This window comes from Paenibacillus sp. 2TAF8, from assembly GCF_052114825.1.
Lineage (GTDB): Bacteria > Bacillota > Bacilli > Paenibacillales > Paenibacillaceae > Paenibacillus.
The window spans coordinates 1-56135 of the sequence record NZ_JBFRFN010000030.1; the positions used below are offsets into that span (position 1 = coordinate 1).

At 45.8% G+C, this 56135-nt stretch carries 72 protein-coding genes, 1 rRNA gene and 1 other annotated feature (1 of these 74 running past the window's edge); of the genes, 3 read left to right on the forward strand and 70 right to left on the reverse strand.

Annotated features, from left to right (window positions below; all coding sequences use genetic code 11):
* The 3 genes from AB4Z30_RS27065 to AB4Z30_RS27075 all read right to left on the reverse strand — a co-directional run.
* Positions 1-151 (reverse strand): 16S ribosomal RNA (locus tag AB4Z30_RS27065); the annotation flags it as partial.
* Between the two features lie 536 nt (positions 152-687).
* A complete protein-coding gene (locus AB4Z30_RS27070; protein WP_441930600.1) occupies positions 688-918 on the reverse strand; it encodes a hypothetical protein in 231 nt (76 codons plus the stop codon).
* 163 nt (positions 919-1081) lie between these two features.
* On the reverse strand, positions 1082-1699 hold the full coding sequence (locus AB4Z30_RS27075; protein WP_441930602.1) for a stage II sporulation protein M: 618 nt from the start codon (positions 1697-1699) through the stop codon (positions 1082-1084).
* Positions 1700-1821: 122 nt separating this feature from the next.
* Here AB4Z30_RS27075 and pdaB point away from each other — a divergent pair, with 122 nt between their 5' ends.
* On the forward strand, positions 1822-2598 hold the full coding sequence (gene pdaB / locus AB4Z30_RS27080) for a polysaccharide deacetylase family sporulation protein PdaB (protein WP_441930604.1): 777 nt from the start codon (positions 1822-1824) through the stop codon (positions 2596-2598).
* A 215-nt stretch (positions 2599-2813) separates the two neighbouring features.
* On the opposite strand, the gene AB4Z30_RS27085 is transcribed toward pdaB, so the two are convergent.
* Complete coding sequence (locus AB4Z30_RS27085) at positions 2814-3428, reverse strand: KinB-signaling pathway activation protein (protein WP_441930606.1); 615 nt, start codon at positions 3426-3428, stop codon at positions 2814-2816.
* A gap of 125 nt (positions 3429-3553) precedes the next feature.
* Here AB4Z30_RS27085 and gerD point away from each other — a divergent pair, with 125 nt between their 5' ends.
* Positions 3554-4297: a spore germination lipoprotein GerD gene (gene gerD / locus AB4Z30_RS27090; RefSeq protein WP_441930608.1), complete on the forward strand. Its 744-nt coding sequence runs from the start codon at positions 3554-3556 to the stop codon at positions 4295-4297.
* A 132-nt stretch (positions 4298-4429) separates the two neighbouring features.
* On the opposite strand, the gene AB4Z30_RS27095 is transcribed toward gerD, so the two are convergent.
* The 63 genes from AB4Z30_RS27095 to AB4Z30_RS27405 all read right to left on the reverse strand — a co-directional run bounded on the left by AB4Z30_RS27095 (position 4430) and on the right by AB4Z30_RS27405 (position 53236).
* Positions 4430-5533, reverse strand: coding sequence for a P-loop NTPase (locus AB4Z30_RS27095; protein ID WP_441930610.1), 1104 nt, complete (start codon positions 5531-5533; stop codon positions 4430-4432).
* A gap of 78 nt (positions 5534-5611) precedes the next feature.
* Positions 5612-6367, reverse strand: a complete 756-nt coding sequence (cwlD, locus tag AB4Z30_RS27100) for an N-acetylmuramoyl-L-alanine amidase CwlD (RefSeq protein WP_441930612.1) — start codon at positions 6365-6367, stop codon at positions 5612-5614.
* 68 nt (positions 6368-6435) lie between these two features.
* Complete coding sequence (gene sat / locus AB4Z30_RS27105) at positions 6436-7605, reverse strand: sulfate adenylyltransferase (RefSeq protein WP_441930614.1); 1170 nt, start codon at positions 7603-7605, stop codon at positions 6436-6438.
* Between the two features lie 100 nt (positions 7606-7705).
* The gene (locus AB4Z30_RS27110) at positions 7706-8398 is read right to left on the reverse strand and encodes a phosphoadenylyl-sulfate reductase (RefSeq protein WP_441930616.1); all 693 of its coding nucleotides are present in this window, start codon (positions 8396-8398) and stop codon (positions 7706-7708) included.
* A 660-nt stretch (positions 8399-9058) separates the two neighbouring features.
* Positions 9059-9451 carry a 30S ribosomal protein S9 gene (gene rpsI, locus AB4Z30_RS27115; RefSeq protein WP_024633563.1) on the reverse strand — a complete coding sequence of 131 codons (393 nt, stop codon included), beginning with the start codon at positions 9449-9451 and terminating at the stop codon, positions 9059-9061.
* A 19-nt stretch (positions 9452-9470) separates the two neighbouring features.
* Positions 9471-9908 carry a 50S ribosomal protein L13 gene (gene rplM / locus AB4Z30_RS27120; RefSeq protein WP_024633564.1) on the reverse strand — a complete coding sequence of 146 codons (438 nt, stop codon included), beginning with the start codon at positions 9906-9908 and terminating at the stop codon, positions 9471-9473.
* Between the two features lie 205 nt (positions 9909-10113).
* On the reverse strand, positions 10114-10887 hold the full coding sequence (truA, locus tag AB4Z30_RS27125) for a tRNA pseudouridine(38-40) synthase TruA (protein WP_441930619.1): 774 nt from the start codon (positions 10885-10887) through the stop codon (positions 10114-10116).
* 161 nt (positions 10888-11048) lie between these two features.
* Positions 11049-11414, reverse strand: a complete 366-nt coding sequence (rplQ, locus tag AB4Z30_RS27130) for a 50S ribosomal protein L17 (RefSeq protein WP_017692102.1) — start codon at positions 11412-11414, stop codon at positions 11049-11051.
* 34 nt (positions 11415-11448) lie between these two features.
* Positions 11449-12393, reverse strand: coding sequence for a DNA-directed RNA polymerase subunit alpha (locus tag AB4Z30_RS27135; RefSeq protein WP_024633566.1), 945 nt, complete (start codon positions 12391-12393; stop codon positions 11449-11451).
* A 136-nt stretch (positions 12394-12529) separates the two neighbouring features.
* Positions 12530-12925 (reverse strand): 30S ribosomal protein S11, encoded by a 396-nt coding sequence (rpsK, locus tag AB4Z30_RS27140; protein ID WP_123067258.1) that lies wholly within the window; start codon positions 12923-12925, stop codon positions 12530-12532.
* Positions 12926-12944: 19 nt separating this feature from the next.
* The gene (gene rpsM / locus AB4Z30_RS27145; RefSeq protein ID WP_056697730.1) at positions 12945-13313 is read right to left on the reverse strand and encodes a 30S ribosomal protein S13; all 369 of its coding nucleotides are present in this window, start codon (positions 13311-13313) and stop codon (positions 12945-12947) included.
* A 20-nt stretch (positions 13314-13333) separates the two neighbouring features.
* Positions 13334-13447: a 50S ribosomal protein L36 gene (rpmJ, locus tag AB4Z30_RS27150; protein ID WP_003333770.1), complete on the reverse strand. Its 114-nt coding sequence runs from the start codon at positions 13445-13447 to the stop codon at positions 13334-13336.
* Between the two features lie 152 nt (positions 13448-13599).
* The gene (gene infA, locus AB4Z30_RS27155) at positions 13600-13815 is read right to left on the reverse strand and encodes a translation initiation factor IF-1 (protein WP_017692098.1); all 216 of its coding nucleotides are present in this window, start codon (positions 13813-13815) and stop codon (positions 13600-13602) included.
* 3 nt (positions 13816-13818) lie between these two features.
* Entirely contained in the window at positions 13819-14127 is a 309-nt protein-coding gene (locus tag AB4Z30_RS27160; RefSeq protein ID WP_441930622.1) for a hypothetical protein, read from the reverse strand.
* Positions 14128-14137: 10 nt separating this feature from the next.
* Positions 14138-14890, reverse strand: coding sequence for a type I methionyl aminopeptidase (gene map / locus AB4Z30_RS27165; RefSeq protein WP_441930624.1), 753 nt, complete (start codon positions 14888-14890; stop codon positions 14138-14140).
* Between the two features lie 3 nt (positions 14891-14893).
* Positions 14894-15538, reverse strand: coding sequence for an adenylate kinase (locus AB4Z30_RS27170; protein WP_441930626.1), 645 nt, complete (start codon positions 15536-15538; stop codon positions 14894-14896).
* A gap of 90 nt (positions 15539-15628) precedes the next feature.
* Positions 15629-16927 (reverse strand): preprotein translocase subunit SecY, encoded by a 1299-nt coding sequence (gene secY / locus AB4Z30_RS27175; RefSeq protein WP_090924666.1) that lies wholly within the window; start codon positions 16925-16927, stop codon positions 15629-15631.
* Positions 16927-17367, reverse strand: coding sequence for a 50S ribosomal protein L15 (rplO, locus tag AB4Z30_RS27180; RefSeq protein WP_090924667.1), 441 nt, complete (start codon positions 17365-17367; stop codon positions 16927-16929). The genes secY and rplO overlap by 1 nt, the downstream gene beginning before the upstream one ends.
* A gap of 43 nt (positions 17368-17410) precedes the next feature.
* On the reverse strand, positions 17411-17596 hold the full coding sequence (gene rpmD, locus AB4Z30_RS27185) for a 50S ribosomal protein L30 (RefSeq protein ID WP_017692092.1): 186 nt from the start codon (positions 17594-17596) through the stop codon (positions 17411-17413).
* A gap of 12 nt (positions 17597-17608) precedes the next feature.
* Positions 17609-18106: a 30S ribosomal protein S5 gene (rpsE, locus tag AB4Z30_RS27190; protein ID WP_024633574.1), complete on the reverse strand. Its 498-nt coding sequence runs from the start codon at positions 18104-18106 to the stop codon at positions 17609-17611.
* 27 nt (positions 18107-18133) lie between these two features.
* The gene (gene rplR / locus AB4Z30_RS27195; protein WP_017692090.1) at positions 18134-18502 is read right to left on the reverse strand and encodes a 50S ribosomal protein L18; all 369 of its coding nucleotides are present in this window, start codon (positions 18500-18502) and stop codon (positions 18134-18136) included.
* Between the two features lie 117 nt (positions 18503-18619).
* Positions 18620-19162 (reverse strand): 50S ribosomal protein L6, encoded by a 543-nt coding sequence (rplF, locus tag AB4Z30_RS27200; RefSeq protein WP_017692089.1) that lies wholly within the window; start codon positions 19160-19162, stop codon positions 18620-18622.
* A 30-nt stretch (positions 19163-19192) separates the two neighbouring features.
* On the reverse strand, positions 19193-19591 hold the full coding sequence (gene rpsH, locus AB4Z30_RS27205; protein WP_123067254.1) for a 30S ribosomal protein S8: 399 nt from the start codon (positions 19589-19591) through the stop codon (positions 19193-19195).
* A 32-nt stretch (positions 19592-19623) separates the two neighbouring features.
* Entirely contained in the window at positions 19624-19809 is a 186-nt protein-coding gene (locus AB4Z30_RS27210; RefSeq protein ID WP_013312154.1) for a type Z 30S ribosomal protein S14, read from the reverse strand.
* 74 nt (positions 19810-19883) lie between these two features.
* The gene (gene rplE, locus AB4Z30_RS27215) at positions 19884-20426 is read right to left on the reverse strand and encodes a 50S ribosomal protein L5 (RefSeq protein WP_090924671.1); all 543 of its coding nucleotides are present in this window, start codon (positions 20424-20426) and stop codon (positions 19884-19886) included.
* 32 nt (positions 20427-20458) lie between these two features.
* Positions 20459-20812, reverse strand: coding sequence for a 50S ribosomal protein L24 (gene rplX, locus AB4Z30_RS27220; RefSeq protein WP_017692086.1), 354 nt, complete (start codon positions 20810-20812; stop codon positions 20459-20461).
* 41 nt (positions 20813-20853) lie between these two features.
* Complete coding sequence (rplN, locus tag AB4Z30_RS27225) at positions 20854-21222, reverse strand: 50S ribosomal protein L14 (protein WP_024633579.1); 369 nt, start codon at positions 21220-21222, stop codon at positions 20854-20856.
* A 36-nt stretch (positions 21223-21258) separates the two neighbouring features.
* Positions 21259-21525 (reverse strand): 30S ribosomal protein S17, encoded by a 267-nt coding sequence (gene rpsQ / locus AB4Z30_RS27230; protein WP_056697701.1) that lies wholly within the window; start codon positions 21523-21525, stop codon positions 21259-21261.
* Between the two features lie 48 nt (positions 21526-21573).
* Positions 21574-21771: a 50S ribosomal protein L29 gene (rpmC, locus tag AB4Z30_RS27235; protein ID WP_017692083.1), complete on the reverse strand. Its 198-nt coding sequence runs from the start codon at positions 21769-21771 to the stop codon at positions 21574-21576.
* A complete protein-coding gene (gene rplP / locus AB4Z30_RS27240; RefSeq protein ID WP_076292170.1) occupies positions 21761-22195 on the reverse strand; it encodes a 50S ribosomal protein L16 in 435 nt (144 codons plus the stop codon). The genes rpmC and rplP overlap by 11 nt, the downstream gene beginning before the upstream one ends.
* Positions 22196-22197: 2 nt before the next feature.
* Positions 22198-22863, reverse strand: a complete 666-nt coding sequence (rpsC, locus tag AB4Z30_RS27245; RefSeq protein ID WP_090924673.1) for a 30S ribosomal protein S3 — start codon at positions 22861-22863, stop codon at positions 22198-22200.
* Between the two features lie 15 nt (positions 22864-22878).
* Entirely contained in the window at positions 22879-23211 is a 333-nt protein-coding gene (rplV, locus tag AB4Z30_RS27250; protein ID WP_090924674.1) for a 50S ribosomal protein L22, read from the reverse strand.
* Between the two features lie 35 nt (positions 23212-23246).
* Positions 23247-23525, reverse strand: a complete 279-nt coding sequence (rpsS, locus tag AB4Z30_RS27255) for a 30S ribosomal protein S19 (RefSeq protein ID WP_056697694.1) — start codon at positions 23523-23525, stop codon at positions 23247-23249.
* Positions 23526-23596: 71 nt separating this feature from the next.
* Positions 23597-24427 (reverse strand): 50S ribosomal protein L2, encoded by an 831-nt coding sequence (gene rplB / locus AB4Z30_RS27260; protein WP_441930634.1) that lies wholly within the window; start codon positions 24425-24427, stop codon positions 23597-23599.
* A 31-nt stretch (positions 24428-24458) separates the two neighbouring features.
* Entirely contained in the window at positions 24459-24749 is a 291-nt protein-coding gene (gene rplW / locus AB4Z30_RS27265) for a 50S ribosomal protein L23 (protein ID WP_090924675.1), read from the reverse strand.
* Positions 24749-25372 (reverse strand): 50S ribosomal protein L4, encoded by a 624-nt coding sequence (gene rplD, locus AB4Z30_RS27270; RefSeq protein ID WP_110899280.1) that lies wholly within the window; start codon positions 25370-25372, stop codon positions 24749-24751. Before rplD ends, rplW begins: the two co-directional genes overlap by 1 nt.
* Before the next feature lie 25 nt (positions 25373-25397).
* Positions 25398-26021, reverse strand: a complete 624-nt coding sequence (gene rplC / locus AB4Z30_RS27275; protein ID WP_441930637.1) for a 50S ribosomal protein L3 — start codon at positions 26019-26021, stop codon at positions 25398-25400.
* A 47-nt stretch (positions 26022-26068) separates the two neighbouring features.
* Positions 26069-26377 (reverse strand): 30S ribosomal protein S10, encoded by a 309-nt coding sequence (gene rpsJ / locus AB4Z30_RS27280; RefSeq protein WP_017692074.1) that lies wholly within the window; start codon positions 26375-26377, stop codon positions 26069-26071.
* Positions 26378-26810: 433 nt separating this feature from the next.
* Positions 26811-28001, reverse strand: coding sequence for an elongation factor Tu (tuf, locus tag AB4Z30_RS27285; RefSeq protein ID WP_441930639.1), 1191 nt, complete (start codon positions 27999-28001; stop codon positions 26811-26813).
* A gap of 95 nt (positions 28002-28096) precedes the next feature.
* Complete coding sequence (gene fusA / locus AB4Z30_RS27290) at positions 28097-30175, reverse strand: elongation factor G (RefSeq protein WP_441930641.1); 2079 nt, start codon at positions 30173-30175, stop codon at positions 28097-28099.
* 48 nt (positions 30176-30223) lie between these two features.
* Positions 30224-30694: a 30S ribosomal protein S7 gene (gene rpsG / locus AB4Z30_RS27295; RefSeq protein WP_441930643.1), complete on the reverse strand. Its 471-nt coding sequence runs from the start codon at positions 30692-30694 to the stop codon at positions 30224-30226.
* An 87-nt stretch (positions 30695-30781) separates the two neighbouring features.
* A complete protein-coding gene (rpsL, locus tag AB4Z30_RS27300; RefSeq protein WP_017692070.1) occupies positions 30782-31204 on the reverse strand; it encodes a 30S ribosomal protein S12 in 423 nt (140 codons plus the stop codon).
* A 150-nt stretch (positions 31205-31354) separates the two neighbouring features.
* Positions 31355-31603 (reverse strand): ribosomal L7Ae/L30e/S12e/Gadd45 family protein, encoded by a 249-nt coding sequence (locus tag AB4Z30_RS27305; protein ID WP_441930684.1) that lies wholly within the window; start codon positions 31601-31603, stop codon positions 31355-31357.
* A gap of 200 nt (positions 31604-31803) precedes the next feature.
* Positions 31804-35418, reverse strand: coding sequence for a DNA-directed RNA polymerase subunit beta' (gene rpoC, locus AB4Z30_RS27310; protein WP_441930645.1), 3615 nt, complete (start codon positions 35416-35418; stop codon positions 31804-31806).
* A 110-nt stretch (positions 35419-35528) separates the two neighbouring features.
* Positions 35529-39074: a DNA-directed RNA polymerase subunit beta gene (gene rpoB / locus AB4Z30_RS27315; RefSeq protein WP_441930647.1), complete on the reverse strand. Its 3546-nt coding sequence runs from the start codon at positions 39072-39074 to the stop codon at positions 35529-35531.
* 413 nt (positions 39075-39487) lie between these two features.
* Positions 39488-40090, reverse strand: a complete 603-nt coding sequence (locus AB4Z30_RS27320; protein WP_441930649.1) for a class I SAM-dependent methyltransferase — start codon at positions 40088-40090, stop codon at positions 39488-39490.
* Positions 40091-40188: 98 nt separating this feature from the next.
* A complete protein-coding gene (rplL, locus tag AB4Z30_RS27325; protein WP_145336480.1) occupies positions 40189-40551 on the reverse strand; it encodes a 50S ribosomal protein L7/L12 in 363 nt (120 codons plus the stop codon).
* A 67-nt stretch (positions 40552-40618) separates the two neighbouring features.
* On the reverse strand, positions 40619-41122 hold the full coding sequence (rplJ, locus tag AB4Z30_RS27330; protein ID WP_441930651.1) for a 50S ribosomal protein L10: 504 nt from the start codon (positions 41120-41122) through the stop codon (positions 40619-40621).
* A 23-nt stretch (positions 41123-41145) separates the two neighbouring features.
* Positions 41146-41292, reverse strand: a sequence feature (ribosomal protein L10 leader region).
* Positions 41293-41360: 68 nt separating this feature from the next.
* Entirely contained in the window at positions 41361-42053 is a 693-nt protein-coding gene (rplA, locus tag AB4Z30_RS27335) for a 50S ribosomal protein L1 (RefSeq protein ID WP_441930653.1), read from the reverse strand.
* A 94-nt stretch (positions 42054-42147) separates the two neighbouring features.
* Positions 42148-42573 (reverse strand): 50S ribosomal protein L11, encoded by a 426-nt coding sequence (rplK, locus tag AB4Z30_RS27340; protein ID WP_017692062.1) that lies wholly within the window; start codon positions 42571-42573, stop codon positions 42148-42150.
* 68 nt (positions 42574-42641) lie between these two features.
* Positions 42642-43175 (reverse strand): transcription termination/antitermination protein NusG, encoded by a 534-nt coding sequence (gene nusG, locus AB4Z30_RS27345; protein ID WP_145336484.1) that lies wholly within the window; start codon positions 43173-43175, stop codon positions 42642-42644.
* Positions 43176-43197: 22 nt separating this feature from the next.
* Positions 43198-43389, reverse strand: a complete 192-nt coding sequence (secE, locus tag AB4Z30_RS27350) for a preprotein translocase subunit SecE (protein ID WP_024633600.1) — start codon at positions 43387-43389, stop codon at positions 43198-43200.
* Between the two features lie 20 nt (positions 43390-43409).
* Positions 43410-43559, reverse strand: a complete 150-nt coding sequence (rpmG, locus tag AB4Z30_RS27355) for a 50S ribosomal protein L33 (protein WP_072735843.1) — start codon at positions 43557-43559, stop codon at positions 43410-43412.
* A 309-nt stretch (positions 43560-43868) separates the two neighbouring features.
* Positions 43869-44513 (reverse strand): RNA polymerase sporulation sigma factor SigH, encoded by a 645-nt coding sequence (sigH, locus tag AB4Z30_RS27360; RefSeq protein WP_441930656.1) that lies wholly within the window; start codon positions 44511-44513, stop codon positions 43869-43871.
* Between the two features lie 172 nt (positions 44514-44685).
* Positions 44686-45207, reverse strand: coding sequence for an NYN domain-containing protein (locus AB4Z30_RS27365; RefSeq protein ID WP_441930658.1), 522 nt, complete (start codon positions 45205-45207; stop codon positions 44686-44688).
* 5 nt (positions 45208-45212) lie between these two features.
* Positions 45213-45959 carry a 23S rRNA (guanosine(2251)-2'-O)-methyltransferase RlmB gene (rlmB, locus tag AB4Z30_RS27370; RefSeq protein WP_441930660.1) on the reverse strand — a complete coding sequence of 249 codons (747 nt, stop codon included), beginning with the start codon at positions 45957-45959 and terminating at the stop codon, positions 45213-45215.
* 49 nt (positions 45960-46008) lie between these two features.
* Positions 46009-46530, reverse strand: a complete 522-nt coding sequence (locus AB4Z30_RS27375; protein WP_441930662.1) for a Mini-ribonuclease 3 — start codon at positions 46528-46530, stop codon at positions 46009-46011.
* Complete coding sequence (gene cysS, locus AB4Z30_RS27380) at positions 46527-47927, reverse strand: cysteine--tRNA ligase (RefSeq protein ID WP_441930686.1); 1401 nt, start codon at positions 47925-47927, stop codon at positions 46527-46529. The genes AB4Z30_RS27375 and cysS overlap by 4 nt, the downstream gene beginning before the upstream one ends.
* Positions 47928-47991: 64 nt before the next feature.
* The gene (cysE, locus tag AB4Z30_RS27385) at positions 47992-48645 is read right to left on the reverse strand and encodes a serine O-acetyltransferase (protein WP_441930664.1); all 654 of its coding nucleotides are present in this window, start codon (positions 48643-48645) and stop codon (positions 47992-47994) included.
* Between the two features lie 741 nt (positions 48646-49386).
* Positions 49387-50850, reverse strand: coding sequence for a glutamate--tRNA ligase (gene gltX / locus AB4Z30_RS27390; protein ID WP_441930666.1), 1464 nt, complete (start codon positions 50848-50850; stop codon positions 49387-49389).
* Between the two features lie 33 nt (positions 50851-50883).
* Positions 50884-51360 carry a 2-C-methyl-D-erythritol 2,4-cyclodiphosphate synthase gene (gene ispF / locus AB4Z30_RS27395; protein WP_441930668.1) on the reverse strand — a complete coding sequence of 159 codons (477 nt, stop codon included), beginning with the start codon at positions 51358-51360 and terminating at the stop codon, positions 50884-50886.
* Positions 51357-52049, reverse strand: coding sequence for a 2-C-methyl-D-erythritol 4-phosphate cytidylyltransferase (gene ispD / locus AB4Z30_RS27400; RefSeq protein ID WP_441930670.1), 693 nt, complete (start codon positions 52047-52049; stop codon positions 51357-51359). Before ispD ends, ispF begins: the two co-directional genes overlap by 4 nt.
* Before the next feature lie 101 nt (positions 52050-52150).
* Positions 52151-53236: a PIN/TRAM domain-containing protein gene (locus AB4Z30_RS27405; protein WP_441930672.1), complete on the reverse strand. Its 1086-nt coding sequence runs from the start codon at positions 53234-53236 to the stop codon at positions 52151-52153.
* A gap of 172 nt (positions 53237-53408) precedes the next feature.
* Here AB4Z30_RS27405 and AB4Z30_RS27410 point away from each other — a divergent pair, with 172 nt between their 5' ends.
* A complete protein-coding gene (locus AB4Z30_RS27410) occupies positions 53409-53804 on the forward strand; it encodes a DUF1573 domain-containing protein (protein WP_441930673.1) in 396 nt (131 codons plus the stop codon).
* A 155-nt stretch (positions 53805-53959) separates the two neighbouring features.
* On the opposite strand, the gene pssA is transcribed toward AB4Z30_RS27410, so the two are convergent.
* The 3 genes in view from pssA to radA are tightly spaced (at most 41 nt apart) and all read right to left on the reverse strand, a layout consistent with a single transcriptional unit that may run on beyond the window.
* Positions 53960-54691 (reverse strand): CDP-diacylglycerol--serine O-phosphatidyltransferase, encoded by a 732-nt coding sequence (gene pssA, locus AB4Z30_RS27415; RefSeq protein WP_441930675.1) that lies wholly within the window; start codon positions 54689-54691, stop codon positions 53960-53962.
* A 41-nt stretch (positions 54692-54732) separates the two neighbouring features.
* Positions 54733-55809 (reverse strand): DNA integrity scanning diadenylate cyclase DisA, encoded by a 1077-nt coding sequence (gene disA, locus AB4Z30_RS27420; protein WP_251512077.1) that lies wholly within the window; start codon positions 55807-55809, stop codon positions 54733-54735.
* A gap of 13 nt (positions 55810-55822) precedes the next feature.
* Positions 55823-56135, reverse strand: the final stretch of a protein-coding gene (radA, locus tag AB4Z30_RS27425) for a DNA repair protein RadA (RefSeq protein WP_123067451.1). It continues 1055 nt past the right edge of the window; only the last 313 of its 1368 coding nucleotides appear in the window; the start codon falls outside the window, past its right edge; the stop codon is at positions 55823-55825.

Below are 56135 nucleotides of genomic sequence, written 5' to 3' on the forward strand. Positions count from 1 at the left end.
GTCCCAAGCTTGAGGGCAGGTTGCCTACGTGTTACTCACCCGTCCGCCGCTAACCGTCAGAGAAGCAAGCTTCTCTTCAAGTCCGCTCGACTTGCATGTATTAGGCATGCCGCCAGCGTTCGTCCTGAGCCAGGATCAAACTCTCCAATAAAAATGAATTTCGCAGCGTGGTTAAACGCTGTGCAACTCATCGGGGTATTGAAAAGAGCGATAAGCTCATTTTGAATCTGACGAGATTAAAAATCTCATTTGTGTTCCAGTTTTCATACAGCCAGATGGCATGTACCAAAACCTTCACGTTCATTCTGCAAGCAGAATGTTTCACTCACTCGTTGTTCAGTTTTCAAAGATCAAACATTCAATTAATGCGTTGTTTTTCTTGTTGTCGTCGTTTCAGCGGCGACTTTTATAATGTATCATAACCACATTGTCTTTGCAAGCATTATTTTTAGATTATTTTAATCATGTTAACAAATATGCTTGTCCAATCAAACTAGCTCCTTAAAATGGAACGAAAATTAATTTACCATATAGAATTGGAAAGGTCAACCCTATTTCGACAAAAAGCTTAATTGATTAGTCTCTTTCAGAGCAAGTCGATGAATCAGAGGTACAAAACTCACAAAACCCTGTAGATAGAGTTGCACCTCTCCCCACCTTATACAGATTTATATATTTCAGCCCCACTCACGGTTTGGACTTCTTTAACTTACCGCCTCTTGCATATTTGGATAACTCCTTAGGCGGTGCGAACCGCGCATACATGCGGAATACCGTTTTGTACCGACTCGCTATAGCATATTTAATCTCCTGATCAAGACGATGGTCACTCAGATCGAACAGCATTTCATCCAATTCTTTGCGCAATACATAGTCCAGTTCCTTGCATTCCTTCTCGTTAAATAGCATACCCAGCATTAAGAGTTCTCCTTTTTGTGCATATCCTCTATAGTCACACTGCAGTATTCCAGCAACACACTTTCTTTCATTTTGTCTGCACTGCTGAAACCCGTTTTATTGTTATGGTCAAATTCTTGGAAATTTATGAATGCCGGGTATCACAAAATTTCTACAAGGAATTTCAACCTCTTACGAGCGCATATGTGAGTGTGCTCTCAATAACTGCGGCAACGAGGAGTAAGACGACGATCCAAAAGCTTGCTGTTAACGTCATGCTCATAAACTCTTTCCATCGTGATCCAATCAATCCACGTTTGTCGCCCCCCAGTTGTGCAAGACTGCGTACCGTTAGACCACCGAACTTCAATCCAAATGCACAGGCAATAATAATGACCGGAATCTCGATAATCCCGTGAGGCAGTAGCCCCTTAACGACGATATCGAAAAAGCTGGCTCCATAATTCATCGAGGTATGAACAACAAACCCCAGCACCATGCCGTTAATTAGCAGAAAGATGATGGGTAAGATGCCGAAGAAAACACCTGCATAGATGACCAGCACACTTTTGATAGCATTATTGAAAAAAATGAGCAAAAAGAAATTCCATTGCACATTCCCTCCCTGCTGCAACTGTTGACTGATTTGGCGAAGCCCTTCAATCTGATTTAACAACAACTGCTCCAGTGGCCCTGTACTTACCCATCCAGCTCCAATCCCCACAGCAAATAACAGAAATGACCAGATTAAAGCTCCCCTGATCTTGCCCATGTCTCTCATAAAGGTACTGAATTTTAACATAACAACCTCCTAATAATTGAAATGATGGACAAACAACGATGTAAAACGAATAACTGGTCAGTACGAGCATACATTGAAAAGTAAACAAGCATTTCTTTATTGGGAGAGGGGCGCTTAGCGAAATGAACTCGTTCTATGTATTTAGCGGCAAAAAAATCAAACGTAACCTGATTGTGCTCGTTGCTGCCATCTTTGCGATTGGTATTATTTATCTGGAAAGCGGAAACGTATCTGTATTCTCGGAAGAAGCACCTTCCGCCGTCTACAGTGTTCCAACCGACAAAAAGGTCATTGCACTTACCTTTGACATCAGCTGGGGGGATAAACGCACCGAGCCGATTCTAAAAGTTCTTCAGGAGAACAAAGTGCAGAAGGCCACCTTCTTCCTCTCTTCACCCTGGAGCAAAACGCACCCCGAGATTGTTACTGCCATCAAAGATGCAGGATATGAGATTGGCAGTCATGGACACCGGCACGAAAACTACAGCAGTTTAACTGAAGAGCAAATCCGTAAGGAAATTTCGACAGCTCACAGCATTTTAACCGATTTAACGGGAAAAGAACCGAATTTACTGCGATTGCCTAATGGAGATTTTGATAAACGTGTGCTTCAGGTTGCGAACAGTCTAAACTATCAGGTTGTTCAGTGGGATACCGATTCGCTGGATTGGAAAAATCCAGGAGTACAGACGATTGTTGATCGTGTCGTCAGCAAAGCCCATCCAGGTGATATCGTCCTGCTGCATGCCAGCGATTCTTCTAAACAAACTCATGAAGCACTGCCTGTCATCATTGATAAATTGAAAAATCAGGGATACGAATTCGTGACCGTTTCGGAGTTACTTAATCACTCCAGTGTAGAAGGTAAAGAAGTGCGTGATCAAGCCAGCGGCCAATAATAAAACACGGATTAACAATTGGGAACGAGTCAAAAATAAGTAGTTACATTCCACAACTGATGATGCTGTAAATACCTGCAATAGACGACTATACAACAAAGTGGCTACACAAATTCGTATAAAGTTGAAAAAGAGCTAACTTGGTTAGCTCTTTTGGTATTTTTCGTAATATGACACCTTATTGAGGTTCATGACCTTTTACGCCCCGCAATCAATCAACGGCTTACCACAGTTTCCACAGCCCGTTCTTTTGCACCATCGACCAGTTTGTGCAGGATCAACATCTGATATGCATTACATAACAGCAAAGGGATTACAATAAAGATGGTAGCTGCATTAACATCAATCCGCAAAACACCAATTGTCTCCACAGCTGTTACGGCTATCATGAAAAAGAGCGTGGGTACTAAAGCGGAGATATGCGTCTGTTTAATTTTCACGTAAGCGGTAACAATTGCCGTTGCCAAAATAATCAGCCCTAGCACAATATCCGAGAGGCGCTCCCGCCCTCCACCTACAAAAAGACGCAAAAACATGATATCCAGCAACGCCAGCACAGTCAGCACAATCTGCACAATTTGCCATCCGCGTCTTGGGAATACACCTTTCCCCATATAGTTTAATATGAGATATGCAAAGAAACCCATTTGTGAATATACACTAATCATCACTCCGGAGCCAAACAGAATCAGCAGATACAGCATAAAGTCGGCGATTCCATTCGTTTTTTCTCCGTTTACCAGCATCATAATCAATCCTGTACCTAATGCTCCTGCGGCGCCAATAAGCAAGGCTGTCCAAAACAGGAAAAACCATCTACGCAAATTCAAATGTTTTCCACCCCCGAGAGTTTATTTTACCAACCTTCACAGCAAAAAACCATCATTGCTCAACATATTTCCCCCTTTCCCATCACATACTACATCCAGTATCTAATCAAGGAGGGATTCTACACATGAAACGGCCTATGTGGCAGCTATGCTGTGTTGTATTCGGGCTATCCGTCATGCTTGCCGGCTGCGGTTCAGATCAGAGTTCTTCGCCTCCTCAGGGCAGCTATAAAGAGATGAAAACGATGGTCGTCGATATTTTGAAAAGTGATGAAGGTAAAAAGGCCGTTGAAGAGGCTCTAACGGGACAAAGCTCCTCTGGCGGCAGTGGTGGAGGCGGTGGCTCTGAAGATGGGGGCGCCTCTGGCGGTGGCTCGGGAACGGTGGGTATGAAAATGTTAATGCCTATGCAATCTTCAGAACAAATACGTATTGCCGTAAAAGATACCATAACCGCTCCTGAATACCAGAAGGAATTCGAGAAAATCATGACCGATCCGCAATTTGCCGGTGAATTCGCTAAGGCGATCAACGGACAAAGCAAACAACTTCACATGCAACTGATCAAAGATCCAACGTACCAAAAATCGATTGGGGATATCATGAAATCACCTGAGGTATCCAAGATGTTTATGGATATGACCAAAACCCCGGAATATCGAAAACAAACGATGACCGTTATGCAGGAAGTGATGCAAAATCCTTTGTTTCGTATGGAAGTTCTTACTTTGCTGAAAAAAGTGGTACAAGAAGAACTCCAGCCTAAAACGGAAAGCGGTGGTGGGCAAAAGGGGCAGGACGGGGGAGATGGTGGCAATGGTGATTCTGGAGGTGGAGACTCCGGTGGTGGTGGTGGTGGAAGCTCATAACGAAAAGATTAATTCAGAGTCAGAAAAAAATTTAACGATTACGGACGCCCATCCTCAAACTTGAGATAATGCCAAAAAGCCTGCATCCAAAGCAAAGGACGCAGGCTTTTACTTTTACTCCTATTACAATGCTTATTGAAATTTAGAATCGATCGATCGGGCGACTTCGTCATATATAGCCCCGATTGTCGTCTCTGCCTTGTACACAGACGGTGAGAAATCTGGTTCAGAAGGATGGTTGTCCGGAGCACCTAATGGAATCTGGGCCAGGAGCACCGTGTGCAGGCTTTCCGCAAGACGTCCGCCCCCTCCACGACCAAATACATATTCTTTCTCTCCACATTTGCCACATTCGTAGTACGCCATGTTTTCAACTACACCCAGCAACTCGTGTTCCGTTTGAATGGCCATCGCTCCGGCACGTGCCGCTACAAAGGCTGCAGTGGCATGTGGAGTCGTAACAATGATCTCTTTGCTCTGTGGTAACATCTGATGCACATCCAGCGCAACGTCACCCGTACCTGGTGGCAGATCCAGAAGCATATAATCGAGCTCGCCCCACTGAACATCGGTGAAGAACTGACGAAGCATCCGACCAAGCATTGGCCCGCGCCAAATCACCGGGTTATTTTCCCGAATAAAGAACCCCATCGACATCACTTTGACGCCAAAACGTTCGACCGGTTGAATCACACCATCCTCAACGACCGGATATTCCTCGATCCCCATCATATCTGGCACACTGAAACCATAAATATCAGCATCAATGAGTCCGACTTTCTTTCCTTGACGGGCCAAGGCTGCAGCCAGATTAACGGTGACGGTTGATTTACCTACGCCACCCTTACCACTGGCAACGGCGATAAAACGAACTCCCGACTCAGGACTTAATAGCTCATGTCCATCCAGACCCGCTGCATGGCCTTTAACAAGCACTTCATCCTGGTCTGGATCTTGCTCGGCTTGTCCCAGGTTAAGACTCTGACGGTCATGCTCAGATGCTACACGTGTGCGGATATGTACATCCTTCACTCCATGCTGGGACAGCAAGTTACGTGCAGCATCCGTTAAAGCGGTTGCATCTTCTGGCCTATTCTCCAGTGTAACCATGCTTAACGCCACATGATGTTCTTTCACCATAATGTCACGAATCCATCCCAGTTCCGTCAAGCTTTGTCCAAGCTGCGGTTCCTGTAATGGCTGTAAAAGTTCAAGTATCTGTTCTTTGGATAACATCAGACAGCACCTCGGTTTTATCTATTGGCATGTGTTAGGTATGCTGTTCCAATTATAGCACTACCTTTCTTCTTATGACTAACTTTTCGGACGTTCACCTGCGGAATATCGGAGAATGCCATTGTAAATAGACGCAGCTACTTTCCGTTGATACAATTCATCAGCAAGCATCTTTGCCTCTTCTGGATGGGACAAAAAGCCAACCTCAACGAGTGCTGATGGAATTTTCAGAGCCTGTAACAAGTAAACGGTACTCACCGTTTTTGCTATACGATCTGTATTTTCCAGGTTCCGAATCATCTCAGCTTGTAGCAGATTCGCAAGACCTTCGTTATCAGGATGATTAGGCGTGTAGAAAACTTGTGCGCCACTCCAGCGGTTAGATGGAACGCTGTTCATATGGATGCTGATAAATAAATCTGCCTGTTTATCTTCAATCTGTCTCACTCTCTGTTTGAGATCCTCTGTCTTGCGTCTGGAGTATCCTCTTGTTCCCTCGTCAGCCAAATCCTTATCGATTTCACGAGTCATCACAACAAGAGCTCCTGCCTGCTGCAAATAGTCTCTAACATACAGCGCAATGGACAAATTGATATCCTTCTCAATAACCCCCTGTCTACTCACTGCTCCACCATCTGGCCCTCCATGACCTGCATCAATAGCGATCACCTTACCAGCCAGAGGCAGGCTCCAATATCCTGACGTTTTGGCTGAGGGCATCTCATACGAAACTACTGCTACAAACATAGCCAACAAACATAGGCTCAGCATAACCCTCTTCACTGTTTTTAACCGGATCCAGACTACCAGATGTTTCCCCATGTTTTTGCGCATAAAAAAACCACCTCGTCCCTATAAATGACTCTAATCATCTATATGGGACAAGATGGACAAATATACCCTTAGGAATGGACTTGCTCTGCCATACCCTCAATCAGCACCTCAGCGACCTCAGGGCGTGTAAATTGAGGCGGCGGACATTCACCATTACGCAGCAATCCACGGACCTTAGTTCCGGACAGCGTCAGGTGGTGTTCCTTGTCATGAGGACATGTTTTGCTGGAAGCCATGTTTCCGCACTTGGTGCAAAAGAAGCTATGTTCGAAGAACAGCGGTGTAATGCCAAGCTCCTCAGCGGTAAAATTAGAGAAGATCTCTTGTGCTTCATAGGTTCCGTAGTAATCACCTACACCTGCATGATCACGACCGACGATAAAGTGGGTGCAGCCATAATTTTTACGCACCATCGCATGGAAAATGGCTTCACGAGGTCCAGCATATCGCATGGCGGCCGGGAATACACCTAGAAACGCACGATCCGCCGGATAATAGTTTTCCAGTAGTACCAAATAACTCTTCATGCGCACATCCGCAGGAACATCATCCGATTTGGTTTCGCCCACAAGCGGATTCAGGAAAAGTGCATCAACGATCTCCATCGCACTTTTCTGGATATATTCATGCGCCCGATGAACCGGGTTACGCGTCTGAAAACCGACAACAGTTCTCCAGCCTTTCTCCTTAAAAATGTTGCGTGTCTCTGCCGGATCATAATAGAAATCTTCGAACTTGGCAGGTTGCGGACGATTCAACACCTGAATTGGCCCTCCTACATATGTTGCAGGACGCTCCAGCAGTTTTTTCACACCAGGATGCTCTGGATCATCCGTCTTGAATACACGGCGTGCTTCCTCACCCTGATCCACCTTATAGATGCTTTGAACTTCAAGCAGACCATAAGTTATCCCATCCGCTTCACCAATGAGAGCAACAACCTCACCTTTACGAAGAGAAGATGCCTGTTGATCATCTACAGCAAGGGTGATTGGTATGCTCCATACGGTACCGTCAGCCAAACGCATCCCAGATACGACGGAAAGATAATCTTCCTCATTCATAAACCCTTGCAGCGGTGAAAACGCGCCTACGCCAATCAAATCCAAATCTGAGATCGTCCAGGTATTAATCTGCAATGAGTTCAAGTTTTTACTTTCCTGCAGTAATTGCTCACGTTCTTCTCCTTGTACGACACGCTGTACCAGCGCACCTCCATGAGGCAGAATCGAAGTCATCTTGTCAGCTCCTTATTTTATACATCCGTTTTTTGGTGATAACCGCTTATGATCAATAAAGTATATAGGCACAAAGACAGGATCGCTCACAATAAAACTCTTATTTATGCAGCCCACATTCCGTTTTATCATTGCCCGACCAGCGTCCCGCACGAGGATCTTCTCCAGGCATAACTTGCCGTGTACAGTATTCACAGCCGATACTTGGGTAATTCTGATCATGAAGTGGATTATATGTCACGTTATTAGCGCGAATGTATTCCCACACATCCTCACTTGTCCAATGAGCAATGGGGTTAAATTTCATCAGCCCAAACTTCGTATCATATTCAACCTTCTTGGAGTTTGCCCGCGTTGGCGCCTGATCTCTACGAATACCTGTAATCCATGCATCATACTGCGATAGAATACGTGTCAGAGGCTCCACCTTACGAATGTTGCAACAAGCATTAGGATCTGATTTCCACAATTCTTCCCCATGCTGGGCAGCCTGTTCTTCCGGTGTGATTTTTGGCGATACTTTCACAAAATCAAGATTATACTTTTCTTGCATCCGATCACGCGTATCATAGGTTTCTTGGAAATGAAAGTCTGTATCCAGATAAAAAATATCTGTGGATGGACTGATTTTTTGCAGCATATCTACAAGTACAACATCTTCTGCCCCGAAGCTACATGCAAAAGTGATATTAGGAAATGTTTCAATCGCATAACGAATAATATCTTCCGGACTTGAATTCTCCAGTTCCTCTGCTTTTGTACGTGCCAGTTCTTCCTTCTCTAACAAGTTCATTATTCAATTTCCCCCATTCATGATCTTAAAACCAAATAAAGCCGACTAATCTAATATGAATTATGTATAGTATAAATCTTTCACTCGGGATGTCAATGCCTGCCATCTGGTAAATTACATCAGTTCATTCCTCAAAAAAACGATCTAGCTAGGCTCAGTTTTAGTGTTATTTAGCCTTTTACTTCATTTGAAGATAAAATCAGACCAAGAACTCAGTAAAGCAACTTCAAGGTCCTTCCTACCTGATTACCTAAAAACCTTTGCCACAGTTGACTTTATAGCGTGCTCAGATTAACTAGAATACATTCCCATATGACATAGACGAGCTGAAGTCGATTCTCGTTGAGCATATAGATCACTTCATGCTGTGATTCCGTCTATTAGCAAAAGTAAGAACCCTTTATCGTATTTATAAAAAAAACTGATAACATGAAATCAGAATTGGGGAGTAACATGAGGTAGCAGTATGGTGAAGTAAACCTCTAGGAGATGTGTACTGAAAAGTAAGTTAAAAGGCTCAGGGAGAATGTGTCTTAAGAAAATTTGATACGAAACCTGAACGATACAGTATCTTCAAAATACTTTAGATTAGTACAATGTATCAAATTCCGTATAAAAAATAAAAAAAGTCCTTGGCCGAAGCCAAGGACTTTGAAAAAATTAACGTTTGGAGAACTGAGGTGCGCGACGAGCCGCTTTAAGACCGTATTTTTTACGTTCTTTCATACGTGGGTCACGAGTCAGGAATCCTGCTTTTTTCAGGGATGCACGGTATTCTGGATCTGCTTTGAGCAGAGCGCGGGAGATACCGTGACGGATTGCGCCGGCTTGACCGGAGATTCCGCCACCATGAGCGATAACCAAAACGTCATAGTTAGAGAGCGTTTCAGTCAAATTCAGTGGTTGTTTTACGATCAGTTTGAGTGTTTCCAAACCGAAGTATTCATTAATATCACGTTTATTGATGACAATGCGTCCTTCACCCGGTACAAGGCGAACACGTGCTACCGAATGTTTACGACGACCTGTCCCATAGTATTGTACTTGTGCCATGAAACTGTCCTCCTTTTAATTAACCGCGAAGTTCGTAAACTTCTGGTTTTTGTGCTGCGTGTGGATGCTCAGTGCCTCTGTACGCTTTAAGTCTCAGCTTCATTTTCTCGCCCATGCGAGTTTTAGGAAGCATACCGCGAACAGCCAATTCCAACATACGCTCAGGTTTGTTTTTAACCATCTCTTCTGCAGTAGTTACTTTTAAACCACCTGGGTGCATCGAGTGACGGTAGTATTTTTTGCCTTGCATTTTTTTACCAGTCAATACAATTTTCTCTGCATTGATGATAACAACGAAATCGCCAGTGTCCACATGTGGAGTGAATTGTGGCTTATGTTTGCCGCGGATCAAAGCAGCTGCTTCGCTCGCCAAACGTCCGAGGGTTTTGCCTTCAGCATCAATGATGTGCCATTGGCGCTCAACTTCGTTAGGCTTCGCCATGTACGTAGTACGCATGAAAAGTTCCTCCTTAAATGTTCAAAATCATCATTTTTCATTTATCTTCGTTCGTTAAGTGATAACTTTAGGTGTTGATGGATAGTTGTTGCGATGTGAACATCTTAATTGGGGCTGTGGGAAAGCCATTAAGAAAACACAACTTTTATATTACATGATAGGAGACCAAATCGCAAGTATAATTTAAGCTTTTTACTCACCAAATTTAATCTTTTTTGTATTCAAGATCCCAGAGCATTAAACCGCAACTCACTGCAGTAGGTCCTGCAGCAGAACGGTTGCATGCAGCAATCATATTCGGCACATCAGAGGCTTTCCGTTTGCCCTCTCCGATCTCCAGCAACGTCCCGACAATGATTCGCACCATATGCTGCAAAAAGCCGTTACCACTCACATAAATGTGAATGACACCCTGATCGCGAGGATGGTCCCTGCACATTGAACGGTCCACTTCTATCCATGCTTCGTATACCGAACGTACATGATTCTCTTTCTGAGACTTGCGTGAAGCAAAGGAAGTAAAATCATATGTGCCTATGAAATGACGCAGGCCTTCCTCCATAGCAACGATGTCCAGCTTGGCATGGTGATGATGTTGCAGTCTTCGGTTGAAGACATCCGGAAATTGGTTTGCATTGACCGTATATCGATAGGTTTTCTTTTTCGCTGCATAACGAGAATGAAAATCTAGCGGTACCTCCATTGCATCAATAACAACAATGTCAGATGGCAATCTGGAGTTGAGTGCAATACACCAACGTTCCACTGGAATCTGGGACGCTGTAGGAAAATTGAAGATTTGTCTGCGGGCATGAACGCCTGCATCCGTTCGGCCTGAACCCGTGATTTTCACCGTTTCACCAGTCAACGCACGAATAGCATCCTCTAGGTGGTCCTGAATGGTATTACCTCCTGGCTGTACTTGAAAGCCATAGTAGGCTGTTCCATCGTAAGTTACCGTCATACATAAGTTGCGCATATTACCACACCTTTGTTCCATACTATACATAACCCTATCCCGAACAGCAAAAGAAGCCCCTTACGGAGCTTCATTTACAGCACGAATTCCGAAATGAAGAGAAAAAAAGGGTTTACCCAGAATCTTGGACTCTGTCCCCTTTCCTCATCTCACATTCTGTATTACGCGCGGTCTACCAGTTCCAAGTAAACCATAGGCGCTGCGTCACCACGACGAGGTCCCAGTTTCAGGATACGTGTGTATCCGCCTGGACGCTCAGCGTAACGACCGGACAATTCGCTAAACAGTTTTTGGATTGCATCTTGCTCACCATCGATTGTTTCACGGCGAACATAAGCTGCCACTTGGCGACGGGCATGAAGATCTCCCTTTTTCGCTTTAGTGATCAGTTTTTCAGCAATAGAGCGAACCTCTTTTGCTTTCGCTTCAGTTGTCTGAATGCGCTCGTATAAGAACAGGTCGGTTACCAGGTCACGGAACAAAGCCTTACGTGCGCTGGAATTACGGCCCAACTTTTGGTATGCCATTGTTTTCCCTCCTTCACTTCAAGCACTCAGCTGTCTATTCTTCTGTACGTAGTCCTAAACCAAGTTCCTCAAGCTTCTCTTGAACTTCTTCCAAAGACTTGCGTCCGAGGTTACGGACTTTCATCATGTCTTCTTCCGTTTTCGTGGTCAGCTCTTGTACGGTATTAATACCGGCACGTTTGAGGCAGTTGTAGGAACGAACAGAGAGATCCAGCTCTTCGATCGTCATTTCGAGTACTTTTTCTTTTTTGTCTTCTTCTTTTTCAACCATGATCTCTGCATCTTTCGCTTCGTCTGTAAGACCCACGAAGAGCATCAGATGCTCGGTCAAAATTTTAGCGCCAAGGCTTACAGCCTCTTCAGGACGAATACTTCCGTCAGTCCAAACTTCCAACGTGAGCTTGTCATAGTTGGTTACTTGGCCTACACGCGTATTTTCCACAGCGTAGTTTACGCGGCTAATCGGGGTGAAGATGGAATCGACAGGGATGACGCCGATCGGCTGGTCATCGCGTTTATTCCGATCTGCCTGGACGTAGCCGCGACCGCGATTGGCAAAAATACGCATGTGAAGTCTCGAACCTGGTCCAAGCGTAGCAATGTGAAGATCCGGATTAAGGATTTCCACATCGGAATCAGCACGAATGTCTCCAGCCGTGATTGCTCCTTCGCCTTCAGCATCAATCTCGAGCACTTTCTCCTCGTCAGAATGAATTTTGAGCGACAAAGCTTTCAGGTTAAGGATAATCTCTGTAACGTCTTCCATTACGCCAGGAACTGTAGCAAATTCATGCAGAACGCCATCGATTTGAACCGAAGACACTGCCGCACCCGGCAGTGATGAGAGCAGGATTCGGCGAAGCGAGTTTCCAAGCGTCGTACCGTATCCGCGCTCCAGCGGTTCTACTACGAATTTCCCATAGGTGCCATCATCGTTGACGTCTACCGTCTCAATTTTCGGCTTTTCGATTTCTATCACTGCAATACCCCTCCTTCAAAACGTCGGTCCTTTATGAAACATTTACCTTCTCTTGCGAAAACATGTAGTAGTATGCCTAAACAACCATTATTAGCAGATTGTGCCGGAAGTATACCACACGCAGGGGCAAATCTCATTAGACACGACGACGTTTTGGAGGACGGCATCCGTTATGCGGGACTGGAGTTACATCTTTGATCAGGTTAACTTCAAGACCAGCAGCTTGCAAAGAGCGGATCGCTGCTTCACGGCCTGCGCCTGGTCCTTTAACCATAACCTCGACGGATTTCATCCCATGCTCCATTGCAGCTTTGGCAGCAGCCTCAGCAGCCATTTGTGCAGCAAACGGAGTCGACTTACGGGAACCTCTGTACCCGAGTCCGCCGGAGCTTGCCCACGAAATTGCATTTCCGTGAGGATCCGTAATAGTAACGATAGTGTTATTGAAAGTGGAACGGATATGTGCCACGCCAGATTCAATATTTTTACGGTCACGACGTTTAGTACGTACGACTTTTTTCGGTTTAGCCATTTTCTCTTATCCCCCCTTATTATTTCTTCTTGTTCGCTACAGTACGACGAGGACCTTTACGAGTACGAGCATTCGTTTTCGTACGTTGTCCACGAACAGGCAGACCACGACGATGACGAACTCCACGGTAACAACCGATCTCCGTCAAACGTTTAATATTCAAAGAGATTTCACGACGCAGGTCACCTTCTACTTTGACCTCTTTGTCGATACTTTCACGCAATTTGCTGACTTCATCTTCCGTCAAATCACGAACACGAGTGTTCTGATTGATGCCTGTAGAGCTCAGGATTTTCTGGGAAGTCGTTTTACCGATTCCGAAAATATAAGTCAAGGCGATCTCAACGCGCTTATCACGTGGCAAATCCACACCAGCTATACGTGCCATTTTACGCTACACCCCCTTCATTAACCTTGTTTTTGTTTGTGTTTTGGATTTTCACAGATAACCATTACATTCCCTTTGCGGCGAATGACTTTGCATTTTTCGCAAATCGGCTTGACCGAAGGTCTTACCTTCATGTGAATTACCTCCTCAAAGTTCTGCTTAGCAAAACCCTCTTCGTAAGCATTGACCTAGTTCTACTATTGTAAAACTGGCTTCGAAGCTTTCGCAAGTTTTGCCGGGCAAAACCCGCTTCATAAGCCTCACAGTTCATTGCAACTGTCTACTACTATTTACGGTAAGTTATACGTCCTTTTGTTAGATCATAAGGCGATAACTGAACAACTACTTTGTCTCCAGTCAGGATACGGATGAAGTGCATCCGTAATTTTCCGGAAACGTGAGCGAGAATTTGATGACCATTCTCAAGCTCAACCTTGAACGTTGCATTCGGCAGCGGTTCAAGAACCGTGCCTTCCACTTCAATGACATCTTCCTTGGCCATTAGTCAGTCTCCTTTCTCTTCAGCTTGAATGTTGGTGGATTCCAGAAACGAATGAACCGCATAGCGGAGCTTTCCGTTTGTCACCCGACCACTCTCGTTTAAACTGTTTACAACCTCACTGCTAATCATCGGTTGAAGTTCAAGATGAAGAACGTTCTTCTTCTTGGGTTGGTCAAACTTTCGTTTGTCTCCATCCGCGATATATACGAACCTATTGTCTACTATAGAAACAATTACTGCGGCTTGGTCCGCATTGCGGCCTTTACGGATCTTCACAAGTTGACCGAGCTGCGGATTCGACTGATTGTTCATGCCTAATCACCTACGCATCCAGTTTTGTGAAAATTTCCATACCCTCAGGTGTAACTGCTACGGTGTGTTCAAAGTGGGCACATAACGATCCATCTACTGTGACGACAGTCCAGTTATCCTCCAACGTTTTCACATACCGTCTACCTGCGTTAACCATTGGCTCAATGGCTAGCACCATTCCAGCCTTTAACCTTGGTCCACGATCAGGAAGACCATAGTTCGGAATCGATGGTTCCTCGTGCAAATTCGCTCCAATGCCGTGACCGACATATTCACGAACGACGGAAAACCCTTCATCTTCAATATATTTCTGAATTGCATGAGATATTGTAAACAAGCGAACGTCTGGTTTTACCAGCGCTAGTCCTGCGTATAATGAAGCCTCAGTAACGTCCAGAAGACGACGAGCTTCTTCGGAAATACGGCCGACTGGATAGGTCCAGGCAGAATCTCCATGATACCCTTGGTACTGCGCGCCAATGTCAAACGTAACGATATCGCCCTCGTTCAACTTGCGTTTGCCGGGAAATCCATGTACCAACTCTTCATTCACTGAAGCGCACACACTGGCAGGGAAACCGTTATAACCTTTGAAAGACGGCACAGCTCCTTGACTGCAGATAAATTGATCAGCCATATGGTCAAGTTCACCAGTCGTAATACCGGGAACAATGTGCTCTGCCAAGAGACGATGCGTTTCCGCAACAATTCTCCCTGCTTCCCTCATCAACCCCAGTTCCGTTTCGGACTTACCAATGATCATCAATTAACCTCTCAACAAGGACACGATTTCTTGAGAAACTTTATCGATATCCTGTTCTCCGTCGATTTGACGAAGAAGGTCTTTAGTTTCGTAGAACGTGAGGAGTGGTGCTGTTTTGTTGATATATTCGTCCAAACGAGTGCCTACACTCTCTTCGTTATCATCAGAGCGCTGGTACAACTCGCCGCCGCATTTATCACAAGTACCATCCTGCTTCGGTGGATTAAATACGACATGATAAGTCGAACCACAGTTTTTACAAATACGACGACCCGTCAAACGAGCCAGCAATTTGTTGCGATCCACTTTCAGGTTGATCACATGATCAAGACCTGAGTTCAGTCGTTCCAGGATGCCATCCAGCGCTTCTGCTTGAGACAGGGTTCTTGGAAAGCCATCCAAGAGGAATCCTTCTCTGCAGTCCGACTGCTGCAAACGTTCTTCAACGATGCCGATGGTTACATCATCTGGTACAAGTAATCCTTGATCCATATATTCCTTGGCTTTCAGGCCAATGGGAGTTCCCTGTTTAATCGCAAGACGAAATGCATCGCCTGTTGAAATATGGGGAATACCGAACTCTTTCACAATGACGTCTGCTTGCGTACCTTTTCCTGCCCCCGGAGGGCCCATGAATAGGATGTTCACGTTATGTCACTCCCTCCAAGACTACCCTACATCAACAAACAGCACAATAGGTGCCGGCAAGTAAATCTTTACTCAACCGGAACCTATTGCCTATTTATTGATAAAACCTTTGTAGTGGCGTTTGATCAATTGGCTTTCGATTTGCTTCATCGTATCCAGCGCAACACCGATAACGATCAGGAGGGAAGTTCCTCCAATTTGCGCTGATTGAGGCAAACCAGAAAGTGCCCCTAAGAATACAGGCAGAACGGAAATGACAGCCAAGAAGATGGCTCCGGCCATTGTCAAACGAGTCATGACACGGGTCAGATATTTCTCGGTTGCTTTACCTGGGCGAATACCCGGGATATAACCGCCGTTCTTTTTCATATTATCAGCCATCTGCTGTGGATTCATCTGTACAAAAGTATAGAAGAATGTGAATCCGAAGATCATCACGACATACAGCACCATACCAAGTGGTTTGTGTGTAGTCAAGTTTTGACCGATCCACTGTGCCCAACCATGATTAGCCCAGAAGTTGGCAATAATCGTTGGGAACATCAACAGCGATGATGCGAAGATGACAGGGATAACACCAGCTGCATTAATCTTCAGCGGGATATGTGTATTCTGTCCACCGTACATTTTGTTGCCTACGACGCGTTTTGCGTACTGCACAGGAATTTTCCGAATCGCCTGTTGAATGTAAATGACACCGATGATAATCAATACGATCACAATCGCGATGATTACACCTTTAAGGATGTTCATAAACAACTGATCAGGTTGGATGAAGTCGGACTCGATCGTTTGTTTGATAATGTTAGGCACTGTTGACAGTATACCCGCAAAGATCAAAATCGAGATTCCGTTTCCGATGCCCTTCTCGGTGATCTGCTCACCAAGCCACATCAGGAATGAAGTACCGGCCGTAAGTACAATCGCGATCAAGATATAATCTGCAAACGTAGCGTTAGGAATCATGTCTGTATTGTACAAACGGTTAAATCCGATCGACGTACCAAACGCTTGAATCAATGCCAGCCCGATCGTTAAATAACGAGTCAGTTGTGCAGATTTCTTCTTACCTTGCTCACCTTGCTTTGCCCACTCCGCTAATTTAGGAATAACATCCATGGAAAGCAACTGTACTATGATAGACGCAGTGATGTAAGGAACGATCCCGAGTGCAAATATCGAGAACTGGAACAGTGCTCCACCCGAGAACGTATTGAGAAGTCCAAAAACTTCTTTACCCGCAGAATTTGTCGCTTCGAACACATCTTTGTTAACACCTGGAACGGGAACAAAGGAGCCGATGCGGTAAATGATCAGTACAAAAAGGGTAAATAATACCCTTTTGCGCAGATCCTCAACCCGCCAGATATTCTTTAGGGTCTTGAACATTAAATCACCTCGGTTGTACCGCCGGCAGCTTCAATTTTCTCCACCGCAGATTGAGAAAACTTGTTAGCTTTAACAGTCAGCTTCACAGTGACTTCACCGTTACCCAGGACTTTGATTCCGGATTTAGCGTTTTTAACAACGCCATTCGTCATCAAGAATTCTGGAGTTACTTCTGTACCCGCAGGCAAACTATTCAGGTCTTCGATATTAACAACTGCATATTCTTTGCGAGTTGGGTTTACGAAACCGCGTTTTGGCAAGCGACGATACAATGGATTTTGTCCACCTTCGAAGCCTGGACGAACACCACCGCCAGAACGAGCGTTTTGTCCTTTATGACCGCGACCTGATGTTTTACCTGTACCACTACTTGGACCGCGACCAACACGCTTACGCTCTTTGCGGGATCCAGGTGATGGAGAAAGCTCATGTAACTTCATCGTTCGTTGCACCTCCTTAAAGATTTGTGGGATTAACCCGTTCTTATGCTTCTACTTCTTTAACAGCTACCAAGTGGCTTACTTTGTTAATCATACCACGGATGGCAGGATTATCGTTTTGAACCACTTTGCTGTTGATTTTGCGCAAGCCCAATGTTTTCACAGTTGTTCTTTGCGTCTCCGGACGTCCGATCAAGCTACGGACGAGGGTAATTTCTAATTTAGCCATGAGAATTCCCTCCTAACCCAGAAGCTCTTCGACGGATTTTCCGCGCAGTTTAGCCACGTCTTCAGCACGCTTCAAACGGGACAAACCTTCCAAAGTCGCATTGACCATGTTCATGGAATTCGAAGAACCCAGAGATTTTGTCAAAATGTCACCTACACCAGCAAGTTCGAGAACCGCACGTACAGGACCACCAGCGATAACACCAGTACCTTCAGATGCTGGTTTCAACAGAACGCGTCCTGCGCCGAACTTACCTGTTACCAAGTGAGGAATCGAAGTTCCTACGAGTGGAACGTGTACAAGGTTTTTCTTAGCATCTTCAATACCTTTGCGAATTGCATCAGGTACTTCGCCCGCTTTACCGATACCCGCTCCAACCCAGCCGTTGCCGTCGCCGACTACAACCAGTGCGCTAAAGCTGAAACGGCGTCCGCCTTTTACTACTTTAGCTACGCGATTAATGTTTACTACTCTTTCAGACAGTTCCAAAGTATTCGGATCTACACGCAAGTCGTTAACCTCCTTTTGAAAAATATCTTAAAACTCAAGTCCTGCTTCACGAGCCGCTTCAGCCAAAGCTGCGATACGACCATGGTACAGATATCCGCTACGGTCAAATACGATATTGGAAACACCTTTGTCTTTTGCACGTTTAGCAACGAGTTCGCCAACTTTACGAGCAGATTCAACAGATGCACCATTTTTGATGTCAGTGCTCAATTCTTTGTCTACAGTAGACGCGGAAGCGATTGTTACACCAGCTACATCATCGATGATTTGAGCGTACATATGTTTACCAGAACGGAAAACGTTCAAACGAGGACGTGCAGCCGTTCCTTGGATTTTCTTACGAACACGAAGGTGTCTTTTCAGACGAGCCTTGTTTTTATCTGGTTTCGTAATCATCTCAGGGATTCACTCCTTTCAGGTTACCTCGCTGGCTTCAAAGCAGAAGCCACGGGGTATATTAGAAACACACGAAGCAAGCAAGCCGAAAGCCGCGCAAAGGCGGTAAGAGAAATCTTATTTCTTCTTACCGGCTTTACCTTCCTTACGGATGATACGCTCGCCTTCATATTTAATACCTTTACCTTTGTACGGCTCAGGTTCACGAACGGAACGAATCTTAGCAGCGTAAGCACCTACGCGCTCTTTATCGATACCGCGAACAATGATTTTCGTATTCGAAGGTACTTCGAATTCGATTCCCGCTTCCGGTGTAATTTCAACCGGGTGAGAGTAACCAACGTTCAGAACAATTTTATCTCCGGATTTGCTTGCACGATATCCGACCCCAACCAACTCCAGAGATTTAGCGAATCCTTCAGTTACGCCGCTCACCATGTTGTTGACAACGCTACGCGTTGTGCCGTGCAAAGAACGGTGAGTTTTGTTATCGGAAGGACGCACAACTGTAATTTCGTTGTTTTCAACTGTAACCTTCATGTCTTTGTGAAGTTCACGAGTCAAAGTTCCTTTAGGTCCTTTTACCGTGATAACGGTATTGTCCAAAGTGATGTCTACACCACTTGGTACTGTAATTGGTTTGCGACCAATACGAGACATATGTTGCACCTCCTATCTTGTGACGTTATATTACCAAACGTAGCAGACGACTTCTCCGCCGGATTTCGATTGACGAGCTTCTTTGTCCGTCATAACACCTTTGGATGTCGAGATAATCGCGATTCCAAGGCCACCAAGTACGCGAGGTACTTCATTGCTTTTCGTGTAAACACGAAGACCTGGTTTACTGATTCTTTTCAGACCAGTGATAACGCGCTCGTTATTTTGACCGTATTTCAAGAAAACACGGATAATCCCTTGTTTGTTATCTTCGATAAATTCAGCGTCACGGATGAAACCTTCACGCTTCAGGATATCGGCGATTTGTTTTTTCATTGTCGAAGCAGGCATTTCTACCGTTTCGTGACGAACAGTGTTCGCGTTACGAATACGAGTAAGCATATCTGCAATTGGATCAGACATAGTCATTGTGAGTTAACCTCCTTCCCGTTCAGGACTTTTTACCAGCTTGCTTTTTTCACGCCAGGGATCTGGCCTTTATAAGCTAATTCACGGAAGCAAATTCTGCAAATTTTGAACTTTTGCAGTACCGAATGTGGACGACCGCAACGCTCGCAGCGTGTATAAGCACGTACTTTAAACTTTGGTGTACGTTGTTGTTTAACTTTCATCGAAGTTTTTGCCACTTTAGCCTGACACCTCCTAAATAATTTCGGAGAAAAGGGAGTCTTTCCAGACACCCGGAACGTTTATGCCAACATTATTTAACGAAAGGCATTCCCATTTGCGTGAGCAATTCGCGGGACTCTTCGTCTGTTTTCGCCGTTGTTACGATGACAATATCCATACCGCGGACTTTGTCTACTTTATCATACTCGATCTCTGGGAAGATCAATTGCTCTTTCAGACCCAGAGTATAGTTACCACGACCATCGAACGCTTTGCTCGATACACCGCGGAAGTCACGTACACGTGGAAGTGTTACGTTGAACAATTTATCGAGGAAGTAGTACATACGCTCGCCGCGCAATGTTACTTTCACACCGATAGGCATGTTCTCACGCAGTTTGAAACCTGCGATTGATTTTTTCGCACGAGTGATTACAGGTTTTTGACCTGCGATCAGTTGCAAATCGTTTACTGCGGAATCCAACACTTTGGAGTTTTGGACAGCGTCGCCCACACCCATGTTGATAACGATTTTCTCGATTTTCGGCACTTGCATTACCGTTGTATAGTTAAACTTCTGCATCAAAGCAGGAGCGATTTCTTGCAGGTAACGTTCTTTCATTCTTGATGCCATGAATCATAGCCCTCCTTTCTCATTCGGTTCAATTAGTCGATAATTTCTCCGGAACGTTTTGCAACGCGCACTTTTTTACCGTTATCCAACACTTTGTAACCAACACGGGTTACTTTTCCGCTCTTTGGATCGATGTGCATCACGTTGGAAACGTGAATCGGAGCTTCCTTCTCGATAATGCCGCCTTGCGGGTTTTGCTGGTTAGGCTTCTGGTGTTTTTTCACCATGTTAACACCTTCCACAAGGACGCGGTTTTCACGAGGATAAGCAGCGATGACACGGCCTTTTTTACCTTTGTCTTTACCGCTGATCACCATAACCGTATCTTCCTTTTTAACGTGAAGTTTGTTGTTATGGGATTCCAGAACTTTTTTCACTCTTGGCATTTCGTACACCTCCTGTTTCTAAACATCACGAGCTTACTCTATTAGATAACCTCTGGGGCCAAGGAAACGATTTTCATGAAATCTTTCTCGCGAAGTTCACGAGCAACAGGTCCGAAAATACGTGTTCCACGCGGGCTTCTGTCGTCTTTTACAACAACAGCTGCATTTTCATCAAAACCGATGTAGGAACCGTCTTTACGACGCACAGAACGTTTCGTACGAACGACAACCGCTCTAACTACATCACCTTTTTTGACAACGCCGCCTGGTGTTGCTTGTTTTACAGAACAAACGATCAGATCACCGATTTGAGCTGTACGACGTCCCGTACCGCCGAGTACGCGGATACACATCAGTTCCTTCGCACCGGAGTTGTCGGCTACAGTCAAACGTGTAAATGGTTGAATCATTTAGTATTCCTCCTTCCAGCTATGCTGATCATGCAATTAGATAATAACCGCTTTTTCAACGACTTCAGTAAGTCTCCAGCGTTTATCTTTCGAAAGCGGACGAGTCTCCATGATTTTCACCGTGTCACCGATTTTCGCAGTGTTTTCTTCGTCATGCGCTTTGAACTTTTTAGTAACCTTAATGCGTTTATGATACAATTTGTGGTTTTTGTAGGTTTCTACAGCAACAACAATCGTTTTGTCCATTTTATCACTGACAACTTTACCAGTTTGAACTTTACGTGCATTACGCTCTTCGCTCATTGTTGGCCTCCTTCCTGATTACAGACGGAATGTACATCCGACCTCTAATTAACCGATTCCCAATTCTCTTTCACGGATGATGGTTTTAGCACGAGCTATTTCTTTCCGCACATCACGGATTCGAGTCGGGTTATCCAGCTGACCGGTAGCGAGTTGAAAGCGGAGATTAAAGAGTTCTTCTTTAAATCCGGCAATCTTTTGCTCGATTTCAGCAGAGGTTAGGTTGCGAAATTCACTAGCTTTCATTTGCTTCACCACCCAATTCTTCACGTTTCACGAACTTCGTTTTGATTGGCAGTTTGTGAGCGGCAAGACGCATCGCTTCGCGAGCAATATCCTCCGGTACACCAGCAAGTTCAAACATGATCTTACCTGGTTTCACTACTGCAACCCATTTTTCTACGTTACCTTTACCGCTACCCATCCGAACCTCGAGAGGCTTTTGAGTGATTGGTTTGTCAGGAAAAATTTTAATCCAGACTTTACCACCACGTTTGATGTAACGAGTCATCGCAATACGAGCCGCTTCGATCTGACGGTTCGTAATCCAAGCCGGTTCCGTAGCTTGCAGACCGTATTCGCCAAAGTTCAGCGTAGTTCCGCCTTTTGCTTGGCCTTTCATATGTCCACGTTGTTGCTTACGGTGTTTTACACGTTTTGGTACCAACATGATTAGTTGCCTCCTTCCTTAGCAGCTTGTTTCTTAGCCGTAGGAAGAACCTCTCCACGATAGATCCATACTTTTACGCCGATACGTCCGTAAGTAGTATGAGCCTCTGCAGTACCATAGTCAATGTCAGCACGCAGTGTGTGCAGTGGAACAGTTCCTTCGCTGTAGCCTTCAGAACGTGCAATCTCAGCACCGCCAAGACGTCCGCCTACTTGAGTTTTAATACCTTTAGCACCGGAGCGCATAGTTCTTTGAATAGCTTGTTTCAGAGCACGACGGAAAGAAACACGACGTTCCAATTGTTGTGCAATGCTTTCTGCTACCAGGATAGCGTCCAGGTCTTGGTTCTTAATTTCAGAAATATTGATGTGTACTTTTTTACCGCCAGCAATTTTCGTAATTTGGTTACGAAGATTTTCAACTTCAGATCCACCTTTACCGATTACCATACCTGGTTTCGCTGTGTGAATCGTTACGTTTACGCGGTTAGCCGCTCTCTCGATCTCAACACGAGACATAGCGGAGTCTTTCAATTTATTTTTCAGGAATTCACGAATTTTCACGTCTTCCATCAAAAGATCGCCGAAGTCTTTGCCTGCATACCACTTAGATTCCCAGTCACGGATAACTCCGACACGAAGTCCGACTGGATTTACCTTTTGGCCCACACGTTTTCCCTCCTTCTACTTTTCAGATACCACCAAAGTAATGTGGCTAGTACGTTTGTTAATACGACTTGCACGTCCCATTGCACGAGGGCGGAAACGTTTCATCGTTGGTCCTTGGTTTACGTAAGCTTGCGAGATCACCAAGTTATTAACATCCAAAGAATAATTGTGTTCCGCATTCGCAATAGCGGAGTTAAGCAACTTCTCAACAACTGGAGAAGCGGATTTCGGAGTGTGACGGAGAATGGCAACCGCCTCACCTACTTGCTTGCCGCGAATCAAGTCAACAACGAGTTGAACTTTACGAGGAGCAATCCGGATAAACTTAGCATGTGCTTTTGCTTCCATTGTGTAACCTCCTCTCAAACATTAGAGATGTTCATTTATCTTCTTGTTTTCTTATCATCATCAGTATGGCCTTTGTACGTACGGGTTGGAGCGAACTCACCCAGTTTGTGTCCGACCATGTCCTCAGTTACATACACTGGCACGTGTTTACGACCGTCGTAAACGCCAAATGTGTGTCCGATGAATTGTGGGAAAATTGTAGAGCGACGGGACCAGGTTTTGATAACGTTCTTCTTGCCTGATGCTTCCATCTCTTCTACCTTCTTGAGCATGTAGCCATCAATGAATGGCCCTTTTTTCAAACTGCGACTCATGTGGAGATCCTCCCTTCAAACATAGCTTTTATGCATCCGTAGATGCCTCACGAAGTTATGCACAGTGTGTATTACTTCGTGCGGCGACGGATGATGTATTTATCAGAAGCTTTATTTTTCTTACGCGTTTTGAAACCAAGAGTAGGTTTACCCCATGGTGACATTGGCGATTTACGTCCGATTGGAGCACGACCTTCACCACCACCGTGAGGGTGATCGTTAGGGTTCATTACCACACCACGAACCTCAGGACGTTGTCCCAACCAACGGCTACGACCGGCTTTACCGATTTTGATGAGCTCGTGATCTTGGTTACCAACGGATCCGATTGTTGCGCGGCAAACTTTCAAAACACGACGAACTTCTCCGGAAGAGAGACGAACAGAAACGTATTTTTCTTCTTTACCAAGCAATTGAGCTTCTGTACCAGCAGCACGAACCAATTGTCCGCCTTTACCTGGTTTCAACTCGATGTTGTGGATAACGGTACCTACTGGAATATTTTCGAGCGGCAGTGCGTTACCGATTTTGATATCTGCGTCAGGACCAGAGAATACTTGATCTCCAACTTTCAGACCTTTAGGAGCGATGATGTAACGTTTCTCACCATCAGCATAGTGAATCAATGCAATGTTGGAAGTACGGTTCGGGTCATACTCGATTGTAGCAACGCGGCCCGGTATTCCATCTTTAGTACGTTTGAAGTCGATGATACGGTATTTACGTTTGTGTCCACCACCGTGGTGACGAACTGTAATTTTACCTTGGTTGTTGCGGCCTGCTTGTTTGCTCAGTGGGGCCAACAACGATTTCTCCGGCTTATCTGTGGTAATTTCCTCAAATGTAGAAACGGACATGTTCCGTCTTGCCGGGGATGTTGGTTTATACTTTTTGATTGGCACTAGTTTTCCCTCCTTACTTCAAAGATTTCAATTATACAGTTTCAAAGAACTCAAGCGATTTGCTATCTTGCGTCAGTGTTACAAACGCTTTTTTCCATTCGCTTGTATATCCGGAATAACGTCCGTACCGTTTCGGTTTAGCTGGAACACGAAGTGTGTTCACGTTTTTCACTTTTACGCCAAAAATAGCTTCTACCGCTTTTTTGATCTCGGTTTTGTTTGCACGGATATCGACTTCAAATACATATTTCAAGTCGTTCATCATGTCAGCAGTACGTTCCGTAATAATCGGACGTTTTACAATATCACGAGGATCCTTCATTACGCGAGCACCTCCTCTACCTTCTGAACTGCTTCTTTCGTAATGATCAGTTTGTCGTGCCCAAGCACGTCAAGAACATTAATGCCGTCAGCAGCTACGAATTTCACGCCAGGAATATTCCGTGCGGAAAGAGCTACATTATCATCATAGCTAGGTGCTACGATCAAAGCTTTGCGGCCTACTTTAAGGTTATTCAAAATAGCTGCAAATTCTTTAGTTTTAGGCGAGCTCAGAGTAAGAGCATCCAAAACGATAATGTCATTGTCTTGCACTTTGGATGAAAGGGCTGATTTGATCGCCAGACGGCGAACTTTCTTAGGCAGTTTATACGCATAGCTCCGTGGAGTCGGACCAAATACGATACCGCCGCCTTTCCATTGTGGAGAACGAATCGAACCTTGACGAGCGCGACCTGTACCTTTTTGTTTCCAAGGTTTACGTCCACCGCCACGTACTTCAGAACGTCCTTTTACTTTGTGGGTACCTTGACGAAGGGAAGCGCGTTGCATAAGAACTGCATCGTACAGAACGTGTTGATTCGGCTCAATACCGAATACCGCATCATTCAGTTCAACTTCACCTACTTGGCTACCATCTACATTGTAAACTGATACTTTTGGCATTTTGTGTTCCTCCTTTCTTCAGTGGTTATTTTTTCACCGTTTCTTTAACTTTTACAAGACTGTTCTTCGGTCCAGGAATGGAACCTTTCACGAGGATCACATTACGTTCAGCGTCCACTTTAACAACTTCAAGACGTTGGATTGTAACAGAATCATGTCCCATGTGTCCTGGCAGGCGTTTGCCTTTAGGAACGCGGTTAGCTTGGATCGAACCCATCGAACCTGGGCCGCGGTGGTAACGCGAACCGTGTGACATAGGTCCAGTGCTTTGTCCCCAACGTTTGATAACGCCGGCAAAACCTTTACCTTTAGAAATACCTGTTACGTCAACGAACTCGCCTTCAGCGAAAATGTCAGCTTTCAATTCTTGGCCAACTTCATATTCCGCGATGTTGATGCCGCGAAGCTCACGAACGTAGCGCTTAGGTGCAGTATTCGCTTTTTTAGCGTGTCCTGCTTCTGGCTTGTTAGCATTTTTCTCTTTCTTATCGGAGAAACCGATTTGAACTGCTTCGTAGCCATCGTTCTCAATATCTTTCTTTTGTAAAACAACACAAGGACCTGCTTCGATAACCGTTACTGGAACTACGTTACCTTCAGCGGTAAACACTTGAGTCATTCCAAGTTTTTTTCCTAAGATACCTTTCATGTTGACACCTCTTTTCCTTTATACGTGGTCTTGTTTGTTGCTATATATTACAATTTAATTTCGATATCTACACCGGACGGTAGATCCAAGCGCATCAAGGCATCCACAGTTTGTGGAGTCGGGTTAACGATATCGATCAAACGCTTATGAGTGCGTTGTTCGAATTGCTCCCGAGAATCCTTGTACTTGTGCACCGCACGAAGAATAGTAATGATTTGTTTTTCAGTAGGAAGCGGAATCGGACCGGATACACCAGCACCCGAACGTTTTGCTGTTTCAACGATTTTCTCCGCGGATTGATCAAGAATTCTGTGGTCGTAAGCTTTCAAACGAATACGAATTTTTTGCTTTGCCATTTTAGTCCCTCCTTCTATCGCCCAATTTTTTATCGGACATACTCCGTGAAAATTTTCTAACCACTCTCCCATGGCAAAGGGGCCGGGTGTGTCAGTAACCTCTCACATCATCGCAACGTCACAAGAACAACATTCATTATTATATAGAAAAGATGGGCGTATTGCAAGCATATTTAAAAAAAACATTTAAACTGGTCACTTCAAAAGAATTGACGCTGTTTAGTACAATGTTTTCCCCAATATCCAGGCTGCCTAACCTATCAATCTATAAGATGAAATTCGTTCATTTTACATGACGCAGGTTCCGAAACGTTGACATAATAAAAGAGTTCTTTATCCGATGTCGGATAAAGAACTCTTCCGAAGCTTCGTTACAATACAATGTTACTCGTTACAGTACACTGTTGCTTATGCTCATTTGGCAAAAGCCAAATTATTTTTGAATCGATGCTACGGAACCCGCACCAACTGTACGTCCACCTTCACGAATAGAGAACTTAGTTCCTTCTTCGATCGCGATTRGAGAGATCAGTTGAACAGTAACCGTGATGTTGTCACCAGGCATTACCATTTCAGCGCCTTCTGGCAAGTTGATGATACCAGTTACGTCAGTTGTACGGAAGTAGAACTGTGGACGGTATCCAGTGAAGAAAGGCTTGTGACGGCCACCCTCTTCTTTAGTCAAAACGTAGATTTGTGCAGTGAATTCTGTGTGTGGTTTAACAGATGCTGGTTTAGCAAGTACTTGACCACGCTCGATTTGAGTACGGTCAACACCACGCAACAACGCACCGATGTTGTCACCCGCTTGTGCGGAATCCAACAATTTACGGAACATCTCAACGCCCGTAACTACGGATTTTTTAGTTTCTTCAGTGATACCAACAATCTCGATCTCTTCGCCGACTTTAACAGTACCACGCTCTACACGACCTGTAGCAACGGTACCACGACCAGTGATGGAGAATACGTCCTCGACAGGCATCAAGAAAGGCTTGTCAGTTTGACGCTCAGGCAGTGGGATGTAAGTGTCGATTTCTTTGAACATTTCAACGATTTTTTGAGCCCACTCGCCATCTGGGTTAGCCAATGCTTCACGAGCAGATCCACGAGTGATTGGAGTATCGTCACCTGGGAACTCATATTCGTTAAGAAGGTCGCGAACTTCCATCTCAACCAGTTCCAACAACTCTTCGTCTTCGACCATGTCACATTTGTTCAAGAAAACAACAATGTAAGGCACGCCTACTTGACGGGAGAGCAAGATATGCTCACGAGTTTGTGGCATTGGGCCGTCAGCTGCGGATACTACCAAGATAGCTCCGTCCATTTGTGCCGCGCCTGTGATCATGTTTTTAACATAGTCGGCGTGACCTGGGCAGTCTACGTGAGCGTAGTGACGAGTATCAGTTTCATACTCAACGTGTGAAGTTGAGATTGTGATACCGCGCTCGCGCTCTTCTGGAGCTTTATCGATTTGATCAAAAGCAATTGCCGCACCACCGTAAGTTTTAGACAATACAGTTGTGATTGCAGCAGTCAGAGTTGTTTTACCATGATCGACGTGACCAATAGTACCAATGTTAACGTGTGGTTTATTACGTTCGTATTTAGCCTTTGCCATTTGAACGTGGCCTCCTTAAAATTTATAATTTTATGTTTTCACTGAATGCAGTGCTTCAAACCAGGTTTCAAGCACAAGCATTCAGTGTGAGAAAACTACTCGGTGCCTTTTGTTTTGGCAACGATCTCTTCAGCGATGCTCTTAGGAACTTCTTCATAGTGAGAGAGTTCCATGGAGAAAACGCCGCGTCCTTGAGTACCGGAACGAAGAGTTGTAGAGTAACCAAACATCTCAGAGAGAGGTACCTTAGCACGGATGATTTGAGCTCCACTACGGGAATCCATACCTTCGATGCGGCCACGACGGGAGTTCAACATACCCATTACGTCACCCATGTACTCTTCTGGAACAGTTACTTCTACTTTCATGATAGGCTCAAGCAGAACTGGACTACATTTGTCTTTCGCTGCTTTCAGCGCCATTGATCCGGCAATTTTAAATGCCATCTCATTGGAATCGACATCATGGTAAGATCCGTCTACAATAGTAGCCTTAACGTCTACAAGCGGGAAGCCTGCGATAACGCCGTTTTTCATTTGCTCTTCAATCCCTGCCAGTGCAGGTTGAATGTATTCTCTTGGTACGGAACCACCGACAACCTTACTTTCGAACTGGCTGCCTGTACCCGGCTCGAGAGGTTCGAATTCAACCCATACGTGACCGTATTGACCACGACCACCGGATTGACGTACGAATTTACCTTCAACGCGCGCTGGAGCACGGAATGTTTCGCGGTAAGCTACTTGTGGTTTACCCACAGTAGTGTCCACCTTGAACTCACGACGCATACGGTCGATGATGATATCAAGGTGAAGCTCACCCATACCCGCCAAGATTGTTTGGCCTGTTTCTTCGTCAGTATGAGCGCGAAGAGTTGGATCCTCTTCCGTCAACTTACCGAGAGCTACACCCATTTTATCTTGGTCAGCTTTGGTTTTAGGTTCAACAGCGATTTCGATTACCGGATCAGGGAAATTCATCGATTCCAGGATAACCGGGTGTTTCTCATCACATAGTGTATCACCTGTACCTGTATCTTTCAAACCAACCGCTGCTGCGATATCACCAGAGTAAACTTCAGTGATTTCTTGACGGCTGTTTGCGTGCATTTGAAGGATACGACCGATACGCTCACGTTTGTTTTTAGTTGCATTCAATACATAAGATCCGGATTGAAGTACGCCGGAGTATACGCGGAAGAATGTCAATTTACCAACGTAAGGGTCAGTCATAATTTTGAAGGCCAATGCAGAGAACGGCTCTTCATCAGAGGACTGACGAACTGCTTCTGTTCCATCTTCAAGATGACCAGTGATTGATGGCACATCCGTAGGAGCAGGCAAGTAGTCGATAACAGCATCCAACATCAGTTGAACACCTTTGTTACGGTATGAGGAACCACAGATAACTGGGAAGATTTTAACCTCTACTACACCCTTACGGAGAGCGGCTTTGATCTCATCAATAGAGATCTCTTCGCCTTCCAGGTATTTCATTGTCAAATCTTCGTCAAGTTCTGCAACACGCTCAATCAATTCGTTGCGAAGTTCTTCAACTTTTTCAACGAATTCCGCAGGAATATCGGTTTCTTCAATATCTTGTCCCAGGTCATCTTTGTACATATGAGCCCGTTGTGCAACGATATCAATGATACCTTTGAAATCATTTTCAGCACCGATCGGAAGTTGAATCGCAACTGCGTTCGCTTGAAGGCGATCACGCATGTCAGATACAACGTTCAAGAAGTCAGCACCGATGATATCCATTTTGTTTACATATGCGATACGAGGTACGCCGTACTTGTCAGCCTGTCTCCATACAGTTTCAGACTGAGGCTCAACGCCTTCTTTCGCACTGAATACACCTACTGCCCCGTCCAATACACGAAGGGAACGTTCAACTTCAACAGTGAAGTCAACGTGTCCCGGGGTATCAATGATATTTACGCGGTGACCTTTCCAAGCAGCGGTAGTCGCAGCGGAAGTAATCGTAATTCCGCGCTCCTGTTCCTGTTCCATCCAGTCCATTGTCGCAGCGCCTTCGTGAACTTCACCGATTTTGTGCGTACGTCCTGTGTAAAACAAGATCCGCTCAGTTGTCGTGGTTTTACCCGCATCAATATGAGCCATGATCCCGATATTACGTGTATTTTTTAAGGAGAACTCTCTAGCCATGAAATGGGTCTCCCTTCAAAATTGAAGTTTATTTTTGTGAACTGAATCCTACCAACGGTAGTGAGCAAACGCTTTGTTCGCTTCAGCCATTTTGTGCGTGTCTTCACGTTTCTTAACAGAAGCGCCTGTGTTGTTGGAAGCGTCGATGATCTCAGCCGCCAAACGCTCTTCCATTGTTTTCTCACCGCGGTTGCGGGAGTAGTTCACGAGCCAACGTAATCCCAAAGCAGTACGTCTCTCTGGTTTTACCTCGATTGGTACTTGGTAGTTGGAACCGCCGACACGGCGAGCTTTAACTTCCAGGACTGGCATGATATTTTTGATTGCTGCTTCAAATACTTCCATCGGGTCATTACCCGTACGTTCTTGAATCAACTTGAACGCATTATACAGAATGCTTTGAGCAACACCGCGTTTTCCGTCGAGCATGATGCGGTTGATCAAACGAGTAACCAACTTGGAGTTGTATACCGGATCTGGCAACACGTCTCTTTTCGTAACTGGACCTTTGCGTGGCATGGATATCCCCCTTTCTTTCTTCTTCAGCAGTCCCTGTACCTTCCAGACCTAAGCCAGAAGGCTTTCAGGCAACCTGCTTATCATAATTTAGGCTTTTTTAGCTTTTGGACGTTTCGCGCCGTATTTAGAACGAGCTTGCATACGGTTGTTCACGCCTGCAGTATCGAGAGCTCCACGAACGATGTGATAACGAACCCCTGCAAGGTCTTTTACTTTACCTCCACGGATCAATACCACACTGTGCTCTTGAAGGTTATGTCCGATCCCTGGGATATAAGCAGTTACCTCGAGACGGTTCGTCAAACGAACACGAGCATATTTACGAAGTGCAGAGTTCGGTTTACGTGGAGTCATTGTACCTACACGAGTGCAGACACCACGTTTTTGTGGGGCACTGATGTTAGTGGATTCACGTTTCAAAGCGTTGAACCCTTTTTGCAAAGCTGGTGATTTTGACTTCTCAACTTTAGCTTGACGTCCTTTACGAACCAGTTGGTTAATAGTTGGCATGTGATTGCCACCCCCTTCCTCAATTATTCATGTTTCTTTATAAACCTTTATCTAAGCCCACAGACCCAGGCGGTTCATAAAAAGACAAATGAAAAGTTTTTGCCTTGGAGAATCCTTAAATATTCTCGGACAAAAACGTTCCTTACCGTATCATTTTACGACAGCAGCCATAGCTGCTCCCACTCCAATCCCGCACGCTTTGCCGAGATTTTTCATTGTGTCCACTTTCGTGCACTTCACATTGTGTTGTTCACACAAGGCAATGATTTTGGAAGTGAGCTGCGGATCACTATCTTCTGCGACATAGACTTCAGAAGCCATCCCTGTCTGCACTGTCCGCATGGTCTGTTTGGTACCAATCTTGACATGAGCATCTTGCAAGCCTTTTTCATTAGACATCATACATTCCTCCGAATAGGACCAATTACAATCAACTGCCCACGCACCTTTGATATATTATCATCTAGCGCAAGCATTGTCAATGCTATTCTAAAAAGATTTTATAAAGTTTGTGTATATCAGGCTCCGTCCACCTTATAATACAAGCGTCGTTTCCTGACATACACATACTTTAATTCCTCAGAAAGAGGAAATCTATATTAGTCTACCGAAACTGGTTCCAGTTCTTCTACTGAAGATTGGCCGTCTTCCGGCTCAGCAAATTTGATGCTGCGGTAACGGTTCATACCTGTACCTGCAGGAATCAGCTTACCGATGATAACATTTTCCTTCAGACCGAGCAACTGATCGACTTTACCTTTGATCGCCGCATCTGTCAGTACACGTGTAGTTTCTTGGAACGATGCTGCTGAGAGGAAGGAGTCTGTTTCCAGTGATGCCTTCGTAATACCGAGCAAGATTGGTTTTGCAACCGCTGGCTCTTTATCACCAAGAATCGCTATTTTGTTAGCTCTTTCGTACTCATGCATATCCACGAATGACCCTGGCAACAGCGTTGTATCCCCTGCATCTACGATACGGATTTTACGCAGCATTTGACGGATCATAACCTCAACGTGTTTATCATTGATTTCTACACCTTGGTTACGATATACGCGTTGTACTTCCTGCAAGATGTAGTTTTGTACGCCACGTATACCTTTAATACGCAACATTTCTTTCGGATCGATGGAACCATCTGTCAACTCATCACCTGCTTCAATTTCCATGCCTTCGCTTACGCGCACACGGGAACCGTAGGTAACGGCGTATACTTTGGATTCCGCTTCACCTTGAATTTCGATCTCACGGCGATCTTTGGTCTCGCGAATCTCTTTAACCACACCATCAATCTCACTGATCGTTGCTTGACCTTTAGGATTACGAGCCTCGAACAACTCCTGGATACGCGGCAAACCTTGCGTGATGTCGTCTCCGGCTACACCGCCGGTATGGAACGTACGCATTGTAAGCTGTGTTCCTGGCTCACCAATGGATTGTGCAGCAATAATACCAACCGCTTCACCAATTTCCACGTGTTTACCTGTCGCAAGGTTGCGACCATAACACTTCTTGCAGACACCATGACTCGCACGGCAACTGAGTACGGAGCGGATTTGCAGTTTGGTGATACCCGCTTTGATGATAGCCTCTGCTTTATCAGAGTCAATCAATTCATTGCGACCTACAATGATTTCTCTCGTTTCCGGATGACGTAATGTTTCGAAGCAGTACCTGCCTTCAATACGGTCGTAGAGATCTTCAATAACCTCTTTACCATCCTGAATACGACTTACCGTAAAGCCTTTATCTGTACCACAATCGTCTTCGCGCACGATAACGTCTTGGGCTACGTCTACGAGACGACGAGTCAGGTAACCTGAGTCGGCTGTACGCAGAGCTGTATCCGCGAGACCTTTACGCGCACCGTGAGTGGAGATAAAGTACTCGAGTACTGTCAAACCTTCACGGAAGTTCGATTTGATTGGGAGTTCGATAATTCGACCAGATGGGTTGGCCATCAGACCACGCATACCGCCCAATTGGGTGATTTGCGATTTGTTACCCCGTGCTTTGGAGTCAACCATCATCATGATGGAGTTATAACGATCCATGGATTTCATCAAAATCTCAGTGATATCATCCTTGGATTTTGACCAAATATCAATGATACGGTCATAACGCTCTTCATTCGTAATCAGACCACGACGGTACTGGTTCGTAACGATTTGCGCTTTATCTTCGGACTGTCTGAGAATTTCAAATTTCTCAGGTGGAACGATTACATCAGACACGGCTACAGTAATACCTGCACGTGTAGAGTATGTGAATCCGAGTTGTTTAATTTTATCCAAAATAACCGCAGTTTCGGTTGTGTGATAAATTTCAAAACAACGCGCGATGATGGAACCCAAATATTCTTTGCCGACACCGCCAGCTTGAGGAGCATTCATAATAGCTTCTCTCAAGTCAGCACCTTTCTCATAAACAAATGAATGATCCGCTGTACCTTGATACAGGTTTGCGCGAGTCGCATCATTGATATAAGGGAAGCTTGCCGGGAAAATTTCATTAAAGATAATTTTGCCGACCGTTGTCAACAACATACCTTTTTGTTGCTCTTCCGTGAAGCTTGTTTTACCAAGTGCTCTAACCGGAATAGCGACACGCGCATGCAGTCCAGCAGTACCCCGTTGGTATGCAGATACAGCCTCATTGACTGTACGCAGAACCATACCTGTACCCTTCTCTTCTTTGTTGTCCATCGTTAGATAGTACGAACCAAGAACCATATCCTGGGAAGGAGTTACAACCGGTTTGCCGTCTTTCGGGTTCAAAATGTTACCTGATGCAAGCATCAGAATACGTGCTTCCGCTTGAGCTTCAGCGGACAATGGAACGTGCACGGCCATTTGGTCACCGTCAAAGTCGGCATTGTATGCCGTACATACGAGCGGGTGAAGACGAATCGCTTTACCTTCAACCAGAATCGGTTCAAACGCTTGAATACCGAGACGGTGAAGCGTAGGGGCACGGTTCAAGAGAACCGGATGCTCCTTGATTACTTCTTCAAGAACATCCCATACTTCAGGACTTACACGCTCAACTTTACGTTTTGCGCTCTTGATGTTGTGGGCAAGCCCTTTATTGACAAGCTCTTTCATGACAAAAGGCTTGAACAGTTCGAGTGCCATATCTTTAGGCAGACCACACTGATACATTTTCAGATAAGGTCCGACAACAATAACGGAACGACCGGAATAGTCAACACGTTTACCGAGCAAGTTCTGACGGAAACGACCTTGTTTACCTTTCAGCATGTGGCTGAGAGATTTCAAAGGACGGTTACCCGGACCTGTAACAGGACGTCCGCGACGACCATTGTCGATCAAAGCATCAACGGCTTCTTGCAGCATCCGTTTTTCATTTTGCACGATGATATCTGGAGCGCCCAGGTCAAGTAGACGCTTCAAACGGTTGTTCCGGTTAATAACACGGCGATACAGGTCATTCAAGTCAGACGTAGCAAAACGTCCACCATCCAGCTGTACCATCGGACGAAGTTCCGGCGGAATGACAGGAAGTACATCCATGATCATCCACTCTGGGTTGTTACCAGAGTTACGGAAAGCTTCAATAACTTCCAAACGTTTGATCGCACGATTGCGGCGTTGTCCTTGTGCAGTGCGGAGCTCTTCCTTCAGGAACTCAAGCTCTTTGTCTATATCAAGGTCTTGAAGCAATTTTTTAACTGCTTCTGCGCCCATGCCAGCCTGGAAGCCGTACCCGTACTTTTCACGGTAGCTACGATATTCCTTTTCGGACAACAGCTGTTTTTTCTCCAGTGGAGTTTCTCCTGGATCGGTTACTACATATGATGCAAAATAAATGATCTCTTCCAGAGATCTTGGAGACATATCCAATGCGAGACCCATACGGCTCGGAATACCTTTGAAATACCAGATATGAGATACCGGAGCAGCAAGCTCAATATGGCCCATCCGTTCACGACGGACTTTCGCACGAGTTACTTCAACACCACAGCGGTCACAAACAACGCCTTTATAACGAACGCGTTTGTATTTACCGCAATGACATTCCCAGTCTTTTGTAGGGCCAAAAATCTTTTCGCAGAACAGCCCTTCTTTTTCCGGTTTCAACGTACGATAGTTGATCGTTTCCGGTTTTTTCACTTCTCCGCGGGACCAAGAACGAATTTTCTCTGGGGAAGCAAGCCCGATCTTCATATATTCGAAATTGTTGACGTCCAACAAGGAGCAACCCTCCTTACCAAGTCCTGTAATCTAGGTTACGCTCACTCCGGCTAAGCCGGAGTGAGACGTGAGCCTGATGAAAAACGCCGGTCATCATGCGCCCGAAGCGATTATTCCGCTCCGACCTCTGTCCCCTCAAGGTTGAGGCTGAGCTTATCGCTCGCAGCGTCATCTTCATCGTCTATTTCTTTCATTTCAATCTCTTGCTCATCTTCACTCAAAATCTTAACGTCCATACCCAAGCTTTGCAGCTCTTTGATCAATACTTTGAACGACTCAGGAACACCTGGTTCCGGTACATTCTCACCTTTGACAATGGACTCGTACGTTTTTACCCGACCAACAACGTCATCGGATTTAACGGTCAAAATCTCTTGCAGGGTATAAGCAGCACCATACGCTTCAAGCGCCCAAACTTCCATCTCCCCGAAACGCTGTCCACCGAATTGGGCTTTACCACCCAGCGGCTGTTGCGTAACGAGTGAGTAAGGACCTGTGGAACGGGCATGGATTTTATCATCAACCATGTGTGCCAATTTGATCATGTGCATGACACCAACGGTAACTTCACGTTCAAACTCTTCACCTGTACGACCATCATACAGCACCGTTTTACCGTTACGCTGCATACCTGCCTCTTCCATTGTATCGAAGACGTCATACTCCTTCGCTCCATCGAATACAGGTGTTGCTACGTGGATACCAAGCTGCATTGCTGCCATACCCAAGTGAACCTCAAGTACTTGACCGATGTTCATACGGGAAGGTACGCCCAGTGGGTTAAGAACGATCTGAACAGGTGTACCGTCTGGCAGGAAAGGCATATCTTCTTCCGGCAAGATGCGGGCCACGACCCCTTTGTTACCGTGACGTCCGGCCATTTTATCACCCTCGGAGATTTTCCGTTTTTGGGCAATATAAACACGAACGAGCTGGTTAACACCTGGTGGCAGTTCATCTCCGTTTTCACGGGTAAATACTTTCACGTCAACTACGATACCATCGGTACCGTGAGGTACACGCAAGGATGTATCACGTACTTCACGTGCTTTTTCACCAAAGATTGCATGCAATAGACGTTCTTCTGCTGTCAGTTCTGTTACCCCTTTTGGTGTAACTTTACCAACAAGAATGTCACCAGCAGCAATTTCGGCGCCGATGCGGATAATACCGCGCTCATCCAGATTACGCAACGCTTCTTCCCCAACGTTAGGGATATCACGTGTAATCTCTTCAGGTCCGAGCTTAGTATCACGAGCTTCCGACTCATATTCCTCGATGTGGATGGATGTGTACACATCTTCCTTAACGAGTTTTTCGCTGAGCAGAATCGCATCCTCGTAGTTGTAACCTTCCCATGTCATGAAGGCAACAACAACGTTGCGTCCAAGAGCAAGTTCACCCATTTCCGTCGAAGGACCGTCAGCTAGGATATCGCCAGCTTTGACAGCAGCGCCTCTTTTCACGATCGGACGTTGGTTGATGCATGTTCCTTGGTTCGAACGCATAAATTTGTGTAATTTATATTTAACGATATCGCCTTTGACTTCCTGACCATCTACCTCTTCTACACGACGAAGCCATATCTCGTTCGCAGAGGAACGTTCAATAATTCCGTCATAATCGGCAACAATACATACACCGGAGTCTTTCGCAGCTTTGTGCTCCATACCCGTTCCTACAAGCGGAGCTTTAGGAATCAAGAGTGGAACCGCCTGCCGTTGCATGTTTGATCCCATTAAGGCACGGTTGGAGTCATCGTTCTCAAGGAACGGAATGAGCGCTGTAGCTACCGATACAACCTGCTTAGGAGATACGTCCATGTAGTCAACTCGTTCACTCGGCATCGTAAGGATGTTATCCGACTGTTTGTTGTAACGTACAATGATCGCATCTTCTGCAAATGTGCTATCTTCATTCAGCTTTGCATTCGCCTGAGCGATAACATAGTTGTCCTCTTCGTCTGCTGTGAGGTAATCAATTTGTTCGGTTACCACGCCAGTCTTCGGATCAACCCAGCGGTATGGAGCTTCGATAAAGCCATATTCGTTCACACGCGCAAACGTCGACAAAGAGTTGATCAAACCGATGTTTGGTCCCTCTGGTGTCTCGATCGGACACATCCGGCCATAGTGGGATGGATGGACGTCACGGACTTCCATGCCGGCACGCTCACGAGTCAAACCGCCTGGTCCGAGTGCGGACAGACGACGTTTATGCGTCAATTCACCCAGCGGGTTCGTTTGATCCATAAACTGTGACAACTGAGAGCTTCCGAAGAACTCTTTAATTGATGCAATAACAGGACGAATGTTGATCAAAGCCTGCGGTGTAATGACATTCGCATCCTGAATGGACATTCTCTCACGAACCACACGCTCCATACGGGACAATCCAATACGGAACTGATTTTGTAAAAGTTCGCCAACAGAGCGCAGACGACGATTACCCAGGTGATCGATATCATCCGTGCTTCCAATACCGTGCAAAAGGTTAAGGAAGTAACTGATGGAAGAGATGATATCTGCTGGCGTGATGTTTTTCACGGACTTGTCAATGTCACCATTGGCAATCAGCTTAACCACTTTACCATCTTCAATTGGTGAAAACACATCAATGGTTTGCATCGGGATATCATTGGCATCCAAAACGCCGTTCCCCACGTGATATGTGCGGAAGCCAACGCTTTTCTCCAGATAAGGCATGATTTCGTCGAGCAAACGACGGTCAACCATCTGACCTGCTTCTGCAATGATTTCACCTGTTTCAGCGTCGATAAGTGATTCTGCCAAACGCTGATTGAACAAACGATTTTTGATGTGAAGCTTTTTGTTGATTTTGTAACGACCTACGTTTGCGAGATCATAACGTTTTGGATCAAAGAAACGTGCAACGAGCAAGCTCTTCGCATTATCCAGCGTTGGCGGCTCGCCCGGACGAAGACGCTCATAAATCTCGATGAGAGCTTTCTCCGTAGAATCGGTGTTGTCTTTGTCGAGCGTATTGCGGATATATTCGTCATTACCGAGCAAATCCAGAATCTCAGCATCTGTGCCAAAACCAAGGGAACGCAAGAGAACCGTAACCGGTATTTTACGCGTACGGTCGATCCGGACGTAAACAACGTCCTTTGCGTCCATCTCTAGCTCCAGCCAAGCGCCGCGGTTAGGAATTACAGTAGCGGTATACGTTTTTTTGGCGTTCTTATCTACTTTAGTACTGAAGTAAACGCTAGGAGAGCGAACCAACTGGCTGACAATAACCCGTTCAGCACCATTAATAATAAATGTGCCCGTGTTGGTCATCAGCGGGAAATCTCCCATGAACACTTCCTGCTCTTTGACTTCTCCGGTTTCCTTATTAATGAGCCGGACTTTGACCCGAAGTGGTGCTGCATACGTAACGTCACGCTCTTTCGCGTCGTCTACCGTATACTTCGGTTCTCCGAGACTGTAATCGATAAATTCCAAAATCAAGTTACCCGTGAAATCCTGGATCGGCGAGATATCCTGGAACATTTCGCGCAACCCTTCCTCCAAAAACCAATCGTATGATTTTTGTTGGATTTCAATCAGGTTCGGAACTTCGAGTATCTCGTTAATTCGTGCATAACTGCGCCGAGTGCGTCGACCATATTGAACAAGATGTCCTGCCAACTTAAACTCACCCCTCAATGTCTACTCACTTTAAAAATTTCGTTGCGAACCTCTGTTTGTAACCTTATAATGGTACACATACAGAGCAAAACAATGCACCCGCAAATAAAGAAAAGCCCTTATTCGAAATGTCGTTCGATAAAGGAGCAACTTTGATCGGCGGATGTCTTTCCAAATCATTCTTATCCCCAGTTTGCCCAAAATGTACATATTATACGCCAAACATAGGCATAATAAGCCCGGTTCGGCGTAAAAAAAGCTTGACATTTTTAGTTAGCTAAAGCCAAGTAGGGCATCTTAATACTGACATTTTACAACTATACCACGGCTTGAATTTCAAGTCAATAGTCCTATTGCAAAAGAAATGATCCCCTGCTCACTTTACAAATTCGAATGAATCTCGTACTGATCCTCTACTCTTCTTTCACCGCTTTGAAGATTCGGTAGCCTTTATCCTTTGTCACTTCTTCCACTCGTTTAAACAGCGATTCCAACTTTGCCTTCGCAGAAGGTGCCCCCTGTTTCTTTTGAATGACAATCCATAATGATCCGCCCACCTTCAAATGATGATACGCCTGCTCAAAAATCAGATGAACTGTTTCTTTGCCAGCTCGTATAGGAGGATTAGTCAAGATCACGTCGAAATCCCGCTTCTTTACTTCAGTCAGTAGATTACTCTGCATTACCGTAACATTAACAATGCCATTTCCTTTGGCATTCTCTCTGGAAAGCTCAACCGCTCTTTCGTTGATATCGATCATGGTGACATGCCCATCCGGTACAAGTTTTGCTGCTGTAAGCCCGATTGGCCCGTAACCACATCCTACATCGAGAATATGAGCGCCTGACGGCAGTTCCATCGCATCAATCAACACTCTGCTGCCATAATCGATTCCATTCTTGGAAAAAACACCAGCATCCGTCACCAGTCGCAAACTAACTCCGCGAAGCACCGCTTCCGCGGCCTTGCGATCATGTGCTACTTCCGGTTTGTCCGAATAATAATGATTGGACATGCCCTCACTCACTTTCCATAGTTACATTTACAGCAACAAACCCCTTGATATAAGTCAAGGGGTTTGTTGTTTTGTTCATTCAGCTTGGATAAGCTAAATTATTTAACTTCGATTGTAGCGCCAGCTTCTTCAAGCTTAGCTTTGATTGTTTCTGCTTCTTCTTTAGAAACTTTTTCTTTCAGTGCTTTTGGAGCGTTGTCAACTACTTCTTTAGCTTCTTTCAAGCCAAGACCAGTGATTTCACGAACTGCTTTGATAACGTTGATTTTGGAAGCGCCAGCGCTTGCCAAGATTACGTCGAACTCGGATTGCTCAGCTTCAGCTGAAGCTGCGCCGCCACCTACAGCAGCTACTGGAGCTGCAGCAGTTACGCCGAATTCTTCTTCGATTGCTTTAACAAGATCGTTCAGTTCCAGTACAGTCATGCCTTTGATTGCTTCCAAGATTTGCTCTTTACTCATGATTGAACCTCCATATATAATTTTTTTTTTATTTCATTACTGCTAGGCAGTATTCAGATCAAGTAGCTTACGCGCCTTGTTCTTCTTTGTCTGCAACAGCTTTAACCGCAAGCGCGAAGTTGCGCACTGGCGCTTGAAGCACGCTGAGGAGCATGGAGAGGAGACCTTCGCGGGATGGCAGTTCTGCCAACGCTTTAACTTCTTCTTCTCCAATTACACGACCTTCTACGACAGCACCTTTCAATTTCAGTGCATCGTTCTTCTTAGCGAAGTCGTTCAGAATTTTGGCTGGAGCTACAGCATCTTCTCCGCTGAATGCAATCGCAGTAGGGCCTGTCAGAACGCTATCGAGTTCTGTCAATTCTGCTGCTGCAGTTGCACGGCGAAGCAATGAGTTTTTCAGCACTTGGAATTCGATTCCGGCTTCACGAAGCTGCTTGCGCAGTTCAGTAGCTTGGGCAACGTTCAATCCGCGATAGTCGACAACAACTGATGTCACGCTTTCGCGCAATTTTGCTGTTACAACATCAACGGACTCTTGTTTTGCTTGAATCACTTTTGCGTTTGCCAATCTGTACACCTCCTGATCAAATTTATCCCATTAAGAAAAGCCTCCGTAGAATCACGAAGGCTTGATATATACTCGCATCCGATTTGCATCGTTCAAGTTGTATAATCACACCTCGGTAGGAAATTAAGCAACAAGGCACCTACTGTCTAYGGCAAGCATATTCAAATGTCAACGGTCAGTCACTCGGACTCACAACTCTTATAGATTATCAGAACAGGGTGAACCTGTCAAGAATAATTTATTTAAAAGCTGCTGCGTTCACGCGTGCGCCAGGGCCCATCGTAGAAGAAAGACTTACGTTCTTCAGATAAACACCTTTAGCTGCCGCCGGTTTAGCACGGTTCAGAGCGTCCATGAGAGCTTTGAGGTTCTCATTCAGTTGCTCGGAAGAGAAAGAAGCTTTACCGATCGGTGCATGAATTTGACCTGCACGATCCAGACGATATTCGATTTTACCGGCTTTGATTTCTTGAACAGCCTTAGTTACATCGAAAGTTACCGTTCCGGCTTTAGGGTTAGGCATCAGGCCTTTACCGCCGAGCAGACGGCCCAATTTACCTACTTCACTCATCATATCTGGTGTCGCTACGCAGACGTCGAACTCGAACCAGCCTTGTTGGATTTTGTTGATCATGTCTGCATCACCAACATAGTCCGCGCCAGCCGCTTCCGCTTCTTTCGCTTTGTCACCTTTTGCAAATACCAATACGCGTTGTGTTTTACCTGTACCGTGTGGCAAGACAACAACACCACGTACCGCCTGGTCTTGCTTACGAGGGTCTACGCCCAAACGAACTGCTGCTTCGATAGTTTCATCGAATTTTGCAGTAGCTGCCTTTTTCACAAGCTCTACAGCTTCTGAAGGCTCGTAAGTCGCTTCGCTGTCGATCAGCTTAGCAGCTTCCAGGTATTTTTTACCGTGTTTAGCCATGTTTTATTCCTCCTTTGTGGTTTTAGCGGATATACCTCCCACATTGACCGGCCGCGAATCGGCCGGCTTTACGAAGCCATGTTTCGTGTGAAAATTAGTCTTCGATGGTGATACCCATGCTGCGGGCAGTACCTTCGACCATACGCATTGCGGACTCAACGTCTGCTGCATTCAGGTCAGGCATTTTTGTTTCCGCGATTTGACGTACCGCATCACGTTTAACGGTAGCAACTTTTTTCTTGTTCGGCTCGCCAGATCCTTTTTCAACTTTCGCTGCCACTTTCAACAGAACTGCTGCAGGTGGAGTTTTAGTGATGAATGTAAAGGAACGGTCCTCGAATACAGAAATTTCAACTGGAATAATCAATCCCGCTTGATCAGCTGTACGAGCGTTGAATTCTTTACAGAATGCCATGATGTTGACACCCGCTTGACCCAATGCCGGACCTACTGGTGGTGCTGGATTTGCTTTACCTGCTGGAATCTGCAGTTTTACCATTTTGATTACCTTTTTTGCCATGATTGACACCTCCTTGCAAAATAGTGGTTAACGGGCCTCACAGCCCTCCCACAAGAAACTTGAAGAAACTATATCTTCTCCACTTGTGTATATTCCAACTCAAGCGGTGTTTCCCGTCCAAACATGTTAACGTGTACCTTGAGCTTACTCTTGTCTACCAAAATCTCTTCCACGGAGCCCACAAAATTCGCAAAAGGACCGACTTTAATGCGTACGGATTCCTTAATTTCGAATTCAATTTTAGGCTTAGGTTCAACCATACCCATGTGCTTCAGAATTTGTTCCACTTCTTCTGGCAACAAGGCTGTTGGTTTGGAACCGGAACCTGTCGAACCGACAAAGCCGGTAACACCCGGTGTGTTGCGAACAACATACCAAGAATCATCCGTCTGAACCATTTCGACCAAGACATAACCGGGATAAACTTTACGCATAACGGTTTTTTTCTTACCGTCTTTGTTCACCACTTCTTCTTCCATCGGAACAAGAACGCGGAAAATCTTGTCTTCCATACCCATGGACTCTACGCGTTTTTCCAAATTGGCTTTGACCTTATTTTCATACCCTGAATAGGTATGAACGACGTACCATCTTTTTTCCATATCAAGCCACCTGGGACCCTTCTTAAATAATCGCTTCGATCACAGCGGAGATGCCGATATCTACGACCCAAAAAAACAGCGTCATAACCACAACAGTACCAAGTACGATTAACGTGTAGTTCGTCAGCTCTTTACGATTAGGCCAGCGAACCTTTTTAAGTTCAGCCCAGCTTTCAGAGAAAAAGGAAATCAGAGATTTGAAACTACGTTTCACGCCGACTACACCTCCAAAAACTATCTGGTTTCGCGATGAGAAGTCTGCTCGTTACAAAACTTGCAAAATTTCTTCATCTCCATGCGGTCGGGGTGATTACGCTTGTTTTTTGTCGTAGTGTAATTTCTTTGTTTGCAGTTAGTACAAGCCAAAGTAATAATTACCCGCATGATGTACACCTCCCGAAGACTTCCACATTGAAGCAGAGTCTCTAAATTGATCCTAAAAAAAAGCCGTAAAATAGGCCTACCTAAAACACTTTATCACAAGGGTATAAGCATGTCAATGAAAGAATAACCTTTCATCGTTGGGTATTAATTCCGTACAAAACGCAACGTATCTCTCATCTCTGATTTTTTCTCTGCTCCGGCACGAACCGAGCGATTACTAGTATTTATCAAACCTTGACAATATAAACTTCAGACAATAAAAAAAGACTCAAACACCGAGCCTTTTCCTTCAACGACAACAACCTATGTTCAATTATCTCGAACTTCCAGGTACTTTTCAAGTTTGCGCTTTACACGCTGCAATGCATTATCGATAGACTTGACATGACGATCCAAATCCACTGCAATCTCTTGATAAGATCTCCCGTCCAGGTACAACATTAACACTTTACGTTCCAGGTCACTCAAAATCTCAGACATTTTATCTTCCAGGCCCACAAATTCTTCCTGGTTAATAACCAATTCTTCTGGATCGCTGACCTGAGTTCCACAAATCACATCGAGTAACGTACGATCAGACTCTTCATCATAAATGGGCTTGTCCAGAGATACATAAGAATTAAGCGGAATATGCTTCTGACGTGTGGCTGTCTTGATCGCCGTAATAATCTGTCTCGTGATGCACAGTTCGGCAAATGCCTTGAACGAAGCAAGCTTGTCCCCTTTGAAATCACGAATGGATTTGTAAAGGCCAATCATTCCTTCTTGAATAATATCTTCCCGGTCAGCTCCGATCAAAAAATAAGATCTTGCCTTGGCGCGTACAAAGTTGCGATACTTGTTGATCAAAAACTCCAGCGCTTCGCTTTCGCCTTCACGGACCGCTTCGACAATGTCTTCGTCACTTTGGTAATCATACTTGGATAACATGATATCTTTGAGGTCGACACTCACAGACAATCCCTCCGGCTGCAACGCAAGGTACCCCGTTACTCTACTCTATGAAATATACGATCAGTATATATGATGGTACCTCCAACCGTCAACCACGCTATCCCTAAAAAAGAACACCTATAACATAATTGTCAATAGTTTCAATATTGTAAAATTTGTAAAAAACCCGCTATCAGCCTCGTCTCCAGCGTTCAAACTGCTGCAATACATCCGGGCTTAATTTGCCTCCGATCGTGTTACGAGTTAATTTAGCCTGATCTTCGGCAAGTCGCTGCTGTAACTCTTTTTCATTCTGCTCTACTTCAATCAGCAACTCTCTGGCAGATATTCGCAGAGCCCCCTGTCCAAAGATGACATGTTGCTCAACCATATCGCTGGTAGCTACATAGATTTGGCGTCTTCGCATGCTTAGTTCCCGAACGAGCCTTTCGATGCATTCGTCTGCCGTCTCTTTTTCCTTTGTAAAATAAATCTGAACTTTGCTCTGGGTAAAGGATTTGCCGAGTCCTGGCACAAGGTAAGCGTCAAACACAACAATGACACGGCGGCCGGAAAAAGCCTGATAATCTGCTAGCCGAAAGAGCAGTCTGTTGCGAGCCTCTTCAAGCCCACTCTCCGCCAGCTTGGATAATTCCGGCCAGTCACCGATCATATTATACCCGTCTACAAGAAGCACATCACGGGAATCAGCCATAACATCTATTCCTGCGCTTGGCGGGAGCGAAGCACCTCGTACATGACAACACCCGCTGCCACGGAGGCATTCAGGGAATTAATCTGACCTTGCATAGGCAGTTTAACCAGCACATCACATTTCTCACGAATAAGACGCCCCATACCTTTGTTCTCATTCCCGATGACAAGTGCTACCGGACCTGTAAACACACCATTACCGAACACACCTTCACGTGCGGTGACATCTGTACCTACAACCCATACTCCATCTTCTTTGAGACGATCGATCGTTTGCGCCAAATTGCTTACGCGGGCAACCGGAACATACTCTGCTGCACCTGCTGATGTTTTGGACACCGTTGCTGTTACAGATGCCGAGCGCCGTTTAGGAACAATAACCCCGTGAGCTCCTGTGCAGTCTGCTGTACGCAAGATGGAACCAAGATTGTGAGGATCTTCAACCTCATCCAGCAAAATTAAAAATGGTTGCTCGTTTTTGGATTTAGCCTTTTCCAGAATATCTTCAACCTCCACATAGGCATATGGCGCTGCCTGAGCAACTACACCCTGATGCTGAATACCGGGGACAGTCTGATCCAGCTTACGCTTGTCCACATGCTGAATGACAATCCCCTGTTTTTTTGCCTCCACAATGATCGGTTGTGTCAAATGTTTCTGCGCCGTATCGGCAATCCATATTTTATTAATGGTCCGGCCTGATCGCAGCGCCTCCGTTACGGAATGTTTACCGGCAATCCATTCTTCTTCCATCCTTGTTCGTTCCTCTCTGTATTGCTTGTTATATATTTCAATCCTGAAGCTATTTCGTTGTTGATGCAGACGCTTGCTCCGCGAGCTCAATACCAAGCCCAATCAGTTGAATCATTCGTTCGTGCTGACTGCTGCTGTATAAATAGCCGATCAGACACTCAAACGCCGTTGCATGTCTGTACTCCAGCACATCAGCATTTTTCGGAACACTGCCCGATTTGGCATTCCGCCCTGACCGTACAACATCCTGCTCTTCTTCTGTCAGTTCAGTCTCAATACTTGTCAGTATGCGGCTTTGTGCTTTGGCAGATACCAGTTTAGTTGCGCTACGATGCAAATGATTGGGACGCATATTCGCTTTGGATAACAGGTATTGCCTTACTGCAACCTCATATACCGCATCGCCAATGTAAGCCAGAGCGATCGGCGGAATCAGCTTTGCAGGTCTGGAAGGGGGATAAGGAAACCATCCACCTTCTGAAACCTTTGCCTGATTCTTCGCCTCAGTCCCCTCAGCCTGTTCAACCCACTCGACAGATTTAGATAAAATATTCTTTTTCTCTTCGCTCATTTACGCCGCCATCTCATACCCTGCGCAGTATCTTCAAGCAGGATTCCCTGAGCCGACAGTTCATTACGAATTCCGTCTGCACGAGCCCAGTTTTTGGATTTGCGTGCCTCCACGCGATCTTGGATAAGACGTTCGATGTCCTCATCAAGAAGCTCTGGCTCAACGTCCGTATAAATTCGAAGCACAGCATTCAGTTCAGTGAATAGTTCCAGCAACGCATGAATCTCAGCGGCATTCACTACATCCTGCTGTAATAACTGATTCGCTTCAGCAGCCCATTCGAACAATGCCGTGATTGCATCTGGTGTATTAAAATCATCCTGCATTTTTTCATGATACTGCTGTCGAATCTGGTCTAGTCTTGCAGAAAATTCAGATGTGACCTCCTGATTGACAGACACAGCACCCAAGCGATGTTTCAGGTTACCCACTGCATTGGCAATCCGATCCACACTGTTCTGAGCCTGTTCCATCGTGTCTTCCGTGAAATTGAGCGGGTTACGATAGTGAGTAGACAACATAAAGTAACGAATTGCTTCACGTTTGTACTGATCACGCAGGTCTTTTACCAGAACGCCGTTACCGAGCGATTTCGACATTTTCTCGTTATCGATGCGAATAAAACCGTTATGCATCCAGTAATTCGCCAAAGGCGCACCTGTGATTGCCTCGGACTGTGCGCATTCGCATTCATGGTGAGGGAACTGCAAATCCTGTCCACCCCCATGAATATCCAGCGTGTCACCAAGGTACTCTCTCGCCATAGCAGAGCACTCGATATGCCATCCAGGACGGCCATCTCCCCATGGGCTAGACCAGAAGATTTCGCCTGGTTTTGCTGCTTTCCAGAGCACAAAATCTTCCGGATGTTCCTTCCGCTCGTCTACGCCGATCCGGATGCCGAATTGCAACTCCTGCAGGTTCTGTTTCGACAATTGGCCGTATTTTTCGAATTTTCCTGTTCGATAATATACGTCACCGCCATTTTCATATGCGAAACCTTTTTCAACCAATTCACGGATAAAATCAATAATTAGCGGCATGTTCTCCGTTACCCGTGGATTACTGCTGGCTTTAGGAATACCGAGCCCTTCCAGGTCCGCGTAATAAGCGGAAATAAACTTCTCAGCCACATGCGGTACGTCCGTGCCAAGCTGCTCCGCTTTGCGAATCAGTTTGTCATCCACATCGGTGAAGTTCACGACATAATTCACTTCATGTCCGATCTGCTCCAGATATCCACGAACCGTGTCGAAAAAGATCACTGGACGTGCATTACCGATATGAATATAGTCATAAACCGTTGGTCCGCATACATACATTTTCACTTTGCCGGGCTCTTGTGGAACAAACTCCTCTTTGGTGCGACTCATCGTATTATAAATCTGAAGTGTCATAGTCACTTTCCTTTCATCCTAAACTGCTTTTACTTGATTTCATGGTTTATGTTGATCGATGGAGTTATGTGCACTTCTCCGATTCACGTGTATTTTGCAAAGTACGCACTTCCTCCTGCAGTCGTTCAATCTCACGCTGCATACTGCGTAAAGAGTCGATGACCGGATCGGGCAATTGTTGATTGAGACGATCCACACGCCGTCCATCCTGTTTGACGATTCTGCCTGGAATTCCCACCACCGTACTATTTGCAGGAACTTCTTTCAATACAACGGAGTTCGCCCCGATGTTGCTCTGATCCCCAACACGAAAGGATCCCAGTACCTTTGCGCCAGATGAGATAACCACATTATTACCAATCGTGGGATGTCTCTTTCCTTTTTCTTTCCCTGTTCCCCCAAGAGTTACTCCTTGATAGATCACGACATCGTCGCCAATCTCACAGGTTTCTCCAATAACAACACCCATACCGTGGTCAATGAACAAACGATCTCCAATCGTAGCTCCGGGATGAATCTCTATCCCTGTCATAAACCGGCTAACCTGTGATATGAACCGGGCGAAAGAATACCATCTTCGTTTGTATAGATTGTGAGCAAATCGATGGGCCCATATGGCATGCAGCCCCGAATACGTAAATACGACTTCAAACCAACTCCGGGCGGCCGGATCATTTTCAAAGACCGTCTGAATATCGGATCTGATCTTTTTGAACATGCTCGTTCCCCTCTTGTTCCGGTTCTCGTCCTCCGGGTTCGCCGGACGGCGTGTTCCTTGGTATTATACTTGCGCACTCGCCTAAACAAAAAACGCCCCTGCAGCACGAAGCTGCAGAGGCGTTAGTCGCGGTCCCACTCTGCTTGGCACATTCTTGAAAAAAATGAGCCCTCTGGCGGTTCGGTAACGAGAACCAGTCGTCGCCATCTATCCTGACGTTTTCCTCTATCCTGTGGACAGAAGCGGGGCCGGATTCGACAGTGCAGCTCACGGGTGCATTTCAGACTGCTGGACAGTGGACGGCTCGCAGCCACCACATGCGGAGAGATCTATTCTCTGCTCGCATGTGGGGCCGTCCTCTCTGGATCTGTCCGGATCAGCTTACTTCTCCCGGTCTTTGCTGTTCTATATGAACGTATTATGACAATTCTACTCTTGTGTTGCTATTATAGCGAAAAGCCTTGGGACTGACAACCGGCAGAATCCATTTACATAAGTTGAACAATGAAAACTTACACAAGCACTCCGATGACAGAATAACCTGGAGAGTAGCGGTTATCCCCAGATTTTTTTGATTCCCTTTTCCAAAGGGAAAAATCCGGTGATAAAGGCGAAGTGTATGCTTCCGATGCAGCTTTCTTTCAGAAAGCTTTCAGCTTCGCTTTTTCAGGTTTTTTCTGTCCTCTCCGTTAATGTGTAATTCATAGTCTCCACTTATGAGGTTTCAGGAATATAGGCGATTCACGCGCCTGTCACCTGTGCCAGCAAACGCTGGGTGACCGTGTCACGGCCCAGTAACACTATGGTCTGATTGAGATCACGTCCATGTGTCTGTCCAGTCAAAGCAACGCGGATAGGCATAAAGAGCTGTTTGCCCTTAAAGCCTGTTTCCTTCTGTACTTCCTTGATCAGCGCAGCCATTTTACTTGGCGTAAATTCGTCACTTGCCTGTACTTTATCCGCAAATGCCTTCAGTACAGTTGGAACCTGCTCTTCAGCAAGCACCGCAGCACCTTCACTTTCCAGTTCAACCTCTGGACGGAAGAATACTTCGGACAGTTCCACGATATCGGATGCTGCATTCATCTGTTCCTGATAGAGATGCACTAGTGTATATGCCCATTCTCTCTGCTCAGTGGACAGATCCGCAGGAAGACATCCTGCTTTTTGCAGATGCGGAATGGCCATCTCGGCAATCCGTGCAGGGTCCGCATTTTTGATGTAATGGTTATTCAAATGCGCCAGCTTGTGTGTATCAAATACAGCCGGGCTCTTGGATAAACGCTTCGTATCAAAGATGGAGATCAACTGCTCTTGTGAAAAGATTTCTTCTTCCCCTTCCGGCGACCAGCCAAGCAGGGAGATGAAGTTAAACATCGCTTCCGGCAGATAGCCGAGCTGATCATATTGCTCAATGAACTGAATCACGGATTCATCGCGTTTACTCAGTTTTTTGTGATTTTCATTCACAATCAGCGTCATATGACCGAATTGCGGCGGCTCCCAGCCAAGCGCTTCATAGATCATCAACTGACGCGGTGTGTTGGAGATATGATCCTCCCCACGCAGTACGTGGGAGATCTTCATCAAGTGATCATCCACGGCAACGGCATAGTTGTACGTGGGAATGCCATCCTTTTTCACAATGACAAAGTCGCCTGATTCCTTGCTATTGAAAGAGATTGTGCCTTTGACCATATCGTTGAATGTATATGTGCGGTCTGCTGGTACACGGAAACGAATGCTCGCCACGCGGCCTTCCGCCTCAAACGCCTCGATCTGCTCTGGTGTCAGGTCACGGTGTTTCCCGGAATAACGCGGAGTCTCTCCACGAGCCGACTGTTCTTCGCGCTCCTGCTCCAGCTCTTCTTCCGTACAGTAACAACGATAAGCCAGACCTTTGTCCAGCAGTTCTTGCGTGTATTTGCGATACAGGTCCAGACGCTCAGTCTGACGGTACGGCCCGTATTCTCCGCCTACATCAATACTCTCATCCCACTCAATCCCGAGCCATTTCAAGTATTTCAGCTGGCTTTCTTCTCCGCCTGCAATGTTCCGCTTCACGTCCGTATCTTCAATACGAATGATAAATTTCCCGTTGTTATGTTTGGCATACAAGTAGTTAAACAGCGCCGTACGAGCGTTCCCGATATGCAGGTGTCCCGTTGGGCTTGGTGCGTAGCGCACCCGAATTTCTGTGCTCATATGATCCCCTCCGTCTCTAATTGATTGATAATATCACACACGTACTAGGCATACAACGGATTGGGCTGCAATTCCTTCTCCACGTCCAGGGAACCCCAGTTGCTCGGTTGTCGTTGCCTTCACGTTCACTTGTGTTACATCCGCTTCCAGTGCTTTGGCAACCACCTCGGCCATCTGCGGAATATACGGTGCCATCTTAGGCTTCTGGGCAATAATCGTTGAATCGATATTCCCAAGCTTATAGCCACGATCCTTCACAAGTTGCCATACGTGTTCGAGTAATTTCAAGCTGTCGGCATCCTTGAATTCCGGATCGGTGTCCGGGAAATGCTTTCCGATATCCCCAAGTGCCAGCGCGCCAAGAATAGCATCGCTGATTGCATGCAGCAGCACATCTGCGTCCGAGTGACCCAGCAGCCCTTTTTCATAAGGAATGGTTACCCCGCCAATAATACACGGTCTACCTTCAACCAACTGGTGCACATCAAATCCTTGTCCTACACGTATCATCGCTTCTTCTCTCCCTCAAGCCAAAACGCGGCATACTGTAAATCTTCCGGTGTCGTTAGTTTGATGTTGGTATAACTGCCTTCCACAACCTTAACCGACATTCCCTGGCGTTCAGCCAGCATGGCATCATCCGTCCCCAGAAACCCGTCACGTTCCGCGGATTCATAAGCCTCCAGCAGGGAAGAAAGACGAAAAGCCTGCGGGGTTTGAATGCTCCACAGACTGCTGCGATCAGGTGTCGCTGTAACTACACCTTCCGCATTCACTTGTTTGATCGTATCCTTCACCGGCACAGCCAGCACAGCACCTCCGCCTGATTCGGTGGCAGCGATACATTCTCTAATCTGCTCACGGGTCACAAAAGGACGCACCCCGTCGTGAACGAGGACCCAATCCGTGCCGAGCGCCCGAAGGCCCTCATGAACCGAATGCTGTCTCTCTTTCCCTCCGGGGATCACGCGGACACGCGTTTCCAGTTGGTATTCTTTTACCCATTCCAGGCATCGTTCAACATCTGCAGCGCCTGTAACCAGAATGACCTCACGGATCTCGTCCAAAGCCGCAAATACTTCAAGCGTATGTATGAAAACGGGCTTGTCCTGTAGCAGCAAAAATTGTTTGCTCTCGGTCGTTCCCATTCGGGTTCCCCGGCCTGCCGCCACAATGACAACGCCCCACCCTTTATCCATGCCGCAATCCCTGCCTTGTCTGTCAGTTTATCGCTGGCAACAATTCATATCTGCTTCGATATCCATCATCGTACAACGATACACTACCCATCATACCGCTTTTATTGGGCTTTTTCCAACAGTTTCGGCTTGGCAAAAATCATTCGTCCCGCAGATGTCTGCAGCACGCTGGTCACCAGCACTTCCATCATCATGCCGATATACTCACGTCCACCTTCTACCACGATCATCGTTCCATCATCCAGATAGGCTACGCCTTGCCCGTGTTCCTTGCCGTCCTTGATAATCTGCACCATGATCTCTTCTCCTGGCAGCACAACTGGCTTCACCGCATTTGCCAGATCATTGATATTGAGCACCGATACCCCTTGAAGTTCACAGACTTTGTTCAGGTTAAAATCATTGGTGACAACCTTGCCCTGAAGCACTTTGGCGAGTTTCACCAGTTTGCTATCCACCTCGGAAATTTCCTCGAAATCTCCTTCATAGATCAATACCTGCACATCAAGCTCCTTCTGGATTTTGTTCAAAATGTCCAGCCCACGGCGACCGCGGTTACGCTTGAGCAGATCCGATGAGTCTGCAATATGCTGCAGCTCTTCCAATACAAATTCCGGGATAACAATCGTGCCCTCGATGAATCCGGTTTTGCAAATATCTGCGATTCTGCCGTCAATAATGACGCTGGTGTCCAAGATCTTATGTTCTTCCAATCTTCGCTGCTCTTCAGGCTCAGGGTGCCCCCATCGTCCTGACTTCCAGAATGCTCCCAGATCGTCTTTCTTGGCCATAGCCAAACTATACCCGGAATATGCCGCAATCACAGTCAGGGCTATCTGGAGCACCTCTCCTGCGCTTCCAAGCCAAGTCAAGCAAGGATACAGCAGTAATGCAACCAGTAGTCCAGCTACGATACCTGCCGCGCCAGCAGCAAGTTCATTCATGGGAATTCTGGCTAAGGAATCGATACCACTGTTTAATCTGTTGGCCAGCATGGTACCGCCGATCGTGCATACGGACATAAAAAGTACTGCTCCCAGCAATGTTGATACGCCAGCTCCCAGCAATCCCGCGGACTGAATCCATTCAGCCATCCAGGGAATAGACTTTCCTGCCAGATGATAAGCCGTGTACCCGAACCATGCGCCGCACAATCCAGTAAAAGTTAAAATGCCTTTTCTCCACATGAGTTCCTGCACCTCCTCAATCATTCTTCATCTTCATATCCAGTATGATCCAATTTTTGAAATGCTAATCGCGCCAGCATGAAGTTTTTGGAAATGTTGCATTCGTCAGTTGAAAGTAAGACTTTTATTGGCATATAATGAATTCAATTCATATCCCGAGGTGAGTGGCAAAATGAGTACGCTAAGTTTACAGGCTTTTCAGGATCAAGTTTCCGAATTGTTGCTGCGCCATCGCAGCCTGATTGATGTACTGTCCAAAACAGGACAAGCCGGAGCCTCTGTTAATCGCGCAGTGTCCAAAGCCATTACCGAATGCGGCTGCATTGAGCTGCACGCCACCAAACAGCAGTACGCCCCCGAGAGTGGTATTTCTCAAGCCAAAGGCCTGCTGGAAACCCATGTGGAAGGTGAGTTGTGTGAGAATTGCAAAGAGGTGATTAGCGCCGAGTTGGGCCGAAATCTGTTCTATATGTCTGCACTTTGCAATCTGCTGGGCATCAATATGGAAGAGGTCGTGAATCACGAATCACAGAAATGTTCGACGCTTGGGATGTTTAATCTGTCTTAGTTAATCCGTCTTTCGTTACTTGGTCATAGATCAAAGAATACAAACAAAAAAGCACGTACACTCCTTGTTAGGAAATGTACATGCTTTTTTAATTTTTATCACTTTGGCTCTCGGGAGTCTTACCGAGCGGGTACGTATGCAAGAACCCCACCCTTTTAATTGTCAGAAGATCGCGATGATTTTCTGTCTTTTCGTTTTTTGGCACGATTGCGAGAAGCTGCAGTTCTTACACTGTATCTCATGCCATATAAGGCATATAACACTAACGGAATAAATATCAGCTTGGAGAGTTGATCCGGGAAAAGAACAGCCAGTGCTACAGCCAGCAATATAACCCATGGGGCGATCCAGATCGCCTTACGAGGCAGTCCGACTTTTTTGAAATTGGGATATTTCAGCGAGCTGACCATCAGGTAAGACAACAGCAGTGTAGCAATCATCATGCTGATTGGCCCGATATCCTTGTGAAATAGGGAAAGTGTAGCTAGTACACCACCCGCAGCCGGAATGGGCAAACCTGTAAAATATCCCGGGATTCCCGGGCGCACGTTAAATCTCGCTAAACGAATTGCACCGCAGATCGGAAAGGCCGCTGTAGCGATCCAAGCAAAAATCGGCATAGTATCTTGGAACGATACCATAAAAATGATTAATGCAGGCGCTGCACCAAAGGATACCATATCAGATAATGAATCCAGCTCCTTGCCAAATTCACTTTGTGCATTCAGTGCTCTTGCTACCCGCCCATCCAGACCGTCGAGCAGCATTGCAATGATAACCATAATCGCGGCTGAGCTATATTTTCCGTTAATCGCCAGCAAAATAGCCAGCATACCAAGAAACAAATTTCCTAACGTAAAAAGATTTGGAATGAATCTGGTTAACATGTTGCTTCACCTCATCCATTAGAAGCCTTTATAAACGAATCCTACATCTGTCTGTCAATAAACATCTGCTCTTGCAGACGTTTGAGACCTTCCTTGATGGTACGGGCACGAACCTCACCAATGCCGTCCACTTCATCGAGTTCTTCAATCGTTGCCATGATGACATGAGGTAATTGCTCAAATTGATCCACCAGGTTATGAATAATTACATTAGGCAAACGAGGGATCTTATTTAATACCCGATATCCGCGTGGGGCAACCGAATCTTCAGATGTTGCCGCAGATGAAGGATAACCAAGGAGCCGTACAATATGGTGTGCATCAAGCAACTCATCGTCCGACAATCTTTTTAGGCCCACAATAATTTCACGAATCTTGTCGTCGCTATCATCCCGTGCATAGTCTTTATACAGCAGCCATGCTTCTTCCTCTGTAGTCCCTACGAGCTCTTCCATCTGCATGGAAATAAGTCTTCCTTCGTTCCCCAGTTCATCAATATATCGTTCAATCTCGGTTTTGATCCGCAGCACCATTTCCGTACGCTGAATAACATTGACCACTTCAGGAATCGTTACCAGTTCCTCAAATTCGGAAGCACTCAAATTCGTAAGGGATTGTTTCAGTACAGCTTTATACTTTTCGAGCGTTTGAATCGCCTGATTGGCTTTGGTCAAAATAACCCCGATCTCCTTAAGTGAATATCGAAGTGTTCCCTGGTAAAGGGTAATAATATTCCGGCGCTGCGAGATGGAAACGACCAGCTTGCCGGTTTGTTTTGCCACTCGCTCTGCCGTCCGGTGACGAATGCCTGTCTCTGAAGAAGAGATAGAGGAGTCCGGGATTAGTTGTGTATTGGCGTACAGAATCCGTTTCAAATCCTCACTCAGAATAATCGCACCGTCCATTTTGGCAAGCTCGTACAGGTAGTTTGGCGAGAAATCACAGTTAATCGAAAATCCCCCATCCACCACTTCCATCACTTCAGGGCTGTATCCTACAACAAGCAGTGCGCCCGTCTTGGCACGCAGCACGTTTTCCAGACCTTCGCGGAAAGGTGTACCTGGTGCAATCAGCCTTAACAAATCATTCATATTGTCCAGTTGGCTTGAATCCTTCATCTTGTTATGCCCCCTAATCTAAAGCAACCGCTAGTGCATCTGCCACGGTATTCACACCGATCAGTTGTATCCCGCGAGGATGTTTCCAGCCCTTTAAGCTTTTTTCTGGTAAAATAACTCGTTTGAAGCCCAGCTTCGCGGCTTCTTTCACACGTTGTTCTGCCCTGGATACGGCACGAACTTCACCGGTCAGGCCAATCTCGCCAAAGATGACATCATCCGGCTTGGTTGGCACATCTCTCAAGCTGGAAGCAATGCTGACTGCAACGGCCAGATCGACGGCCGGTTCATCCAGCCTGACCCCGCCAGCCACGTTCAGATAGGCA

Excerpts from the sequence above, each read along its gene's own strand:
- AB4Z30_RS27070 (WP_441930600.1), bottom strand. The coding sequence starts at position 918 with ATGCTGGGTATGCTATTTAACGAGAAGGAATGCAAGGAACTGGACTAT.
- AB4Z30_RS27075 (WP_441930602.1), bottom strand. The coding sequence starts at position 1,699 with ATGTTAAAATTCAGTACCTTTATGAGAGACATGGGCAAGATCAGGGGA.
- pdaB (WP_441930604.1), top strand. The coding sequence starts at position 1,822 with ATGAACTCGTTCTATGTATTTAGCGGCAAAAAAATCAAACGTAACCTG.
- gerD (WP_441930608.1), top strand. The coding sequence starts at position 3,554 with ATGAAACGGCCTATGTGGCAGCTATGCTGTGTTGTATTCGGGCTATCC.
- AB4Z30_RS27095 (WP_441930610.1), bottom strand. The coding sequence starts at position 5,533 with ATGTTATCCAAAGAACAGATACTTGAACTTTTACAGCCATTACAGGAA.
- cwlD (WP_441930612.1), bottom strand. The coding sequence starts at position 6,367 with ATGCGCAAAAACATGGGGAAACATCTGGTAGTCTGGATCCGGTTAAAA.
- sat (WP_441930614.1), bottom strand. The coding sequence starts at position 7,605 with ATGACTTCGATTCTGCCTCATGGAGGTGCGCTGGTACAGCGTGTCGTA.
- AB4Z30_RS27110 (WP_441930616.1), bottom strand. The coding sequence starts at position 8,398 with ATGAACTTGTTAGAGAAGGAAGAACTGGCACGTACAAAAGCAGAGGAA.
- rpsI (WP_024633563.1), bottom strand. The coding sequence starts at position 9,451 with ATGGCACAAGTACAATACTATGGGACAGGTCGTCGTAAACATTCGGTA.
- rplM (WP_024633564.1), bottom strand. The coding sequence starts at position 9,908 with ATGCGTACTACGTACATGGCGAAGCCTAACGAAGTTGAGCGCCAATGG.
- truA (WP_441930619.1), bottom strand. The coding sequence starts at position 10,887 with ATGCGCAACTTATGTATGACGGTAACTTACGATGGAACAGCCTACTAT.
- rplQ (WP_017692102.1), bottom strand. The coding sequence starts at position 11,414 with ATGGCATACCAAAAGTTGGGCCGTAATTCCAGCGCACGTAAGGCTTTG.
- rpsK (WP_123067258.1), bottom strand. The coding sequence starts at position 12,925 with ATGGCTAAACCGAAAAAAGTCGTACGTACTAAACGTCGTGACCGTAAA.
- rpsM (WP_056697730.1), bottom strand. The coding sequence starts at position 13,313 with ATGGCACGTATAGCTGGTGTGGATTTGCCACGTGATAAGCGCGTTGAG.
- rpmJ (WP_003333770.1), bottom strand. The coding sequence starts at position 13,447 with ATGAAGGTAAGACCTTCGGTCAAGCCGATTTGCGAAAAATGCAAAGTC.
- infA (WP_017692098.1), bottom strand. The coding sequence starts at position 13,815 with ATGGCCAAGGAAGATGTCATTGAAGTGGAAGGCACGGTTCTTGAACCG.
- AB4Z30_RS27160 (WP_441930622.1), bottom strand. The coding sequence starts at position 14,127 with ATGAACAATCAGTCGAATCCGCAGCTCGGTCAACTTGTGAAGATCCGT.
- map (WP_441930624.1), bottom strand. The coding sequence starts at position 14,890 with ATGATCATTGGTAAGTCCGAAACGGAACTGGGGTTGATGAGGGAAGCA.
- secY (WP_090924666.1), bottom strand. The coding sequence starts at position 16,927 with ATGTTCAAGACCCTAAAGAATATCTGGCGGGTTGAGGATCTGCGCAAA.
- rplO (WP_090924667.1), bottom strand. The coding sequence starts at position 17,367 with ATGAAGTTACATGAGCTTTCTCCATCACCTGGATCCCGCAAAGAGCGT.
- rpmD (WP_017692092.1), bottom strand. The coding sequence starts at position 17,596 with ATGGCTAAATTAGAAATTACCCTCGTCCGTAGCTTGATCGGACGTCCG.
- rplR (WP_017692090.1), bottom strand. The coding sequence starts at position 18,502 with ATGATTACGAAACCAGATAAAAACAAGGCTCGTCTGAAAAGACACCTT.
- rplF (WP_017692089.1), bottom strand. The coding sequence starts at position 19,162 with ATGTCTCGTATTGGTCGCAAACCAATTACAGTACCAAGTGGTGTAGAC.
- rpsH (WP_123067254.1), bottom strand. The coding sequence starts at position 19,591 with ATGACTATGTCTGATCCAATTGCAGATATGCTTACTCGTATTCGTAAC.
- rplE (WP_090924671.1), bottom strand. The coding sequence starts at position 20,426 with ATGGCATCAAGAATGAAAGAACGTTACCTGCAAGAAATCGCTCCTGCT.
- rplX (WP_017692086.1), bottom strand. The coding sequence starts at position 20,812 with ATGCCAAGAGTGAAAAAAGTTCTGGAATCCCATAACAACAAACTTCAC.
- rplN (WP_024633579.1), bottom strand. The coding sequence starts at position 21,222 with ATGATTCAACCATTTACACGTTTGACTGTAGCCGACAACTCCGGTGCG.
- rpsQ (WP_056697701.1), bottom strand. The coding sequence starts at position 21,525 with ATGAGCGAAGAGCGTAATGCACGTAAAGTTCAAACTGGTAAAGTTGTC.
- rpmC (WP_017692083.1), bottom strand. The coding sequence starts at position 21,771 with ATGAAAGCTAGTGAATTTCGCAACCTAACCTCTGCTGAAATCGAGCAA.
- rplP (WP_076292170.1), bottom strand. The coding sequence starts at position 22,195 with ATGTTGGTACCAAAACGTGTAAAACACCGTAAGCAACAACGTGGACAT.
- rplV (WP_090924674.1), bottom strand. The coding sequence starts at position 23,211 with ATGGAAGCAAAAGCACATGCTAAGTTTATCCGGATTGCTCCTCGTAAA.
- rpsS (WP_056697694.1), bottom strand. The coding sequence starts at position 23,525 with ATGAGTCGCAGTTTGAAAAAAGGGCCATTCATTGATGGCTACATGCTC.
- rplW (WP_090924675.1), bottom strand. The coding sequence starts at position 24,749 with ATGAAGGATCCTCGTGATATTGTAAAACGTCCGATTATTACGGAACGT.
- rplD (WP_110899280.1), bottom strand. The coding sequence starts at position 25,372 with ATGCCAAAAGTATCAGTTTACAATGTAGATGGTAGCCAAGTAGGTGAA.
- rplC (WP_441930637.1), bottom strand. The coding sequence starts at position 26,021 with ATGAAAGGTATCTTAGGAAAAAAACTTGGAATGACTCAAGTGTTTACC.
- rpsJ (WP_017692074.1), bottom strand. The coding sequence starts at position 26,377 with ATGGCAAAGCAAAAAATTCGTATTCGTTTGAAAGCTTACGACCACAGA.
- fusA (WP_441930641.1), bottom strand. The coding sequence starts at position 30,175 with ATGGCTAGAGAGTTCTCCTTAAAAAATACACGTAATATCGGGATCATG.
- rpsG (WP_441930643.1), bottom strand. The coding sequence starts at position 30,694 with ATGCCACGCAAAGGTCCAGTTACGAAAAGAGACGTGTTGCCAGATCCG.
- rpsL (WP_017692070.1), bottom strand. The coding sequence starts at position 31,204 with ATGCCAACTATTAACCAACTGGTTCGTAAAGGACGTCAAGCTAAAGTT.
- AB4Z30_RS27305 (WP_441930684.1), bottom strand. The coding sequence starts at position 31,603 with ATGTCTAATGAAAAAGGCTTGCAAGATGCTCATGTCAAGATTGGTACC.
- AB4Z30_RS27320 (WP_441930649.1), bottom strand. The coding sequence starts at position 40,090 with ATGTCCAATCATTATTATTCGGACAAACCGGAAGTAGCACATGATCGC.
- rplL (WP_145336480.1), bottom strand. The coding sequence starts at position 40,551 with ATGAGTAAAGAGCAAATCTTGGAAGCAATCAAAGGCATGACTGTACTG.
- rplA (WP_441930653.1), bottom strand. The coding sequence starts at position 42,053 with ATGGCTAAACACGGTAAAAAATACCTGGAAGCTGCTAAGCTGATCGAC.
- rplK (WP_017692062.1), bottom strand. The coding sequence starts at position 42,573 with ATGGCAAAAAAGGTAATCAAAATGGTAAAACTGCAGATTCCAGCAGGT.
- nusG (WP_145336484.1), bottom strand. The coding sequence starts at position 43,175 with ATGGAAAAAAGATGGTACGTCGTTCATACCTATTCAGGGTATGAAAAT.
- rpmG (WP_072735843.1), bottom strand. The coding sequence starts at position 43,559 with ATGCGGGTAATTATTACTTTGGCTTGTACTAACTGCAAACAAAGAAAT.
- AB4Z30_RS27365 (WP_441930658.1), bottom strand. The coding sequence starts at position 45,207 with ATGGCTGATTCCCGTGATGTGCTTCTTGTAGACGGGTATAATATGATC.
- rlmB (WP_441930660.1), bottom strand. The coding sequence starts at position 45,959 with ATGGAAGAAGAATGGATTGCCGGTAAACATTCCGTAACGGAGGCGCTG.
- AB4Z30_RS27375 (WP_441930662.1), bottom strand. The coding sequence starts at position 46,530 with ATGAGCGAAGAGAAAAAGAATATTTTATCTAAATCTGTCGAGTGGGTT.
- cysS (WP_441930686.1), bottom strand. The coding sequence starts at position 47,927 with ATGACACTTCAGATTTATAATACGATGAGTCGCACCAAAGAGGAGTTT.
- cysE (WP_441930664.1), bottom strand. The coding sequence starts at position 48,645 with ATGTTCAAAAAGATCAGATCCGATATTCAGACGGTCTTTGAAAATGAT.
- gltX (WP_441930666.1), bottom strand. The coding sequence starts at position 50,850 with ATGAGCACAGAAATTCGGGTGCGCTACGCACCAAGCCCAACGGGACAC.
- ispF (WP_441930668.1), bottom strand. The coding sequence starts at position 51,360 with ATGATACGTGTAGGACAAGGATTTGATGTGCACCAGTTGGTTGAAGGT.
- ispD (WP_441930670.1), bottom strand. The coding sequence starts at position 52,049 with ATGGATAAAGGGTGGGGCGTTGTCATTGTGGCGGCAGGCCGGGGAACC.
- AB4Z30_RS27405 (WP_441930672.1), bottom strand. The coding sequence starts at position 53,236 with ATGTGGAGAAAAGGCATTTTAACTTTTACTGGATTGTGCGGCGCATGG.
- AB4Z30_RS27410 (WP_441930673.1), top strand. The coding sequence starts at position 53,409 with ATGAGTACGCTAAGTTTACAGGCTTTTCAGGATCAAGTTTCCGAATTG.
- pssA (WP_441930675.1), bottom strand. The coding sequence starts at position 54,691 with ATGTTAACCAGATTCATTCCAAATCTTTTTACGTTAGGAAATTTGTTT.
- disA (WP_251512077.1), bottom strand. The coding sequence starts at position 55,809 with ATGAAGGATTCAAGCCAACTGGACAATATGAATGATTTGTTAAGGCTG.